At 62.3% G+C, this 41,332-nt stretch carries 39 protein-coding genes, 1 rRNA gene and 1 pseudogene; 25 read left to right on the top strand and 16 right to left on the bottom strand.

Features of this window, described 5'->3' with window-relative positions:
• Positions 1 to 133 (bottom strand): 16S ribosomal RNA (locus BMW74_RS19030); the annotation flags it as partial.
• 1,144 nt (positions 134 to 1,277) lie between these two features.
• Between BMW74_RS19030 and BMW74_RS19020 the strand changes: the two genes are divergently transcribed.
• A complete protein-coding gene (locus tag BMW74_RS19020; RefSeq protein ID WP_093425067.1) occupies positions 1,278 to 3,401 on the top strand; it encodes a TonB-dependent receptor in 2,124 nt (707 codons plus the stop codon).
• Between the two features lie 250 nt (positions 3,402 to 3,651).
• Positions 3,652 to 4,404 carry a carbonic anhydrase gene (locus BMW74_RS19015; RefSeq protein WP_093425047.1) on the top strand — a complete coding sequence of 251 codons (753 nt, stop codon included), beginning with the start codon at positions 3,652 to 3,654 and terminating at the stop codon, positions 4,402 to 4,404.
• 132 nt (positions 4,405 to 4,536) lie between these two features.
• Here the strand turns inward: BMW74_RS19015 and BMW74_RS19010 are convergent, their stop codons facing one another.
• From BMW74_RS19010 to BMW74_RS19000, 3 genes are all read right to left on the bottom strand, one after another.
• Positions 4,537 to 5,082, bottom strand: coding sequence for a hypothetical protein (locus tag BMW74_RS19010; RefSeq protein WP_093425045.1), 546 nt, complete (start codon positions 5,080 to 5,082; stop codon positions 4,537 to 4,539).
• Between the two features lie 96 nt (positions 5,083 to 5,178).
• The gene (locus tag BMW74_RS19005) at positions 5,179 to 5,724 is read right to left on the bottom strand and encodes a hypothetical protein (protein WP_093425043.1); all 546 of its coding nucleotides are present in this window, start codon (positions 5,722 to 5,724) and stop codon (positions 5,179 to 5,181) included.
• Between the two features lie 60 nt (positions 5,725 to 5,784).
• Positions 5,785 to 6,150: a hypothetical protein gene (locus tag BMW74_RS19000; protein WP_093425041.1), complete on the bottom strand. Its 366-nt coding sequence runs from the start codon at positions 6,148 to 6,150 to the stop codon at positions 5,785 to 5,787.
• 198 nt (positions 6,151 to 6,348) lie between these two features.
• Here BMW74_RS19000 and BMW74_RS18995 point away from each other — a divergent pair, with 198 nt between their 5' ends.
• Positions 6,349 to 6,678, top strand: coding sequence for a hypothetical protein (locus tag BMW74_RS18995; protein ID WP_093425039.1), 330 nt, complete (start codon positions 6,349 to 6,351; stop codon positions 6,676 to 6,678).
• 45 nt (positions 6,679 to 6,723) lie between these two features.
• Here BMW74_RS18995 and BMW74_RS18990 read toward each other — a convergent pair whose 3' ends face one another.
• A complete protein-coding gene (locus BMW74_RS18990; protein WP_139208430.1) occupies positions 6,724 to 8,349 on the bottom strand; it encodes a hypothetical protein in 1,626 nt (541 codons plus the stop codon).
• Between the two features lie 153 nt (positions 8,350 to 8,502).
• Between BMW74_RS18990 and BMW74_RS18985 the strand changes: the two are divergent.
• Positions 8,503 to 8,799, top strand: a pseudogene (locus BMW74_RS18985) (serine hydrolase); the annotation flags it as partial.
• 129 nt (positions 8,800 to 8,928) lie between these two features.
• A complete protein-coding gene (locus BMW74_RS18980) occupies positions 8,929 to 9,378 on the top strand; it encodes a hypothetical protein (RefSeq protein ID WP_093425033.1) in 450 nt (149 codons plus the stop codon).
• 24 nt (positions 9,379 to 9,402) lie between these two features.
• On the opposite strand, the gene BMW74_RS18975 is transcribed toward BMW74_RS18980, so the two are convergent.
• Together BMW74_RS18975 and BMW74_RS18970 are read right to left on the bottom strand one after the other, a co-directional pair.
• On the bottom strand, positions 9,403 to 10,719 hold the full coding sequence (locus BMW74_RS18975) for an ATP-binding protein (RefSeq protein ID WP_093425065.1): 1,317 nt from the start codon (positions 10,717 to 10,719) through the stop codon (positions 9,403 to 9,405).
• A gap of 17 nt (positions 10,720 to 10,736) precedes the next feature.
• Positions 10,737 to 11,447, bottom strand: a complete 711-nt coding sequence (locus tag BMW74_RS18970; RefSeq protein ID WP_093425031.1) for a response regulator — start codon at positions 11,445 to 11,447, stop codon at positions 10,737 to 10,739.
• Positions 11,448 to 11,616: 169 nt separating this feature from the next.
• Here BMW74_RS18970 and BMW74_RS18965 point away from each other — a divergent pair, with 169 nt between their 5' ends.
• From BMW74_RS18965 to BMW74_RS18935, 7 genes are all read left to right on the top strand, one after another.
• Entirely contained in the window at positions 11,617 to 11,901 is a 285-nt protein-coding gene (locus BMW74_RS18965; protein ID WP_093425029.1) for a hypothetical protein, read from the top strand.
• Between the two features lie 126 nt (positions 11,902 to 12,027).
• Positions 12,028 to 12,402, top strand: coding sequence for a hypothetical protein (locus tag BMW74_RS18960; RefSeq protein WP_093425027.1), 375 nt, complete (start codon positions 12,028 to 12,030; stop codon positions 12,400 to 12,402).
• A gap of 93 nt (positions 12,403 to 12,495) precedes the next feature.
• Positions 12,496 to 13,530, top strand: coding sequence for a DUF1254 domain-containing protein (locus BMW74_RS18955; RefSeq protein WP_093425025.1), 1,035 nt, complete (start codon positions 12,496 to 12,498; stop codon positions 13,528 to 13,530).
• A gap of 269 nt (positions 13,531 to 13,799) precedes the next feature.
• A complete protein-coding gene (locus tag BMW74_RS18950) occupies positions 13,800 to 15,725 on the top strand; it encodes an alkaline phosphatase D family protein (RefSeq protein WP_093425023.1) in 1,926 nt (641 codons plus the stop codon).
• 39 nt (positions 15,726 to 15,764) lie between these two features.
• Positions 15,765 to 15,911 carry a VOC family protein gene (locus BMW74_RS18945; protein ID WP_175479260.1) on the top strand — a complete coding sequence of 49 codons (147 nt, stop codon included), beginning with the start codon at positions 15,765 to 15,767 and terminating at the stop codon, positions 15,909 to 15,911.
• 147 nt (positions 15,912 to 16,058) lie between these two features.
• Positions 16,059 to 16,313 (top strand): type II toxin-antitoxin system prevent-host-death family antitoxin, encoded by a 255-nt coding sequence (locus tag BMW74_RS18940; RefSeq protein WP_093425021.1) that lies wholly within the window; start codon positions 16,059 to 16,061, stop codon positions 16,311 to 16,313.
• Positions 16,310 to 16,564, top strand: a complete 255-nt coding sequence (locus BMW74_RS18935; RefSeq protein WP_093425019.1) for a Txe/YoeB family addiction module toxin — start codon at positions 16,310 to 16,312, stop codon at positions 16,562 to 16,564. The genes BMW74_RS18940 and BMW74_RS18935 overlap by 4 nt, the downstream gene beginning before the upstream one ends.
• Before the next feature lie 193 nt (positions 16,565 to 16,757).
• Here the strand turns inward: BMW74_RS18935 and BMW74_RS18925 are convergent, their stop codons facing one another.
• Positions 16,758 to 17,930: an aspartate aminotransferase family protein gene (locus BMW74_RS18925; protein ID WP_093425014.1), complete on the bottom strand. Its 1,173-nt coding sequence runs from the start codon at positions 17,928 to 17,930 to the stop codon at positions 16,758 to 16,760.
• A gap of 102 nt (positions 17,931 to 18,032) precedes the next feature.
• Here BMW74_RS18925 and BMW74_RS18920 point away from each other — a divergent pair, with 102 nt between their 5' ends.
• The 3 genes from BMW74_RS18920 to BMW74_RS18910 all read left to right on the top strand — a co-directional run bounded on the left by BMW74_RS18920 (position 18,033) and on the right by BMW74_RS18910 (position 20,376).
• The gene (locus BMW74_RS18920; RefSeq protein ID WP_093425009.1) at positions 18,033 to 18,944 is read left to right on the top strand and encodes a LysR family transcriptional regulator; all 912 of its coding nucleotides are present in this window, start codon (positions 18,033 to 18,035) and stop codon (positions 18,942 to 18,944) included.
• 84 nt (positions 18,945 to 19,028) lie between these two features.
• On the top strand, positions 19,029 to 19,646 hold the full coding sequence (locus BMW74_RS18915; RefSeq protein WP_093425007.1) for a hypothetical protein: 618 nt from the start codon (positions 19,029 to 19,031) through the stop codon (positions 19,644 to 19,646).
• Positions 19,639 to 20,376: a hypothetical protein gene (locus BMW74_RS18910; protein WP_093425005.1), complete on the top strand. Its 738-nt coding sequence runs from the start codon at positions 19,639 to 19,641 to the stop codon at positions 20,374 to 20,376. The genes BMW74_RS18915 and BMW74_RS18910 overlap by 8 nt, the downstream gene beginning before the upstream one ends.
• A 338-nt stretch (positions 20,377 to 20,714) precedes the next feature.
• Here the strand turns inward: BMW74_RS18910 and msrA are convergent, their stop codons facing one another.
• Entirely contained in the window at positions 20,715 to 21,422 is a 708-nt protein-coding gene (gene msrA, locus BMW74_RS18905; RefSeq protein ID WP_093425003.1) for a peptide-methionine (S)-S-oxide reductase MsrA, read from the bottom strand.
• Between the two features lie 77 nt (positions 21,423 to 21,499).
• Entirely contained in the window at positions 21,500 to 22,021 is a 522-nt protein-coding gene (msrB, locus tag BMW74_RS18900; protein WP_093425001.1) for a peptide-methionine (R)-S-oxide reductase MsrB, read from the bottom strand.
• 141 nt (positions 22,022 to 22,162) lie between these two features.
• On the opposite strand from msrB, the gene BMW74_RS18895 reads away from it, so the two are divergent.
• Both BMW74_RS18895 and BMW74_RS18890 read left to right on the top strand, forming a co-directional pair.
• Complete coding sequence (locus BMW74_RS18895) at positions 22,163 to 22,879, top strand: response regulator transcription factor (protein ID WP_093424999.1); 717 nt, start codon at positions 22,163 to 22,165, stop codon at positions 22,877 to 22,879.
• A complete protein-coding gene (locus tag BMW74_RS18890; protein ID WP_093424996.1) occupies positions 22,876 to 24,396 on the top strand; it encodes a HAMP domain-containing sensor histidine kinase in 1,521 nt (506 codons plus the stop codon). The genes BMW74_RS18895 and BMW74_RS18890 overlap by 4 nt, the downstream gene beginning before the upstream one ends.
• A 178-nt stretch (positions 24,397 to 24,574) precedes the next feature.
• Here the strand turns inward: BMW74_RS18890 and BMW74_RS18885 are convergent, their stop codons facing one another.
• Genes BMW74_RS18885 through BMW74_RS18875 form a run of 3 tightly spaced genes read right to left on the bottom strand, consistent with a single transcriptional unit; the run spans position 24,575 to position 28,022 of the window.
• Positions 24,575 to 25,330, bottom strand: coding sequence for a class II aldolase/adducin family protein (locus BMW74_RS18885; protein ID WP_093424994.1), 756 nt, complete (start codon positions 25,328 to 25,330; stop codon positions 24,575 to 24,577).
• Positions 25,327 to 26,277, bottom strand: coding sequence for a CobW family GTP-binding protein (locus BMW74_RS18880; RefSeq protein WP_093424991.1), 951 nt, complete (start codon positions 26,275 to 26,277; stop codon positions 25,327 to 25,329). The genes BMW74_RS18885 and BMW74_RS18880 overlap by 4 nt, the downstream gene beginning before the upstream one ends.
• Positions 26,277 to 28,022, bottom strand: coding sequence for an amidohydrolase (locus BMW74_RS18875; protein ID WP_093424988.1), 1,746 nt, complete (start codon positions 28,020 to 28,022; stop codon positions 26,277 to 26,279). Before BMW74_RS18875 ends, BMW74_RS18880 begins: the two co-directional genes overlap by 1 nt.
• Positions 28,023 to 28,335: 313 nt before the next feature.
• On the opposite strand from BMW74_RS18875, the gene BMW74_RS18870 reads away from it, so the two are divergent.
• From BMW74_RS18870 to BMW74_RS18850, 5 genes are all read left to right on the top strand, one after another.
• Positions 28,336 to 29,241, top strand: a complete 906-nt coding sequence (locus BMW74_RS18870; protein ID WP_093424985.1) for a LysR substrate-binding domain-containing protein — start codon at positions 28,336 to 28,338, stop codon at positions 29,239 to 29,241.
• A gap of 266 nt (positions 29,242 to 29,507) precedes the next feature.
• Positions 29,508 to 30,599, top strand: a complete 1,092-nt coding sequence (locus tag BMW74_RS18865) for an ABC transporter ATP-binding protein (RefSeq protein WP_093424983.1) — start codon at positions 29,508 to 29,510, stop codon at positions 30,597 to 30,599.
• Positions 30,600 to 30,690: 91 nt separating this feature from the next.
• Positions 30,691 to 31,803 carry an ABC transporter substrate-binding protein gene (locus BMW74_RS18860; protein WP_093424980.1) on the top strand — a complete coding sequence of 371 codons (1,113 nt, stop codon included), beginning with the start codon at positions 30,691 to 30,693 and terminating at the stop codon, positions 31,801 to 31,803.
• A gap of 10 nt (positions 31,804 to 31,813) precedes the next feature.
• A complete protein-coding gene (locus BMW74_RS18855; RefSeq protein ID WP_175479259.1) occupies positions 31,814 to 32,686 on the top strand; it encodes an ABC transporter permease in 873 nt (290 codons plus the stop codon).
• A 7-nt stretch (positions 32,687 to 32,693) separates the two neighbouring features.
• A complete protein-coding gene (locus tag BMW74_RS18850; protein WP_093424978.1) occupies positions 32,694 to 33,521 on the top strand; it encodes an ABC transporter permease in 828 nt (275 codons plus the stop codon).
• A gap of 627 nt (positions 33,522 to 34,148) precedes the next feature.
• Here the strand turns inward: BMW74_RS18850 and BMW74_RS18840 are convergent.
• Both BMW74_RS18840 and BMW74_RS18835 read right to left on the bottom strand, forming a co-directional pair.
• Complete coding sequence (locus BMW74_RS18840; protein ID WP_093424976.1) at positions 34,149 to 35,498, bottom strand: hypothetical protein; 1,350 nt, start codon at positions 35,496 to 35,498, stop codon at positions 34,149 to 34,151.
• A gap of 143 nt (positions 35,499 to 35,641) precedes the next feature.
• Positions 35,642 to 36,553, bottom strand: coding sequence for a LysR substrate-binding domain-containing protein (locus tag BMW74_RS18835; protein WP_093424973.1), 912 nt, complete (start codon positions 36,551 to 36,553; stop codon positions 35,642 to 35,644).
• A 207-nt stretch (positions 36,554 to 36,760) separates the two neighbouring features.
• Between BMW74_RS18835 and BMW74_RS18830 the strand changes: the two genes are divergently transcribed.
• From BMW74_RS18830 to BMW74_RS18820, 3 genes are all read left to right on the top strand, one after another.
• Positions 36,761 to 38,710, top strand: coding sequence for an FAD/NAD(P)-binding protein (locus BMW74_RS18830; RefSeq protein WP_093424971.1), 1,950 nt, complete (start codon positions 36,761 to 36,763; stop codon positions 38,708 to 38,710).
• Between the two features lie 38 nt (positions 38,711 to 38,748).
• Positions 38,749 to 39,813, top strand: a complete 1,065-nt coding sequence (locus BMW74_RS18825) for an NAD(P)H-dependent flavin oxidoreductase (protein WP_175479258.1) — start codon at positions 38,749 to 38,751, stop codon at positions 39,811 to 39,813.
• A 229-nt stretch (positions 39,814 to 40,042) separates the two neighbouring features.
• On the top strand, positions 40,043 to 40,744 hold the full coding sequence (locus BMW74_RS18820) for a hypothetical protein (RefSeq protein ID WP_093424968.1): 702 nt from the start codon (positions 40,043 to 40,045) through the stop codon (positions 40,742 to 40,744).
• 74 nt (positions 40,745 to 40,818) lie between these two features.
• Here the strand turns inward: BMW74_RS18820 and BMW74_RS18815 are convergent, their stop codons facing one another.
• The gene (locus BMW74_RS18815; RefSeq protein ID WP_093424966.1) at positions 40,819 to 41,028 is read right to left on the bottom strand and encodes a hypothetical protein; all 210 of its coding nucleotides are present in this window, start codon (positions 41,026 to 41,028) and stop codon (positions 40,819 to 40,821) included.
• Positions 41,029 to 41,332: the final 304 nt, after the last annotated feature.

Genomic DNA, 41,332 nt, shown 5'->3' with positions numbered 1-41,332 from the left:
CCAGGCAGATTCCTAGGTATTACTCACCCGTCCGCCGCTCTCAAGAGAAGCAAGCTTCTCTCTACCGCTCGACTTGCATGTGTTAGGCCTGCCGCCAGCGTTCAATCTGAGCCATGATCAAACTCTTCAGTTCAAACATCTTTGGGTTTTTAAGAAACCCTAAACTTGGCTCAGCAATCGTTGGTTACATCTTTGATTTCTCGCGGAGTAACTTGTGATGCTGATAATCTTGTTGACTATCAGTCTGACTGCACAAGCACCCACACGAATTGCTTGATTCAGTTGTTAAAGAGCGGTTGGTTAAGATCTTTCGTCTCAACCGAGGCGCGCATTCTACAGCACACCCCTCAAGCAACACCCTTAAAAGTTTCTGATTTCGTTAATAAAATCAACTACTTAAGCCAAAATCAACATCAAGCTGCTCGTTGGCGGGAGGCAAATAATACAGTATTAAACTACGTGGTCAACCCCCATCTGGAAATTCTTTTTCCTTACCAAAGCGCCTGGGTTGCCACTATGAAAACTTCCAAGGTCTGTACAAAACATCAGGGCGGCAGAGTACCCTGACCACGTCGTCTCACAGGAAACAATCCCCTCCAGGGACCCCATCCGTGCCGTTGAGACGGCCCACAGATGATGGATATCACGACATCACACATGCCAGAACAACTACGAACGTCCACTGGTGCCAAACAGGCAACGAGTGTGCTCACCCTTTGCCAGCTCCAGCGCAATCCCATCCGCTGCACCAGGTCGCGTTGGCAACGACAGAATCGCTTCTACCCCATAGCCAGCCAACCGGGGCTCAGGCTCCGCACGACATGTCAGTGCATTGCTATCGACAAGCCCACTGAGCATCCGCTAAACCTTCAGCTCTCTGACGCCACAGGTTTCAGCAAGCACGCCCAGACTGGCCCTTCCATCCAGCATTAACGCACCCAGTGCCGCATCTCATCAGCATTCAGGCTCACCGACTCAATAGGCACCGAACCATCAATACGCCAGCGACCAGCTCATCGGCGTCCATTGCATGGCATGCCTGCTGCCATCAAGGACAGTATCGAAATCGCCAACACCCACGCATCGACAGGTTCGCTCCCCCGAACGTCAGACTTTGATCTGTAGCGTTCAGAGGCTAGGTGGCGCGTTTCTGTTGGCCATCAATGGGATGGAGACGAACGTGCTGGATAACACCAACAATTTAAATAGGAATGATATGTATTTACTTGCAAAGGATAATCGTTATTATTCGCGCGATAATTACTCCAAAGGTGTCCATCGTGGCTCGATCGCGCATTTACCCAGTCTCTCTGTCGTTGCTAAGTGTTCTGGTTGTACCTGATTTACAAGCAGAAACGCAGGCTGCTCTAACCCTGCCGGCAACTGCGGTGAACAGTGAGTTCAACGAGCAGAGCTACCTGTCGACCGAAAGCAGGAGTGCGCTGAAGATCGATGCGCCTCTGCGTGATATCCCGCAAACCGTCAACGTAATCCCCCAGAGCGTCATCAAGGATCAGGGCGCGCAATCGATGGAAGACGTGCTGAAGAATGTCCCCGGCATCGGCCTGTCCAATGGTGATGGCCAGCGCGATCAGGTCACCATCCGTGGTTTCAACGCCGTGGGCGACATGTACATCGACGGCATCCGCGACGATGCGTTGTACTTCCGCGACCTGTCCAACGTCGAGCAGGTGGAAGTGATCAAGGGGCCCGCGGCGGTGCTCTATGGCCGGGGCTCTTCGGGGGGGTTGATCAACAGCATCAGCAAGAAACCCAACTTCGACCCCAAGCAGGAGGTCGGTGTCAGTGTCGACAGCCAGGGCGAAAAGCGCACTCAGTTCGACGCCGGTTGGGCCGATCAGCAATATGGCGATAAAGCCTTTCGGGTGACAGGCGCACTGGAGAACAGCGATACCTTCCGGGATGACGGCTACATCGACCGCAAGGCCATCGCACCTTCGGCTTACTTCAAGCTCTCGGATGATCTGGAGCTGAACCTTGGCGCCAGCTACCTGTACGACAAGCGCATGATCGACTTCGGCATCCCGGCACGGGGCGACCGTCCGGTCGATGTGGATCGCGACAAGCGCTTCGGTGCCGCAGATCCGGATGACGACTACTCGCGCAGCGAAGTGTTCTCGTTCACCGCCGGTGTCGATTACCGCCTCAACGACGATTTCAGCCTAAGCAACACCAGTCGCTACTACCACTACGACCTGGACCGCAATAACACACTCGCGGACTCCAGCCCGACGCGCTTCGTCACCGCGGCCAATGGCGAACTGCTGGTCAAGCTCAACCGCGGCAACGTGCAGCGCAAGGAAGACGGCTGGTTCAACCAGACCGAACTCAAACAGCGCGCCGTGCTCGCAGGGATGAACCATAACCTGCTCTATGGCGTCGAGCTGGGACGCCAAGTGAAGGACCAGAACGTCTACAACCAATCCGATGTGGCCAGGGTACCGGTGTACCGCGATGGCTTGGTCGACGTGCCGTTCCAGGCCAACCGGCAAACCGCCAAGGGCACCAACACCCAGGACACCGCCGGTTTCTACATCCAGGACCTGATCGAGCTGGCACCACAGTGGAAGGCGCTGGTGGGTGTGCGTTATGACGTGTTCGACCAGGCATACGCCGATGACCTGAAGCACACCACGCTGTCCCGCACCGATACCACCTGGAGCCCGCGCATCGGCCTGGTTTACCAGCCCGATCAAGTGCAGTCCTACTACGTTTCGGTGAGCCGTTCCTACCAACCTTCCGCCGAGATGTTCGCCCTGAGCACGACGAACCAGGATCTTGAGCCGGAAGAGACCACTAACGTCGAGATCGGCGGCAAGTGGGACCTGCTCGACAATCGCCTGGCGTTGACGGCGGCGCTGTTCCGCCTGGAACGTACCAACATGAAAACCAGCGATCCGGCGAACCCGACCAAACTGGTGCTCGCGGGCGAGCAGCGCACCGATGGCCTTGAGCTGACCGCCACCGGGCAGTTGAGTGACAAATGGCAGGTCTATGCCGGGTACGCCTATCTGGATGCCGAGATCACCAAGTCCAACAGCTTCACCAACGGTATCGCCAACGAAGGCCAGGTGCCCACCTTGACGCCGCGCCACAGCGCCAACCTGTGGTTGGTGCGTTCGCTGACGCAAACCTGGCGTGTGGGCATGGGGGCCAACTATGTCGATGATCGCTACACCGCGCTGGATAACACGGTGGTCATGCCGGCCTACACAACCGTCGACGCCGCGCTGCTGTACAACCAGCCGAAATGGGACATGGCCCTGCGTCTACGTAACGTGTTCGACGAGGACTACTACGCATCGGCGCATGGCTCGGTGGACCTGATCACGCCGGGGGCGCCACGGACGCTGGAGCTGAGCACCCACTATCGCTTCTGAGTACAGAGCTGAAGAATAGGCGCCCGGCATTGTCGGGCGCTTGTATGTCCGACATGGCATCCCATTCAGTGAATACAACACGTCGTCTGTTTACAGCTGATCTGGAGCCCGCGCTACTGACCGGCACCAGGCGTCTACACAAAGCGTAACCTTACAGATCGACTAGACTTCATTCCCCCCAGTGCCACGGATTCCTCCTTGCATTACCTTAATGACCACCACTCCACCGAATTGAACTGAGTACACCATCATGTGTGAATCATGCGATTCAGGCTCTGTTTCAAAAGTGAACCATCGTCGTCATTTTCTTCGTCTGGCCGGCTTAGGCGCCGGCGCGCTGCTCCTGGCAGGCGTACTGCCCGGCAAGTTTGCTCTGGCAGCAGACACGACCTCCGCGCCACCTAAACCGAAAAACGTCATCAACCCTGATGAGGCACTCAAAAGGCTGATGGCCGGCAATCAACGATACGTCAGCGGCCACTCCAAGACGCACGACTTCAAGGCCGAACGTGAAGCATTGGTCTCCGGCCAGAACCCGTTCGTCGCCGTGCTGAGTTGCTCCGACTCGCGCATCGCCCCCGAGTACGCGTTCGATACCGCACGGGGCGATCTTTTCGCCATACGCGTGGCGGGCAACTTCGTCACCGACGAGGGCTTGGCGAGTATTGAATATGGTGTCGCGGTGCTGGGTGCACCGCTCATCCTGGTGCTGGGGCATGAACGGTGTGGTGCCATCGAGGCCGGGATAAAAGCCGTCAAGGATCACACGGTATTCCCCGGGCACATCCCGAAACTGACTGACGCACTCAAGTCGTCCATCGAGGCCGTGATCAAGCAGCCTGGGGAGTTGGTGGAAAACGCGACCGTGCAGAACGTCAAAGACTCGGTCGCCATCCTCAAGAAAGCCACCCCCCTGCTGACCGATGCACTCGACAAGGGCACGTTGAAAATCGTCGGTGGCATCTATCGCCTGGCGACGGGAAAAGTCGAGTTGATTGCCTGAACCGTCGGCCAGAGCGTGATACCGGCAATAGAAGCACCTAGCCGGGCACACCCTGACGGGCAAACAACATCACCACATTAAAACACCCCTAAAAAAGACTACCTCAGTAGTCTTTTGGGGTTGTGTATTAAACTAGAAAATCATTCCGCTTTCTGATGCCGACTTCAACTGGCTCTTATAGGGACTCTTATTAAACTGCTCGACCTTCTTGTACGTCATCAGCTTTTCTGGCTTGCGATACTGATCTGAACTTGAAAAGGCTTGAAAGGTACCATCACCCACCATTCTTATGTGCAGTTGAAGTTCCCTTGAGTCATAACCATAAAACTCAACAAAGCCCGGAATTTCGCTTTGACGTGCAACCATCAACGCTTCTTTAGCCGGCTGATCATAGAGATAGAACGTAGCGGTCACCATGATCGCCCCGCCCGACTCAGTGTCATTCTTACCGAAGTTAGGGTTGATATAGGGTGTAAAAACAACACCGCCATTCATATCTTTTGTTTGACCCAGCCACCGATAGCCTTCCAGGGCTTTAGTGATTGACTTGATCGGGCCCGCGTATTGAACACTTGTTCTATTCCCATCCAGCTCAACTCGACTGAACTGTTCTGCACTCGCGGTAAACGACAGCATCGCCACTGCTGCCGCAAGGCACAATCCGATAATTTTCTGCATACCCTCTCCTCGTTCCGCTGAGCAACCACTCAACCCATATCAAATGACAAGCCTCAAAAAAGGCTACCGCGACAGCCTTATCGCTGACCGCGCTCTTTAGAAAAAAGTCCCATCTTCCAGCGCCGACTTCAACTGGCTTTTGTAGGGACTTTTATTAAACTCATCAACCTTCTTGTACGTCATCAGCTTTTCTGGCTTGCGATACTGGTCTGCACTTGAAAAGGCTTGAAAGGTACCATCACCCACCATTCTTATGTGCAGTTGAAGTTCTCTTGAGTCATAACCATAAAACTCAATAAAGCCCGGGATTTCGCTTTGACGTGCAACCATCAACGCTTCTTTAGCCGGCTGATCATAGAGATAGAACGTAGCGGTCACCATGATCGCCCCGCCCGACTCAGTGTCATTCTTACCGAATTGAGGGTTGATATAGGGTGTAAAAACAACACCGCCATTCATATCTTTTGTTTGACCCAGCCACCGATAGCCTTCCAGGGCTTTAGTGATGGACTTGATCGGCCCCGCGTATTGAACACTCGTCCTGTCCTTATCAAGTTCAATATGCGTAAAGGTTTCTGCCGTTGCTGCAAAAGACCAAGCCGCCATTAAGGATGCCAATACAACGCTTTTAATCCCATCCATACCCTTCATCCTTTTTAATTAACCTGTGATCACCCAGCGTTGAGCAAAGATGTTTTCCACCTAATCCGTTCGCGTAATCATTCTCACCTCGCCCTGGGCATCTACCGTGCCCCTGAGTGTCTTGGAGATGCCCCCCGTACCGTCCAATTGGTTGGAAATAACGATCTCAAGGATTTCTCCAGGCGCATAGTTCCTGGTCTTGACCAGGAGGCCTACGGATGAGCCCGACGTTGCCGTTGTGAGTTCCTCCGTAAAATCACGGGTCATCCATTGCGCGGAAAGGATTTCCTTATCGTCTTTGATTGGCCCTGCCGTTTGCACACCTTCAACCTGGGCGGTTGTAGTGGCGTCATTGATAGCGCTGCCAGCACACGCGCTGATCAAGAGAACAGTAGCCAACAGCATGAGATGCGATGGACGGTGCATGACCCCTAATCCCTTATGAATGGATCGCCAAAATTCCCTATTAAAAGCGCTGTGAACGTTACCTGAGGACAGCCGATAACACCAAGACAATGCACGCCGCCCCCGCCATGAAGCTTGAACAATCCGCCTTCACTCAGGCTAAATTCGCCCGCTGACTTTAGTCCGCGCCACCCGCAACGCATTACAAGGACCCACCCCATGCAGTCGTCACTGGAAACCGTCGCCCTGTTCGCCCTCAAGCTGGCGTACGAGACGCCAGATCAAAGTCCGATCTTGCGTGACGACCCGATCATGGGTGACTACGAGAAGGAAATTTTCGGCGTTCTCGTGCGCAGGGGCGATGTCGACGCGATCCAACTCAAGCTCAAGACATGCCTGGGCCTGGCGCTGGAGGCGTTGGGTGGGGTTGAAACACCGCTGGGACGCGAGCTGCAGAAGCTGTCTGCCGACGTGGCCCGCGCGCAGACGCTGGCGCAACTGGATACCCCGCTCGTCCTGCTCAAGGACTACCTCAAGGATATCCAGTGACGGCACGCCGTCTATCGCCGCGGATTCAACTCACCGCGACACGACTTACAATAAGCACCCCGTCCGCGCTGCGGTCTCCAGCAGCGTTGTGGTGATCAGGGTGATCCGCACGTTTTCATCCAGTTGCCCATTGGTGCCGTAGTTGTAGGCCTGGACCACCAACGTGTCGCACACCCCGCCATTGCGCGTCATCTGGTCCATGGTCAACGCGGCGCGCTGGCTATCGTCGGCCCCCTGCCCCAGCGATTCGCGCAGGGTTTTGCGCTTGTACGCCGGGCTGTTGGCCACGCGCAGCGCCTGCAATGGCTCGGCAATGGTCGCGCGCAGGGCCTGGGTCTGGGCCGTCGGCCCCTGGAGCTTTTCGACTTCATTGAGCAAGTGCTCGGCGTCCATCAGGCCTGACAAGCTCTGCAGGTTCTGCGCCTTGACCTGCACCAGGTCAATCTTGGCCTGCACGTTGCCCAGGCGCGACGCCTGCTTGAGTGCATCCAGGTAAGCCTTTTGCTCATCCGCCGGCATGCTCGCGAACTGTGGATAACGGCTGGCCATGCCTTGTGCCCGCGCCAGCTCCTGCGTCGCCAGTTGTCCATCGGTCAGCGGTGGTTGCGCACGTAGCGCCGCCTGACGTTGCTGCAGGCGCACATAGCGGCAGCGCGCAATGGTCTCGGGTTCGCTGGCGTCGGCTCGCGGCCCGCGGCCATCGTCGGCGGCCAGGCGCGCCTCCTTGGCCGCGTTGCACTGGCGGTAATCGGCAATGCCCAGCGCCTCCTGCTCCTGCTTCAGCACCTGGGCACGGTCGGCGGAAATGCCCTGCATATAGCCATTGAAGGTCTTCATGTAGGCGCTGGTCTCGGTCTGCATGACCGTGAGCAGGCACTGGTTCTTCATCAACAGCGTGGCATCGTTCGCAATGCCGATGCAGGCACCGAACGGATCCTGGGTGATCGCCGGGGAAACGCCGCGTAGTTGTCCGACCATGGCCTGGCCCCGTTGCCGTGCCTGGTCGACTTGCTCGGTTTGTGCCACCTCAGCGGCCTTGACGGCGTTGCGCTTGTCGTCGGCCCATTGGTTCTGACGCAAAGGACCGCCCAGCAGGTAGGGCATTTCACCGTTCACCCGCTTGAGCAGCGCGCTGAACGCCTGGTTCAGCTCGCGATACTTCCAGCCATCGCACAATTTGGCCAGCAACTCCTGGGGTGGCTTGGCCTCTTCAACCATGCGCCGGCGGGTGGCTTGCGCCTCCTGCTCACTGATGCCGGGCGTGACCCATTGCGGTCCCTGGCTGCGCAGCAGTTGGGCAAAGATGAGCGCATAGAGGTGACTGACGCCTACCCCGCACGACTGGTCGTCAGCCTTGAAGTTTTTGTCCGCCAACACCTTCACCGCGTAGGTGCCGATGGCTTTCGGGGCGGCGGCCGGGTCATCCGTCAACTTCACGAACGGCACCTTGATCCCCTGGCCGTGCAGCACCGCCGCAATCACCGCGCTGTTGCGGTACATGTCATGGGCCGCGCCGTCCTCCACGCCCGGTGTCACATTGCCCAGGGCGCGCCATGCCGCCGGCTGGCCAAGGGTGGAGATCAACTCTTCAATGCCGAACGGTGACGCCCCATGGGCAGGCGAAGCAAATGACAACGCAGCGAAAACAACGGCGGAGAGTGATCGGATCACGACGGGATCGTCCTTGAGCACGGCAGGCGGGATAGAGATAAGGCAGAGTGCCACCATCCTGAGGACTATTCAAATATCACTGCCCTGCTTTGCGACACACCTCATACAATCACCCGCAATCGAAAACCGCCTCATTGGACGAGCCCCTTCGCAATGATGTCTGCCCTGCTATTCAACGGTCAGCCGTGCGGCGCCGAGACGCCGACGGTTGACGTCCCCGGGTGGAGTTTCACCAAGACCGTCCTGGCGGCGACCGCCCTGACGCTGGTGCGCGATGGCCGGGTTGGCCTGGACGATCCGGTGCCCGAAGGCCCGTTCACCCTGCGCCAGTTGCTGCGCCACGAAGCCGGGCTGGCCGACTACCACGCGCTCGCGCCTTACCACGAAGCGGTCGCCAACGGTGAAGCCGCATGGCCGGTCGACGAGCTGTTGCGACGCCTCGATGCGACCTGAGCGGCCTTTATCGAACGCGAGCATGAAGCAGCGGTCGAACAGGCTGTCGTGAGAAATTTGTCGACAGCCCTGGGGATCAATCCCCAGGAAGCCGGTCACACCGATCGCGGACACTCAGAGGGCAACATGAATAAGGTAATCCTCCCGGCATTGGCCATTTTTCTCCTGGCGCAATCACCGGCGTATGCCATCAACGAACGCTACCGCCAACAACTCGAACGCTCGGGTTGCACCCAAGTGAGCGAGGCACAAGGCTGCGACATCACCAAGACCCAGGCGCAAAACGCCGAAGCCGGGCTCGTCACCGCGCCAGCGCCCGCGACCCACCAGGCACCCTACGCCGGACAGTGGGTCGCCAAGAGCGATACCGGCGCCACCGTGGCAACCCTACGCGTCGACAAGCAGGACAAGGTATGGGTCAACGGCACGCGGGTCAGCGTCAAACGCACCGCCTCGACGATGCAATTTCGACAGGGGCCCATCACCTTCACCCTGCACAAAGACCCGGCACTCAAACATCAGGATTACTGGCGCGATACCGATGCCGGGACCCAAGGCCCGATCATCCGTGAGTGATACGCCGCCAGGCTCGCCCAGGGCCTAGCCCTGCAACACCGGCAACACTACCCGCGCTTCCAGCCCGCCGACGGTGCGGTTGCGTACCGTCAACTCGCCGCCGTGCTCCAGCACAATCGCCCGTGCCGCCGACAGCCCTAGCCCGACGCCGCCGGTGCTTTTGTTGCGTGAGCCTTCCAGCCGATAGAACGGCACGAACACCTGCTCATAGCGGTCCTGCGGTATCCCCGGCCCGCGATCCAGGACACGAATGGTCACGTGGTCATCCTCACTGCGCAGCTCGATGGCCGGTTCGCTGGCGTACTTGAGGGCGTTTTCCAGCAGGTTGGTGATCACCCGCTTGAGGCCCAGCGGACGCCCCACATAGACCAGTCGCGGCGGGCCGCTAAAGGGGATCTCGATGGCCTGGTCACGGTAATCGTCCACCAGGGTTTGCAGCAGCTGCGCCAGGTCGAACGAGGTGGCTTGCTCAAGGCGCGCGTTGTCGCGGAAGAACTCTAGGCTGGAACTGATCATCGCGTGCATCTCATCGACATCGCGGAACAGCTTGCCCTGCAACTGCGGATCGTCGATGAACTCCGCGCGCAGGCGCAGGCGGGTCAGCGGCGCACGCAAGTCGTGGGAGATGGCCGCAAGCATCTGCGTGCGGTCCTTGATGAAGTGCTGCAACTGGGCCTGCATGCCGTTGAAGGCGAGGATCGCCTGGCGGATCTCATGGGGCCCGACGGGGGTGATCGGCGGTGCACGGAAGTCGGCGCCAAAGCGCCGGGCGCCCTGGGCAAAGGTTTGCAGCGGCTCCGCCAGGCGCCGGGTGGCGATCAACGCAACCAGGCCGGTGGACAACAGCACCAGCACGATGACGATCAAATTGCGCGCCCAATGCTCCAGCCCCCAACTGCGCGAAGGCATGCTGAACATCAGCCAGGAACCGTCCGCCAGTTGCATCACCAGCGCGTAATGACCGTCCTGCTGCGGCCAGTCGCCAGGCTTGTAGGCCTCAAGCCGCGAGCTGTCGAACAAGCGATGGGCCTCGGGGTTGTTGGCGCGCTCAAGGACGTTCGGAATCGACGGCAGACCCAGCGCCGCACGGTCGCGCTGCCAGGTGACGTTCAGGCCGCTGTCGCTGGCGGCACTGGCCAGTCGTGGCCGCTGCGCCGTGTCCGAGGCCGCAATCACCCGGCTCAGCGATGACAGCTTTTCCAGCAATCCGGTCTCGGTCAACGGCGGGTCGGCCCACACCCCCGCCACCTGGGTGAACAGCGCGTAGAAGCCCAACGAAGTGAGCATCGCCAGGATGATGGTCAAGGCCACCCAGCGCCTGACCGTGTCCCGTTGACGCATGGCCCACTTGAGCCGGATCACTGGCGGGTCACGCTGGGGGTGAACAGGTAGCCGCCGTTGCGCACGGTGCGGATCATCTCCGGGCGCTTGCTGTCGGTTTCCAACTTGCGACGCAGGCGGCTGACCTGCACGTCGATACTGCGATCGAAGGCTTCATGGGTGCGACCACGGGCCAGGTCTAGCAACAGCTCGCGGGGCAGGATGCGCTGCGGGTGCTCGACGAACACCAGCAGCAGGTCGAACTCACCGGCCGACAGCGGAATCATCACCTGCTCCGGCGAACGCAACTCGCGCCGGGTCAGGTCCAATTGCCAGTCGGCAAACTTGAGCAAGGGGTGCGGCACCTGCCCGGTCTGCGGGCGTACTTCACCGACCCGGCGCAGCACCGCGCGCACCCGCGCCAGCAACTCGCGCGCATCGAAGGGTTTGCTCAGGTAATCGTCGGCGCCCATCTCCAGGCCGACCACCCGGTCGCTCAACTCGCCCATGGCGGTGAGCATGATCACCGGCATCGTGTGCTGCTGGCGCAGGCGCTGGCACAGCGTCAGGCCATTCTCGCCGGGCATCATCAGGTCGAGGATGATCAGGTCCGGCAACTGGTGCTCGATGGCCGCCCACAACGTGACGCCGTTGGTGGCGGTTTCCACTCCGTAGCCTTGCTGCTCGAAGAATTTTCTCAGCAGGTCGAGGACCTCAAGGTCGTCGTCCACGATCAACAGATTGCTCACCGGCGCTCATCGCTCAAGGTCTGATAGTCGGGATATCTAAAACCTTTCCCGCGCCGGCGTCATATATTTCAACCCCGTCACAAAGCGTCAATGCCGTAGGAAAGCAGACATCTGCGAGCAAAACTCAGCTGTCAGCATCAGGCCTCCTTGAGAATAAAGACGGTTCAACATGCCTCTGCACAGCTCACCGCTGATCCTGGAACAACGCATGGTCAAGCGCACCCGGACCGCCCTGCACTGTCGCGAGACCAGCCTGCAACTGTCTGACGACGAAGGTGAATTGATCCTCAGCCGGTACATCGAGCTGTACAGTCCCGACGGCATGCAATGGGTAGAACGCAGCCATCGGGTGAGCATCAATGCCTTGATGCGCTGGATGATTGCCCACGGCCAGCCACAACCGGTGCTGCACGGGCAGGAGGGTGATGTGCAGGGGGTGGAAGCGACCGCGTGAAACCCACGGTTCCAGGCGCTATGTTTCCAGGCCGCTACATTGCATCACGTCGGTCAACAAGCAGACATCATGGGGAAAAACACCGGGGCCAGTATCCAGGTTTCTCTCGTGTGAAGAGCGTCGCCCATGCCCTTGTTTCCCCGTCCTCCTGCCCTGTTGCGCCACGCGGCCCTGCTGCTGACCTTGACCTACCTGTACGGCTGCGCCAGTCGCGGTTCGCATGCAGCCAGCGCCACCTGCGAGCACGTTACCGCCCCGCCGCAGGACCCGAGCGTGTCCCGTCGCCAGGACACGTTTGCCTTCAATCGCGTCGTCGACGAAGACCCCGCCACTCCCCTCGCGCTGGGCCATGGCTACACGTCGGGATACTTTCAACTGGGCACGCTCCACTTCACGCCCCAACTCAACGCCTCCACGGACTTCACCCGACAAGTGTTACAAGGCAACGGCACACGCTCGCCCACCAACCATCTGCGGCCCACACCCTCGCCGAGCGTTTGAGCGAGCCGGTTCAGCCGGTTCTGAGGCTCTTGCTTTAGCGTCATTTCTTCCTACTATTCGTTGACCCTCCCCGCATCGAACAAGGACTCAACGATGAGCAAAACCCTGATTGCCACTGCGGTACTGAGCGCCCTGCTCGCCAGCACCCAGGCCCACGCCGGCGACGCGCCTGCAACCGCAACGGTACCGGTGACCGTCGACAACTTCGTACGGGCCGAATCCGACACGTACATCGGCGCACTGGCCAAGCAAGGCGGTCTGGGCAAGTTGATGCACCGTCGCGAAGCCGCCGATGTCGATCACCAGACCGTGATCCGCCTCAACCGCGACACCTTGTACTCCTCCGGGGTGTTCGACCTCGACGCCGGTCCCGTGACCATCACCCTGCCCGAGCCGGGCAAGCGCTACATGGCGCTGCAAGTGATCAACGAAGACCATTACGTGCCGAACGTGTTCTACGGCGCCGGCAGCCACACCCTGACCCGCGACACTGTTGGCAGCCGCTACGTGGCCATCGCCATTCGCACCCTGGCGGACCCCAACAACCCGGATGACCTGAAACAAGTCCACGCCCTGCAGGACGCGATCAAGGTCAGCCAGAAAGCCCCCGGCACCCTGGAGCTGCCGCACTGGGACGCCGCCAGCCAGAAAAAAGTCCGCGATGCGTTGCTGGTGCTGTTCTCGACCATCCCCGACTTCAAGAATTCCTTTGGCACCCAGGACAGCGTCGACCCTGTCCGCCACCTGCTCGGCACAGCGTCCGGCTGGGGCGGTAACCCGGACAAAGACGCCACCTACCTCAACGTCACCCCGACACAGAACGATGGCAAGACCGTGTACCGCCTCACCGTCAAGGACGTGCCCGTGGACGGTTTCTGGTCGGTCAGCCTGTACAACGCTGACGGCTACTTCCAGAAGAATCCGGCCAACGCCTACACCCTCAACAACCTGACCGCCAAGAAAGCCGACGACGGCTCGATTGCCATCCAGTTCGGCGGCTGCGAAGCCACCACCACCAACTGCCTGCCGACCGCGGCCGGCTGGAACTACACCGTACGCCTGTACCGCCCGCAAGCACCGATCTTGAATGGATCGTGGACATTCCCCGAGCCCGTTGCAGTGAAGTAAACACACCACAGGGCCAATCGCTTTTGTGGGAGCGAGACTGCTCGCTCCCACCGTGGGCCTCGGTTCACCTGAAGAATCAGGTCGGCTGTCAGGCCGCTTTCGCGGGCGAGCCGCCTTCGCTCCCACAGTAGACCTGGATACATCCACAAGAGACAGGTCGACTGGTAAGCCGCCTTCGCCGGCAAGCCGGTTTCGCCCCCACAACGATTACTGCGCCGCCAACCCACTGCGCTATCATCGGCGCCCCAACACCCAGAGCCTCACCCCGGATGTCCACCCCCGCCCAACCACTTGCCCCTCAAACCCCGTTACCCAACGTACTGGTCGGCCCGCTGCTGCGACGCCTGGAACCCACGCGACTGGTGCTGTGGCTGGTGGGCACGCGGGAGCTGGCACTGACCTTGCGCCTGCCGCTACAGGGCGACATCGCACTGGACGCCTCGCGCTGCCAAGTGATCCCGGTCGGCACCCAGGCCTTCATCCACCTGATCGACGTGCACCTGGACCACCCCCTGCCCCAGGACGAAGTGATCGACTACGACCTGCTGATCCACCACCCCGACGGCACCTCGACGGGCATCGCCGAGTGGGCGCCGCACCTGCTGTACGGCGCAGCCACCTGCCCGAACTTCGTACTGCGCGGACGCATCGACCAGATCCTCCACGGCTCCTGCCGCAAGCCCCATCACCCGGCCGACGACGGCTTGCTGTGCGTAGACCGCCTGCTCGCCGAGATGCCCGAGCCCCGGCAGCGCCCCGCGTTGCTGATGATGAACGGCGACCAGATCTACGCCGACGATGTCGCCGGTCCGATGCTGCGCTCGATCCACGCGTTGATCGAACGCCTGGGCCTGTTCGGCGAGCACCTGGACGGCGCGGTGGTGGATGACAGCGCCGCCCTCTACACCCACCCCGCCAGCTACTATCACCGCGCCGACCTGCTGCCCCAACTGTCCGCCAACGACACCCTGCGCGAGCGATTCTTCGGCGGTGCGCGCAAGCCGATCTTCACCAGCAGCAACGCCGACAATCACCTGGTGACCTTCGCTGAAGTGATCGCCATGTACCTGTTGGTCTGGTCGCCGGTGCCCTGGACCCTGATCGCCCCGCAGCCACCGCCACTGAACACCGAACGGACCGCGCGCTACGCCCTGGAGCAGACGCGGATCGACGCCTTCACGCAAGGCCTGGGTGACGTGGCGCGGGGGCTCGCGCACCTGCCGTGCCTGATGATCTTCGACGACCACGACATCACCGACGACTGGAACCTCAGCGCCCAGTGGGAACAAACCGCCTACGGCCATCCGTTCTCCAAGCGCATCATCGGCAACGCGCTGCTCGCCTACCTGCTGTGCCAGGGCTGGGGCAACGACCCCGATGCCTTCGCCGAGCTGCTGGATAAAACCCGCGCCATGCACACCCACGACGGCTACCTGGACAGCTCCGCCCAGGACGCCTTGATCAGCGACCTGCTGGCGTTCCAGCGCTGGCACTACGTGCTGCCCACCACCCCGGCGCTGGTGGTGCTCGACACCCGCACCCGGCGCTGGCGCAGCGAGTTCAACCTGGCACAGCCCTCGGGCCTGCTGGACTGGGAAGGCTTGAGCGAGCTGCAACACGAACTCCTTGATCACCCCAGCGCAATCATCGTCTCGCCGGCACCGGTGTTCGGCGTCAAGCTGATCGAGACCATCCAGAAGGTCTTCAGTTGGTGCGGCTACCCGCTGCTGGTGGACGCGGAAAACTGGATGGCCCATCGCGGCGCGGCCCAGGTGATCCTCAACATCTTTCGCCACTCGCGCACGCCGGGCAACTACGTGATCCTCTCGGGTGACGTGCACTACTCGTTCGTCTACGAAGTGCTGATCCGCCACCGCACAGGCGGGCCGCGGATCTGGCAGATCACCAGCAGCGGCATCAAGAACGAGTTCCCGCGCACCCTGCTCGAATGGTTCGACCGCCTCAACCGCTGGCTGTATTCGCCACGCTCGCCGCTGAACTGGTTCACCAAGCGCCGCTTGATGCAGGTGGTGCCCCATGTGCCGGAACACGCCGAAGCCGGCGAGCGCCTGTGGAACTCGGCGGGCATCGGCCAGGTGTTCTTCAACGACCAGGGCCAGCCCGCCGCGATCTACCAGCACAACGCCAACGGCGCGCCGAAGACCCGTATGGTGGCGCCGGGCGAACCCGACTGAAGCGCCTCCCCCGTTCATGAACGAGCCACAAGGATCCGTATGCTCATACGCAACAAGATGGTTCCCGAACTGATGGTCAGCGACATCCATAAGAGCCTGGCCTTCTGGACCACGCTGATTGGCTTTCGCATCGCCTACGAGCCCCCCTTGAAGCGAGCAGGATCAGATCGGGCCTACAGGTTTTAGGGCGGCGTCCTGAAGACGGTGCTGTGGCAACAGGCGCTTAATCAAGGCTGCTTTGCCCCCTTGAGCTGATCACAACCACTCGTAGGTATCGCCTTGCCAACATGTACTCATTTCTGTACGGTTTTCGCACTCAGCGAGGACTCGACAATGCAGACCATCAACTACACCACCGCCCGGGCACATCTCTCCGAAACCATGGACCGTGTCAATGAAGACAGGGCACCGTTGCTGGTCACCCGGCAGAAGGGTGAACCTGTGGTGATGATGTCGCTGGCCGAATACAACGCCCTTGAAGAGACCGCTTACCTGCTGCGTACCCCCGCCAATGCCGAGCGCTTGATCAAATCGATCAACAGCCTGCGTTCAGGCAAGGCCAAGCCAAGGCAGCTCATTGAACAATGAACCTACTGTTCACGCCTGAAGCCTGGGCTGACTACCTTTGGTTTCAACAGAACGATAAGGCTGGGTTAAAGCGTATCCATCTACTGATCAAGGCAACCCAGCGAGAGCCCTTCTCCGGGCCTGGCAAACCAGAGCCACTCAAACATCACCTGAGTGGCTTCTGGTCTCGTCGGATCACCGCCGAGCATCGACTGGTCTATACCGTCGAGGGAGACGAGTTGCAGATCGTGATGTGTCGGTATCACTACTGAATGACCGTGGACGTCGGGCAAACGGAACGGCTCATCCAGGACCCGGAGGGGTACCGGCTGCAGTTGGTCGAGGTGCAGGGGGGAAAGGGAACGAGCGGTGGGAGCGAGCCCGCTCGCGAAGGGGCCGGGACCTCCATGACTGACACGCCGACTTCGCGAGCGGGCTCGCGCCCACAAGGGGACCGCACGGTCTTTACTGGCTGAGCAACCGCGCCAGCCCACGCACAATCATCTCCACCTCATCCTCAGCAATCGTCAACGGCGGCAGCAGGCGGATGGTCTTGCCGCGGGTGACGTTGATCAGCAGCCCATGGTCGCGCGCGGCGATCAGCGCCAGGTCGCGGATTGGCTGGGCCAGGTCAATACCGATCATCAGGCCCTGGCCACGAATCGCCAGCACACCAGGGTTGCCGTCCAGCTCCGCGTGCAGCCGGGCCAACAGGCGTTCGCCCTGGCGCCGGGCGTTGTCGAGCAAGCCTTGTTCCTCGATGATCGCCAGCACCGTGCAACCGACCCGGCACGCCAGCGGATTGCCGCCGAACGTACTGCCGTGGCTGCCGGGGGTGAACAGTTCGGCGGCCTTGCCACGGGCCACGCAAGCGCCGATGGGCACGCCATTACCCAAACCTTTGGCCAGGGTCATGACGTCGGGCACGAGGCCGTCGTGCTGGAAGGCGAACCATTGGCCGGTGCGGCCGATACCGGTCTGGATCTCATCGAGCATCAGCAGCCAATTGCGCTGGCTGCACAGGGTGCGCAGGACCTTGAGGTAACCGGGTGGCGCCAGTTGCACGCCGCTCTCGCCCTGGATCGGCTCCAGCAAGACGGCGACGATGCGCGAGCCGAAATCGTGGCAGGCCTGGTCCAGGGCCTTGAGGTCACCAAACGGCACCTTGAGGAAGTCCCCCGGCAGTTGCTGGTAACCCAGGCGCACCGCCGGCCCATCGCTGGCGGACAACGTGCCCAGGGTACGGCCATGAAAGGCGTTCTCCATGACCACCACCAGCGGCTGTTCGATGCCTTTGTGCCAGCCATGCAGGCGCGCCAGCTTCAAGGCGGTTTCGTTGGCCTCGGCCCCGGAGTTGCTGAAAAACACCCGATCCATCCCCGACAGGTGCGCCAGCCGGGTCGCCAGCCGTTGCTGCCAGTCGATGCTGTAGAGGTTGGAGGTGTGCAGCAACAACCCGGCCTGCTCTGTGATCGCGCTGACCACCCGAGGGTGCGAATGACCGACGTTGGTCACCGCCACGCCCGCCACCGCGTCCAGGTACTCGCGACCGTCCCGATCCCACAGGCGGGTGCCCAGACCCTTGGCAAAACTCAGGGCCAGGGGTTGGTAGGTGCGCATCAGGTGGGCGGCGGTCATGGCATCAAGCTCCAGCAGGGGTGGGGTGTTTTGCAGTATGGTTAGCCACTCCTGATGGATAAATGCGGTAATACTTCAATCATCTTAAAGCTGGACTTGATAATGGACTTATTCCTGGCGATGTCGGTGTACGTGAAAGTGGTGGAGACCGGCAGCCTGACCGCCGCCGCCCGCGAGTGCGCGCTATCGACCACCATGGTTGGCAACCACTTGCGCGCCCTGGAGCAGCGCCTGGGCGCCAGCCTGCTGAACCGCACCACGCGCCGCCAGCGCCTGACCGAGTTCGGCCGCGCCTACTATGAACGCTGCCTGGAAGTGCTGGGGTTGGTGCGCGACTCCGAGCGGCTGGCCGAACAGGAGCAGGGCGAACCCAAGGGCACCTTGCGCATCACCGCCCCGCCGAGCTTTGGCTCCGAGTGCCTGGCCCCGGCCCTGCACCTGTTCAGCCAGCAGTACCCGCAGATTCGCCTGGACGTGGCGCTCGGCAGCCCGGTGGTGGACCTGATCGAAAACGGGGTGCATGTCGCCATTCGCCTGGGGACTCCGGAACCGTCGGGGCTGATCGCCCGGCCGTTGATCGACTACACCCTGACCATCTGCGCCTCCCCCGCGTACCTGGCGAGACACGGGGTGCCGACCCACCCCCAGGACCTCAGCCAGCATCACTGCCTGACCTATGCTTACCCGGCGGGCGATGAGTGGAGTGCGGTGGGCAAGCACTGGCCGCTGACCGGCCCCGAAGGCCAGGTGCACGTGCCGGTGACCGGGCCGATGGTGATCAACAGCGCGCCGGGCCTGCTCCAGGCCGCCCGCGCTGGCATGGGCATCGTGATGCTGGCCGATGCCCTGGTGCAGCAGGACCTCAGGGATGGCAAGTTGGTCGCCCTGTTGCAGGGCTATCGACTGCCGAGCCGGCCGATGAACCTGATCTATGCCCCGGACCGCTACCGGTTGCCGAAACTGCGCTGCTTCGTCGAGTTTGCGCTACAGAGGTGGGGCAAGCCGAGTCGCTGAGATGTAGCCTCTAAAGGCTACTTTTGCAAAAGTAGCCTTTAGAGGCTACTTTTGTGCTTACTCACCGTTTCCCCCGGAGCGCCCATGGCGATCAAAGCAGTTCTGACCGGCGACCTGATTCACTCCCAAACGGTGGACAACACACTCGCCTACATTGCTGGCCTGGAAACCGTACTCAGGACGTTAGAGCGCCGCTATGGCGCCGACGTCGAAACCTATCGTGGCGACGGTTTTCAATTGGTACTCAAGCAACCAGAGCACGTGTTTCATTGTGCCCTGGCGCTCAGAGCCGCCTTGATTGCTGCCAGCCCGAGCGGTGAACGCTGGGACGCGCGCCTGGCCATCGGTATTGGTTCTGCCCAGTCGACCCAGGGCTATGGCGAAGCCTTCGTGTTGTCCGGCCAGGGCCTGGACGGCATGAAAAAGTCCACCCTCGCGGTGTTCAGCAATGACGAGCGCTTTCTGGAGCGCACCGAGCTGGTCACCGAGTTTGTCGGTGCAATCATCGAGCAATGGACACAAGTAGAAGCGCAAACCTATGGCGTGCACCTGATAACCGAGTCGCATCAGGCAGAGACAGCCCAACGCCTGGGCAAATCCAGAGTCACCGTGAACAGGGCGTTACAACGTGCCCAGGCCCGTTTGCTGGATCGCTACCTGGAACGCACCCGCCTTTGGATTGGGGAGTTGGCACATGGCTGAGCCGTTGGTTCTACTGCTGGTGATGGTGCTGATCCATGTGCTGGTCGATTTTGTACTGCCCTGGAAACGCTGGTACGCCGAGGTCACCGCGTCGCGTTACCGTGTCTTGGTGATGGCGATCTACTTCATCGCCGCCAGCCTGGCGCTTTTTGTCGCGCTGGCCCTGCTGCGGCATGACATCGCCAGTGCGGCCACGGCGGCACTGGCACTCGCGGCAGGCCGAGCAGCGCTGTATCTGCTGATGCCCCGCCAAAGCAGTCACCCCGTACGCTACTTCTTGCTCGAACAGGTCGTGGTCTTGAGTGCCATCACCCTGGTGTGGCTCGTCACGGACAACTACTTCCAAACGCTATACGGCTCCCTGACGACGCTGCCCTCCCCGGCCAATCTGTTGATCCTGCTGGCCTACCTGCTAGTCCTGCATCCCACTTCCACCTTGATCGGCCTGGCCCTCAAGCCGTGGATCAAGGAGATCGACAGCCAGGGCTCACTGGCCAACGCCGGGAAACTGATCGGCAATCTGGAGCGCGCCCTGATCCTCACCTTTGTCCTGCTCAAGCAGTGGGAAGCCATAGGGTTCTTGCTCACCGCCAAAAGCATCCTGCGCTTCAATGAGATCCAGGGCGCCAAGGTTCGCTCACTGAGTGAGTATGTGCTGCTCGGCACGCTGTTGAGTTTCACCCTCAGCATCGCAGTGGGGCTGCTGGTCACACGGTTACTGGGCTGGTAAGTCAGAGGCGCTCCCACCCTGGTCCACGGCGAACACACATCCGGGGGCAGCTCAATTCCTTGTAGGAGCGAGGCTTGCCCTAATGCCAGTCAGTTAAGGCTCGCTCCCACGTGGGTTTCGCTTAACTGACTGGCATTAAGGCTTGCCCGCGAAGGCGGTAAGTCTGGCGACATCAATGTTGAATGGGCTGGCCGGTTCGCGGGCAAGCCTCGCTCCTACGGGCTCAACCCAGATTTCTGCTCGCGATGGCGGTGACGAGCGGCATGGCTAAGACAGTTGCTCCCACCTGGGTGGTGTTAGCCTCCAGAGGCTACTTTCAGCGATGTAGCCTCCAGAGGCTACATCCCGCTGTTCACCAACACCGGCTTGTCCCGGTACCGCTCTGGATACAACGCCTTGAGTTGCGCGACCTTCGGCAAGTCGTTGACCACGATGTAGGGATAGTTCGGGTGCTGGGTGAGAAAGTCCTGGTGATAGTCCTCCGCCGGGTAGAAGCCATTGTAGGTTTCCAGGGTGGTGACGATCGGCTTGGCGAAGGCATGGGCCGTATCCAGTTGGGCGATGTAGGCTTGGGCGATCCGCTGTTGTTCGGGGCTTTGCACGAACAGCGCCGAGCGATACTGGGTGCCGCTGTCCGGGCCCTGGCGGTTCAGTTCGGTGGGGTTGTGGGCCACCGAGAAGTAGATTTGCAGCAGGCTGCCGTAGCTCACCTGCACCGGGTCGAAGGTCACCTGCACCGATTCGGCATGCCCGGTCTCTCCCCCGCCCACCTGTTCATAGCGCGCCGTATTGGCCGCGCCGCCGGCATAGCCGGACACCGCGCTCGTCACCCCTTTGACATGCTGGAATACCCCCTGCACGCCCCAGAAACAGCCCCCGGCGAACACCGCGGTTTCGCTGCCCGTCCTGGGGGTTTCGTCCAGGGCCGGCGGGGCGATGGCGACGGCATCCGCCGCCGCGCCGAGCGACCACGCCAGGCTTTGGCCGACGACGCCCGCCAGTGCCAGGCCCAGCAGGGTTTGCCGCCAGGTGAATCGAGTCTTCATGGTCAGTACTCCTCAACTCGTTGATGTCGCCTGACACGGCGTCTTCGCGAGCGGGCTCGCGCCCACAGGTTCGGTGTCTAGCTGCCGGTTGCCGGCACAAACGCCAGCGCCAGCCCGTTCATGCAATAGCGCAGGCCGGTCGGTTGTGGTCCGTCGTTGAACACATGGCCCAAATGCCCGCCGCAACGGCGGCAATGCACCTCTTCGCGCAGCACGCCGTAGGCGCGATCTTCGCGGGTGGCCACGGCGTGATCCAGCGGCGCCCAGAAACTCGGCCAACCGGTGTGGCTGTCGAACTTGGTGTTGGATGAAAACAGCGCCAGCTCACAGCCGGCACAGGCAAAGGTGCCGTTGCGGTGTTCTTGGTTCAGCGCGCTGCTGTAGGCACGTTCGGTACCCTCTTGGCGAAGGATCTCGTATTGCTCGGCACTGAGCAGGGTGCGCCATTGCGCCTCGCTGTGGTTGACCGCGAACGTCTCGTCGGCATGGGCCAGGGCGATCACGCCGCCCGGTATCCCGAGTTTGGGCAGCACCCCGGCGACCAGCGCCGCAACGCCAAGTCCACCGCCTGCCAGAAGCATCTGTCGACGTGAAAACATGCTGGTGTCCCTCATTGGCCCGGAACACAGCCTAGGCTTGCAGTGATCGCCAAATCCTCACCGACAGTTAAACAATTCGTGATAACTCGCCCCGGGGAAAACCCGCACAATGGCCGCTACCCGCAACAGGATCGAAGCCCAATGGATCAGCCCAAACGAGTCTTGGTGGTCGAGGACGACCGCCACATTGCCGACCTGATCTGCCTGCACCTGCGCGACGAGCAGTTCGAGGTGGTGCACAGCGCCGATGGCAATGAAGGCCTGCGCCTGCTGGAGCAAGGCAGTTGGGATGCGCTGGTCCTGGACCTGATGCTGCCGGGCGTCGATGGCCTGGAAATCTGCCGCCGGGCCCGGGCCATGGCGCGCTACACGCCGATCATCATCACCAGCGCGCGCTCCAGCGAAATGCACCGCATCCTCGGCCTGGAACTGGGCGCCGACGACTACCTGGCCAAGCCGTTCTCCATGCTGGAGCTGGTGGCGCGGGTCAAGGCCCTGCTGCGCCGGGTCGACGCCATGGCGCGCAACCTGAAGATGGACGCCGGCAGCCTGGCCAGCGACGGGCTGTCCATCGACCCGATCACCCGCGACGTGTCCCTGCACGGCAAACACCTGGACCTGACCCCGCGCGAATTCGACCTGCTGTACTTCTTCGTCCGCCAGCCGGGCAAGGTGTTCTCGCGCATGGACTTGCTCAACGCCGTCTGGGGCTACAGCCACGAAGGCTACGAGCACACGGTCAACACCCACATCAACCGCCTGCGGGCCAAGATCGAGACCGACCCGGCACAACCGGCACGCATCCTCACGGTCTGGGGCCGCGGCTACAAATTCGCCACCGCGCAGGAACAACCATGAGACTGACCCTCACCCAGCGCCTGGCCCTGGTGTTCGCCCTGCTGCTGTTGGTGTGCAGCGGCACCTCGGTGTGGATGCAGGTGCGCGCCAACACCCTGCACGAGCTGGAAGTGGTACAAGGCTTGTCCCGCGATTTGGCCGGGCACATCGCCCGCGACAGCGCGTTCATGGACGCCAACGGCCTCAAGCCCGATGCCCTGCGCGAGTTGTTCGGCCAACTGATGCGGGTCAACCCCAGCGTCGAGGTGTACCTGCTCGACAACCAGGGGCGGATCGTTGGCGACGACGCCCCCCAAGGCCACTTGCGTCGGGAACAGGTTGACCTGGCCCCGGTGCATCGCCTGCTCGCCGGCGCGCCGTTGCCGGTCCTCGGGGACGACCCGCGTAGCGCCGACGCACGCAAGGTGTTCAGCGCCGCCCCCCTGACGGTCAACGGCCAGCCGGCCGGCTACTTGTATGTGGTGCTGCTCAGCGAAGCCCATGACCGCCTCGCCGAACAAGGCGCTACCAGCGCGGCGTTGAACACCGCGCTGTGGGCGATTGGCCTGGTCGCCTTGCTGTGCCTGATTGCCGGTCTCACCGCGTTCACCCTGATCACCCGGCCGCTGCGACGGTTGACCGATACCGTGGCCCACTTCGACATCGACGCGCCGTCCGCCCCCACGCCACCCAGCACCGCCGAGCCCGCCACCAGCCACGATGAAATCGCCGTGCTCGATGGCACGTTCCGGCAGATGCAGGACCGCCTGGGTGAGCAGTGGAAATCCCTGACCCGCCTGGACCAGGAACGCCGCGAACTGGTGGCCAACATCTCCCACGACCTGCGCACGCCCCTGGCTTCGTTGCACGGTTACCTGGAAACCCTGTCGCTCAAGGACGCGACCCTGACCCCGGCCGAGCGCCGGCGCTACTTGGCGATTGCCCTGGACCAGAGCCGCAAGGTCGGCGGCCTCGCCCAGTCGTTGCTGGAGTTGGTGCGCCTGGAGCATGGTTTTGTGCAGCCGGTGCTGGAGCGGTTCTCCTTGACCGACCTGGTGCAGGACATCTTCCAGAAGTTCGAACTGAGCGCCGAATCACGCCAGGTGCACCTCAAGGCCCACTTCGCGCCCAGCGTGTCCTCGGTGTGCGCCGACCTGGGGTTGATCGAGCGGGTGCTGACCAACCTGTTCGACAACGCCCTGCGCCATACCCCTGCCGACGGGGCCATCGACATCAAGCTGGTGCCCCAGGGCAAATTCGTCGAGATCATCGTCAGCGACAGCGGGCCGGGGATTGCCCCGCCACTGCGCGACGGGCTGTTCCTGCGGCCGTTCAATATCGGCGGGGCGCGGCGGGATGGGGGTTTGGGCTTGCGGATCGTGCAGCGGATCCTGCAACTGCACGGCCGCGAAGTCCGCCTGCTGGATGTGCCGGGGCAAGGAGCGACGTTCAGCTTCTCCCTGGCGGTGGATGAAGAGACCGCGAGCGCGCTGGCGGTGCGCTCGATGAATCTGAATACGCCAAGCCCCTCACCCTAGCCCTCTCCCCAGGGGGCGAGGGGACTGACCGCGTTGTGCTGCGTCCAACGGCGACCTGAAAGAGCAGGTCGGCTATGGATTCGCCGAGGTACTTGCAGATCGCAGTACCTCTCCACTATCCCCCAAGCAGTCCCCTCTCCCCCTGGGGAGAGGGTTAGGGTGAGGGGTGGATCTCAAGTCAGTCCCTGTACCCCGGCGCCACACGATCGAGCATCCGCAACAGCGCCGCCCACGCCAGCTGGAGGGCGTCCGGGTCACTCAACTCGCCTTCGGCCAGTGGCCGGTTGGGTTGGTTGAACTGGCGTTCGGTGTGTTCACACACGGCTGCCGGTGGCAGCACCAGATCCCCTGCAGCCTGGGCCGCCAGTTGGATCTCGCAGGCCTTTTCCAGGTAGTACATACGCAGGAACGCCTGGGACACAGTCTCGCCAACGGTCAGCAGACCGTGGTTGCGCAACATCAGCACCGACTTGTCGCCCATGTCCGCCACCAGCCGCTTCTGCTCGGCCAGGTCCAGGGCAATGCCTTCGTAGTCGTGGTAGGCGATGCGCCCGTAAAACTCCATGGACATCTGGTTGACCGGCAGCAAGCCGCACTTCAATGCCGCCACCGCACACCCGGCCTTGGTGTGGGTGTGCAGCACGCAGTGCGCATCTTCACGGGCGCCGTGGATGGCGCTGTGGATCACGAACCCCGCCGGGTTCACCGGGTACGGGCTGTCCTCCACGGCGCGTCCGTCGAGGCCGATCTTCACCAGGCTCGACGCGGTGATTTCATCGAACATCAGCCCATAGGGGTTGATCAGGAAATGATGCTCCGGTCCCGGCAGGCGCACCGAGATGTGGGTAAAGATCAGATCGCTCATGCGAAAGTGCGCGATCAATCGGTAACAGGCTGCCAACTCTTCACGCAGCCGTTGTTCTGTCTGATTCATGCCCGCTTGTCCTCCACCACCTGACAGTGCACCAGCCCCCGGGCCAGCGCTTCCCAACCATTAAAGCCACGCGCGGCGATAAACACCAGCCGGGTGCCGGTGGCCTGGGCTTCGTCGGTGGCCGCCGAAAACTGGCTGCGGGTGCCCACGTGTTGCAACCAGTGCGCCTGGGCGCCCTGGTCCAACACCACCAGACCCTTGACCCGGAACACCTCGCGCGGCAGCGCCTGCAGCCAGCCACGCAGGCGCTCGACGTTGAGGGGCGTGGTGCCTTGCCACAGGTAGCTGCTGAACATCTCGCTGTGATCGTCGTTCGACACCCGGGTCAGCGGCTTGACCGCGCGCGGTTCGAGGTCCAGGTCGCCATCGAGCCACAGGGCATCGGGCAAGTAGCCCTGCACGCTTTCGTGAATCCGCGTGCGCTGCCCCAGGGCATCGCGCAAGGCCTGCAACTGCGGCTCGTCCACCAGGTCGGTCTTGTTCAACAGCAACAGGTCGGCCGCCGCCACTTGCGCCCGGGCCAGGCGTGCGTACTCGCCTTCCAGTTGCAGGTGGCCGGTGGCGTCGACCACGGTGATCACCATGTCCAAGTGCATCTGGTTGCGCAGTTGCGGGTAGGCCAGGGTCTGCACGATGCGCTGCGGGTCGGAGACACCGCTGCACTCGATGACGATGCGCTCCAGCCGTGGCTGCAATTGCGCCATGCTCGCCAACTGCGCCAGCAGGTCTTCCTGCACCGTGCAGCAGATGCAGCCGTTCTGCAGGCTGACCACCGCGTCGGTGACTTCCGCGACAATCGCCGCATCGATGTTCAGCTCGCCGAAATCATTGACGATCACCGCCAGCCGGCTGCCCTCGGCACGCCGCACCATGCGGTTGAGCAAGGTGGTCTTGCCGGCCCCGAGAAACCCCGAGACCACCGTCACCGCGATCCGTTGTGCGTCCATTACGCCTTGCCCTCCAGCACCGGCGGTTCGCCCTGCCACACGGCCTTGAGGCCGGCTTCGGCCAGGGTGCCGTGGCGGTCGTAGACCAGTTGCCCTTCGACGAAGGTCAGCAGCACCTGGGTCTGGTGGATGTAGTTGCGCGCAGGCGCCGCGAACAGGTCGCGGTCGATCACGATCAGGTCGGCGCACTTGCCCACTTCCAGACTGCCGGTGCTGTGCTCCAGGCCCATGGCCACGGCGCCGTTGATCGTGACCACATCCAGTGCCTGCTCCAGGCTGATCGGATCGCCAAAGCAGGATGGATCGTCGTTCCACGGGTTCTGCCGGGTGACCATAGTCTCCAGCGCCAGCCACGGGTCGATGGACGCCACCGGCCAGTCAGTGCCCATCACCGCGGTGCCGCCGGCTTCGAGCACGCCCTTGAAGTCATAGATGCGCTTGAGGCGTTCCTGGCCGTAGCCCGAGCGGGCGCCGCTGGCGAACGGCGTCGGGTACCAGGCGGCCGGGGAGAACTCGGCGATCACATTCAGTTCCTTGAAGCGCGGCAGGTTGCCGGGGTGCAGCAAGGTGCTGTGGGCGCACTGGTGGCGCACGCCGCTGAAACCATTGCGCCGGCGGGCCTCGGCCACGGCATCGAGGAACACGTCGGACGCGCCGTCGCCGGTGCAGTGGGCGATCACGCGGATGCCCTTGCGGTCCATGTCCACCACCATGTCGGTGATGTGTTCCGGCGTCAGGTTGAGCTTGCCGCGCCAGCTCGACTCTTGCGGCCACGGCGTCAGCAGGTACGAAGACTTGGGCTCCACGGTGCCGTCGAAGTGGAACTTGACCGCGTTGGCACTCAGGCGCGCGCTGCGGTAGTAGTGACGCTCGCCGGCCAGCAGCTCCCAGCGACGGCGCACCGGGAAGATGTCGTCCTGCCAACTGATGGCGGCTTCGATGCGCACCGTCAGCTCGCCGCTGTCGTCCAGTTCCTTGAGGGCCTGCAAGCGTTGTTCGCAGACGTGCACGTACTTGCTCGCGGTCACGCCACGCGAACTCTGGAAGTGCACACCATCGCGGTAGGCACGGCGCAGCACGCTGACCGGGGTCGGCGGCATGGCGGCGTGGATCATCGCGTAGGCGCCGTCAATCATCAGGCCGGTGGGTTCGCCGGTCAGTTCGTCACGCTCGAAATAGCCGTTGCGCGGGTCCGCGGTGGTGCGGTCGATGCCGGCCAGTTCCAGGGCCTTGGAGTTGACCATCATGGTGCCCCACATCCGGTCCAGCAGCGCCACCGGACGGTCCGGCATCACGCTGTCGAGCCACGCCCGGCCTGGCACCAGGCCGGCTTCGCGGAAGGTGTAGCGCACCCAGTATTGACCGTAGATCCAACCATCGCCCGGATGGCTGTCGGCATAGGCGAGGATGCTCTGGCGCAGTTGCTCGGGGGTCGGGTCTTCGATGCCGACGTCCAGGTCGTCGCTGTAGCGCGGTGCCAGGGCGAGGTCGGGGTGGGTGTGCATGTCGTGCAGGCCGGGCATGCAGAACGCGCCGTCCAGGTCATGCACCCGGGTGCTCGGGCCCTTGAAGGTTTCGAGCTCGGCCAGGCTGGCGACACCGATCAATTTGCCGTCGCGAATCGCCACGGCTTCGGCCCATGGCTGGGCAGGGTTTTGGGTGTAGATGCGCCCATTGCCCAGGATCAGGTCGGCGTACACCCCTTGCGCAGAGTGGGTAGAAAGAAAGTTGTCGGACTCAGCCATGGCAAGCCACCTATCAAAAGTTCAGAGCGATGAGAAAGGTCCACAGGTCGTTGTTGTTGAGTAGGGACCCTGACGAATGGCGCTAGTATTGTTGAACCAAGCAATACAACAATCGATTTTTTTTGGCTTGATCGTTCGATTTACGTCACCATACGTCGGCACCGTGATACCTCCCTGTGGGAGCGGGCTTGCTCGCGAACGCGGTGGGTCAGTCAGCATCTTGATCAACTGACAGACAGCCTTCGCGAGCAAGCCCGCTCCCACAAAGGGAGTCTGTGTTAACCGTTCTTCTACTCAAAGACAGGACTCTTGCATGCGTTTTCCTTCGATGACCGCCCTGCGCGCTCTGGATGCGGTGGCCCGGCTGGGCAGCGTGTCGGTGGCCGCCCGCGAACTGAACCTGACCCGCAGCGCCATCAGCCACCAGATCAGCAAGCTGGAAGAGTGCGTGGGGTTTGCCCTGACCGAGCGCATTGGTCGCGGCATTGGCCTGACCTACCAGGGCGAGCGTTATGCCCGCGAGGTGCACGGCATCCTGCTGAACCTGCTCGACGCCGGGCAGATGATCGACGACCAGGAAGTCTCGGGGCGCCTGTGTGTCAGTTGCGCCCCGGGCTTTGCCACGTACTGGCTGTGCCACCACATCGGCGCCTTTTTGCGCCAGTACCCGCAGGTGCAATTGCAGCTGATCTCGCCCAAGTCACCGGACGACACCCACAACCCCAACGTCGACCTGTTCATCGCCTACGGCATTGGCGACTGGCCGGAGATGAACGTCGAGGAGATCGTCGCGCTGAGGTTTTTCCCGGTGTGCAGCCCGCGCCTGATCAACGCCTTGAGCGGCTTGAAGAGCCCTCAGGAACTGAGCGGCTACCCGCTGCTGCACATGACCGACTACTCCGACTGGCGCGTCTGGCTGACCGCCGCCGGCGCCTCGGGGGTCAACGCGATGAGCGGCATCCTGTTCTCCGACGCCCACTGTGCGCAGTCGGCGTGCATTGCCGGGCAAGGCATTGCCATCGGCGACAACCTGATCAGCGGCGATGCCTTGTCCAAGGGCCTGCTGGTGCGCCCATTCGACATCACCATCGACCTGCACCGTGGCTACTACTTGGCCACCGACCCGCAAAAAGCCGAACGCCGGGTGGTCCAGGCCTTCAGCAATTGGGTCAAGACCCAACTACAGTCATCGCACCAGACCTGGCAGGACACGCTTTAAGGGCAGTCGCCAATCCCCTGTGGGAGCGGGCCTGCTCGCGATGACTGACTATCAGCCGACACCTCTGCCGCCTGATACAGCGCCTTCGCGAGCAGGCTCGCTCCCACAGGTTCTTTCAGGGTTTATTTGTTCAATAAAACTAACCAATACCTGCAAAATAATTCCATTGATGTAGCGATATTTTTAACAATAATAAGACCAAAGCCCCTGTCGGATTTGCATCCGTCCTCATACGTCTTGGGCAATAAAAAAAGAGGAACGCCATCGTGTCCAGCAGTCCCGCGGTTCAGCTCAGCGCGCAAGGTATCAGCCAGTACTACGGTAAGTTTGCCGCGCTGGATAACATCGACCTGGACGTTCGCCAAGGCGAGTTCCTGACCCTGCTGGGTCCTTCCGGCTCCGGCAAGACCACCTTGCTGATGATCCTCGCCGGCTTCCTCAACCCCACCGCCGGCAAGCTGATCGAACACGGCGAAGACATCATCAAGCGCTCGGCCGAGAAGCGGAACTTCGGCATGGTGTTCCAGGGCTACGCGCTGTTCCCGCACATGAGTGTCGCCGACAACGTGGCCTACCCGCTGCGCATCCGCAAGGTTGGCGCCGAGGAGCGCCAGCGCAAGGTCAAGCACATCCTGGAAGTGGTCGGCCTGGGGGCGCACATGCACAAGAAGCCCGCCGAACTCTCCGGTGGCCAGCAACAGCGCGTGGCGATTGCCCGGGCGCTGGTGTTCGAGCCCGACATGCTGCTGCTCGACGAACCGCTCTCGGCGCTGGACAAAAACCTGCGCGAGCAACTGCAGGCCGAGCTGCAACGCATTCACCGCCAGGTCGGCACCAGCTTCGTGTTCGTCACCCACGACCAGAACGAAGCCCTGGCCCTGTCCTCGCGCATCGCCATCTTCAACCACGGCAAGCTGACCCAGGTCGACACCCCGGAAAACATCTACAACCGCCCCGAGAGCCGCTTCGTCGCCGAGTTCCTGGGCAAGATGAACCTGTTCCCCATGGCCGACCTGACCCGCAACGGCCCGACTGCCAGTGGCCGCTGTGGCGACAACGTGTTGCACGCCGTGGCCCCTGCGCCACTGAGCAAGCTGCCGAGCGTACTGGCGGTACGCCCCGAACACATGGAGCTGCACAGCGAGCGCCCGGCCCGGGATGGCTACAACGTGATGCCCGCACAACTCACCGAGAAGGTCTACCAGGGCTCCAGCACCCACCTGTCACTCAAGGTCGGTGGCGATAACCTGCCCGTCAACCTGTCCGTACCCGGCAACCACCCTGGCGCCCTGATGCCCGGCGGTGCCTCGGTGTGGCTGAGCTGGCCGGTGCAACAGAGCTTCCTGCTACAGGCCTGACACAGCAAAACACTTGCGTACTAAAGCTCTCTTCTAATGAAAACAAAAAGGCCGGTGCCCACGCAGGCATCCGCCGACTGAGGACTTGCCCATGAGCCAGGATCATCAACGCGACTGCATCGAAGTACTTATCGAAAAGGCCCGCGACGGCCAGATCAACCGCCGTACGTTCATCCAGGCCATGGGCCTGCTGGCGGCGGTGCCGCTGGCGCTGCGCAGTGGCATCAGTTGGTCGGCCGACAAGCCGATGGTGGTGGTCAACTGGGGTGGCGATGCGCTGAACGCGTTCAAGTCGGCCTGGACCGACACCTTCACCAAGAACACCGGCATCCAGGTGCGCATCGACGGCGCCGGCCCCACCGAAGGCGCCATCCGCTCGCAGTTGGCCAGCGGCAAGCCGAGCTGGGACGTGGTCGACCTGGAGAGCTACAGCGCCATCGTGCTGGGCAAGGAAAACATCCTGCAACCCTTGGACTACAACGTCATCAAGCGTGATCAAGTCGCGCCGGCGCTGTCCTCCGACCACGGCATTGCCAGCTATCAGTTCAGCTACGTGATGGCCTGGGACAGCGAGAAGTTCGGCGAAAACGGTCCCAAGACCTGGGCCGATTTCTGGGACGTGAAGAAATTCCCGGGCAAGCGCACGTTGTACAAGTGGATGAACGGCATGCTCGAAGCGGCGTTGCTGGCCGACGGCGTAGCACCGGACCAGCTCTACCCGCTGGACGTGCCACGGGCGATGAAAAAGATCGACGAGATCAAACCCCACGTGCTGTCGTTCTGGAGCTCGGGCGCCGAGAGCCAGCAACTGATGGTCGACGGCGAAGTGTCGGTGGGCGCCATCTGGCACACCCGCGCCAAACTGCTCAGCGAAGACACCGACAACCGCGTGCGCTGGAGCTTCGACAACGGCTTCATCAACTCCAGCAGTTGGGCGGTGTTGACCGGTAACCCGGCCGGCACCCAGCCGGCCATGCAGTTCATCCAGGAGGCGCTGCAACCGGCCGGCCAGCTCAAGCTGTTCGAACTGCTGGGCAACGGTCCATCCAACAGCGCCACCGAAAAACTGATGAGCCCCGCGCAACTGCAAGCCAACTGCGCCTCCGAAGCCAACCTCAAGAAGCAGATCGCCCTCAATGCCCAGTGGTACGCCGACCACTACTCCAAGGCTTTGGAAGAGTACCTGACGCACCTGTCCAAGTGAGCCCTGGATCATGACGATGACCTTGACCCTGTCCAAACCCAAGCCCGCGTCCCGGCTCAGTTCGCCGGGCCTGCAGCGCAGTATGTTGCTGCTCCCGCTGCCGGTGTTGCTGCTGATCTTCTACGTGCTGCCGTTTATCGGCGTGGTGGGTTGGAGCTTCACCCTGCCCACGCCGGGCATCGAGCAGTACCAACGCATCGCCACCGACCCGGCGATCCACGACATGCTCTGGCGCACCCTGCGCCTGTGCATGACCGTCAGCGTCCTGGCCTTGTTGATCGGCTACCTGCTGGCCTACTGCTGGGTGTTCAGCCCGCCGTTCTGGCAGCGGGTGGTGGAGATCTGCATCTTCATCCCGTTCTGGATCTCCGTGCTGGTGCGGGCCTTCGGCTGGTTGATCGCCCTGCGCAGCAACGGCGTGCTCAACAACGGACTGATGGGCATGGGCCTGATCGATCAGCCGCTGCAACTGAGCCGCAATGAGATCGGCGTGGTCATCGGCATGCTCCACGTGATGATCCCGTACGCGGTGTTCCCGCTGCTGTCGAGCATGCGCCAGCTGGATTCGCGCATCCTCATGGCCTCCCGCGGCCTGGGCGCCGGCGCCTTGCGCACCTTCTGGCAAGTGCTGCTGCCACAGACCCTGCCGGGCATGCTGGGCGCGTTCATCATGGTGTTCGTGTTCTGCCTGGGCTTCTTCATCACCCCGGTGCTATTGGGTGGCGGGCAAACGGTGATGATCGCCGAGTACGTGTTCCTGCAAATGTTCCAGACCAGCAACTGGGGCCTGGGCGCGGCACTGAGCGTGGTCTTGCTGGCCCTGGTCAGCCTGTTGATCTGGGTGCTGCTGAAAATGACCCGCGTGAACCGACTGGTAGGCTGAGATAACTATGAATACCCATCGCACAAGCCTGAGCACGCGCCTGCTGGCCGTGGTCGCCATGGCCTTTATGCTGTTCCCGCTGCTGACCGTCATCCCGGTGTCGTTCACCAGCAAACGCTTCCTGTCGATGCCCGAGGGCAACTGGTCGCTGCGTCACTACGAGGCCCTGGTGAGCAACCCGGACTGGTTCCATGCCATCAGCCAGAGCCTGGTCATCGCCTTCGCCACCAGCATCATCGCCACCCTGCTGGCGGCCAGCTTCAGCCTGGGCATCTGGTACATGCGCTCAAAACTGGCCACCGCCCTGATCGGCCTGGTGCTGCTGCCCATGGCCATCCCGCCGGTGATCTCGGCGCTGGTGCTGTACTTCATGGAAACCAAGCTCGGACGCCTCGCCCCCGGCATGGGCTACGACACCTTGACCGGCGTGATCATCGCCCACGTGATCATGGTCGTGCCCTACGGCGTGGTGACCATGCTGGTCGCCCTCAGCCAAATCGACCGGCGCATCGAACTGGCCTCACGCAACCTCGGCGCCAGCCTGATGCAAACCACCTTCATGGTGATCCTGCCCAACCTCAAACTGGGCCTGGCCTCCACCGCCTTGCTGGGCTTTGCCCTGTCATGGGAAGAAGTCGCCGTGACCCTGTTCATCACCAGCGTCAACGTCGACACCCTGCCCAAACGCATCTGGAGCGGCCTGCGCGACAACGTCGACCCAAGCGTCGCCGCCATCTCGGTGCTGCTGATCTCACTGACACTGCTGGTCCTGATCGGCCGATTGGTGGTGCAACACCTGCTGGACAAACGGGCGCAACGATTGATGCACCCTTAACCCCCAGAAACCAAAAGGCGACGCCCGAGAGGACGTCGCCTTTTTTTGTGGGTGATGGCCACGCCGCTTTCGCGACAGTGGGGCTGGGTACACCTGAAAAAACAGGTCGGCTGTCAGGCCGCCTTCGCGAGCAAGCCCGCTCCCACAGTTTGGATTGGATTACATCCACAAGAACCAGGTCGCCTTCGCGACGGTGCGACAAGCTCGCTCCCACCAGACTCCCGCCGTTCTGCCCTTCACCACTCAACAGGCCGAGCGGTAGCTCGCCTGCAGCTCTTGATCTGGCTTTTGATCTTGATCCACCCGCCCCTTCGGCAGGCTGAGCGCAGGTGTGCCTCTGGGGACTGGCGCGCCGCGCCGTTCGACGCAGTCGAACTCATCGCATGGAGGTGCAGCGAAGCAAACCGGAGGCGATGCCCCCAGAGGGATACCGTAGCGAAGGTACCCCGAGCCTTAGCGAGGGGCCGAACGCCGGGGCGAGACCTTTTGGTTCCTTTTGGGGCGTTTGCCAAAAGGGACTCGCCGTAAGGGCGAAACCATAAGCAGCCGTTACCGGTGTCCGGAATTACTTGACCAGTTCAGGCTCGCTCCCACAGGAGCCCCACAGGAGCCACACACCAGGAAAAATCAGGCCATCGCCCACAGATACCCAACCCCACCCACCGCAAACGCCAACGCAAACCCCCCATGGCTTTGAATACTCACCCGCCAGGGCGACTCATGCACCGACGCCGCCGCCGTCACCGCACTGATCGACACCGGCGAAATCAACTGCGAAATCACAAACATCGCCATCCACGCCTGATACTCCAACGCCACCGGCAACGGCGTGAGCGGATGCAACACCGGGAACGCCGCCGCAAACAAAATCATCGGATGAACCCCGACCACCGTCAGCAGCGGCAACAGCCCAAGAATCACCAGCAACTGCAACGGCGCCGCACTCAACAGCGCCACCCCCGCCCCGTCCAACCCACCCAACACCTGCACCGTTTGCGGGGCCGCCAGCGCCACCTGCAACGTGCCGCAAGCGATGAACAACAAAATCTCGGCACTGGAACGCTCAAACCCCTCGCCAATTACCGTCGCCAGTTGCCCGATGCCGTAATTGACCAGCAACGACACACCCCCGGTGATCGACACCGCCAGCGCCACCGTCGTCACCGTCGCCAACCCCAACAGCAACTTGCCGCCCACAATCACCCCAATGAAAATCACCAGCGGCAGCAGCAACCCGTGGCCCGCACCGTCCTGCTCCAATGGCATCGGTGCCAGCGCCGGCTCCTTTTCGCTGCGCGTCAGCAACAGGCACATCAGCGCCAGCGGCAACCCGGCCAGCAGCGCCTGGGACCAACCGAGCCCCGGGAACATCGCACTCACCGCCGCCGCGCCCGCCGTGGTCGGGGCAATGAACATGGTCGCGCACACCGCGCGCATGGCCAGGCGCAGGTGGTACAGATGATTGAGGCGCGTGCTGCGGGTCAGCGAGCCGACGATGGGCACGGTGGCCAGGCTCAAGAAAAACGCCAGGGCGCTGTAGAGCATAAAGATCGGCCACGCACTGCGGCGTACCCAGGGATGACTGAGCGCCCGCTCGATCTGCGCCTTGATGTTTTGCCGGTCCAGGTAGGCACGCAATTGGCCAATGCCCAGCAACAGCAGGATCACCCCTTCAAAGGAACCGGCGCCCTTCACCGGGTTGAAGGGCAGCGCCGTCAGCAGCGCCAGCACCGCGACCATCGCCACCAGCCCCAACCCCAGGCGGGCGGAGGTCTTGCCCAGCCAGACGCGCCAGGTCAGCACCAGCCCGGCCACGATCAGGCCGAAGGTGATCGCGTCCGACCAGCCGCCCTGGGGCATCAGCAACGCCTTGGCGATCAGCCAGGCCGCCAGCAACGTGGCGATCAACGCCACCCAGGCCGGGCGAGCCAACCCCTTGGGCGCGGTGACAGAAAGAGAAAGGGTGTCCTTGGGCATGGCTGATTCCTGAGTTAAGCGGCCGCCCGGAAACATACACACAACCGGATACCCAGCACAGCCCCTTGTGGGAACCAATACGGTTCACTCAAGGGCATGCCGCTATCGAAGAAACACCTGTGGTGAGCGAGCCTGCCCCGACCTCAAGCAATCGCCAGCAACGCCGGCCCTTCATCGTCCACCTCATCCGCCTCCAGCGCATCGCGCAAGGTCCGGGAGAAGGAGGTCATGGCCGGGGTCCAGGTGGTGGGCTGGGCGGCAGCGAAGTAGGTGTCGACGATGGCGTAGCGCTCCGGCAGGTCGAGGCTGTAGATGTTGAAGCGCGAACGCTGGGCCTCGACGGTGGACTTGGGCAACACCGCATAGCCCATGCCCGCCGCCACGCAACCAAGCATCGCGTCCAGGGTACCGAAATCGATGATGCGCACCGCCGACACCCCGCAGGCGGCCAACAGCAACTCGATGCTGTGGCGATAGCTGCACCCCTGGCGGAAGGCCAGGAACGTGGCAGTGAGCAGCGTTTCCTTGGGCGGCATGCGTTCCAGGGGCTTGGACGAAATCAGCACCAGTTCCTCGGTGAACGCCTTGTACATGTGGAATCGTTTCTGATCGACCTTGCCGGCGACGAACACGCAATCGAACTGCCCTTCCACCAGGCCCCGCACCAAGTCCGCCGTGGGACCGGTGGTGAGCTTGATGTCGACCTGTGGGTGCTCGCCGTGGAAGCTGGCCAGAACCCCCGGCAGGCGAAACGCGGTGGTGGTTTCCATGGCGCCGATGCGCAGTTGGCCACTGAGGGACTGGCTGCCACGAAAAAACGCCAGCGCCTCGTCATGCCCCCGCAGGATCTTGTCCGCGTACAGGCTCAAGGCATGACCCGCCGAGGTCAGGCGTGCACGAGCACCACGATCGATCAGTTGGGCGCCCAACTCCAGCTCCAGCTTTTTGATGTGCGCGGTGACATTCGATTGCACGGTGTGCAGGCGTTCGGCCGCCGCCACGAAGCTACCGGTTTCGGCGACTGCCAAGAAGATACGAAGTGATTTGAGCTGCATGGCGCGTGCGTCCCTGGCTGGATACATCTCGAAAAGTGATCGCGAGTATCTCGGATAATCGTTGGCAAAGCTATTTTCGCCCTGCGTATCCTCGCCGGATACACACGCACACGAGGGAGGCGCTGCACAGAACGGCGTCCGAATCAGCACGAGGCCAAGTCCCCTGCCGGGTCCGCGTCTCGTTCACTTTTTTAGGGAGTTGGGCTGATGCAACCCGCCACGCCAGCGATTGCGATTATCGGCATGGGGCCGCGAGGCCTGAATGTGCTCGAACGCATCACCGCCTACGCTTGCGACCGCAAGACGACACAACGCATGACCGTCCACATCGTCGACCCAGGAGTTCCGGGCGAAGGCATTCACCACGCCGCCCAGCCCGATTACCTGCAACTGAACACCGTCGCCTCACAGATCACCCTGTTCATGGACGACACCGTGGTCGATGCCGGCCCCCTGCTGGACGGGCCGAGCCTGTACGAGTGGGCCATCGGCAACTGGAAACACCCCTTGCCGCTGGGTCCCAACACTTATCTGCCACGCCGCGCCTTCGGCGAGTACTTGAACTGGGTCTACACGTTCCTCATCGCGCGCCTGGAACAACACTGCCAGGTGCACCTGCACACCAGCACCGCCGTCGATATCGAGCAGTACCCGGACCAGTCGTTTGCCATCAGGACCGCCCAGGGCGAGCACATCGATGCCGACTACCTGTTCCTGACCACCGGCCACTCGGACAATCATCCCGATACCCTGGACATCGACCGCCAGGCGTTTGTCGCCACCCACAGCTTCAACAACACCAACCTGCGCTATGTGACCACCGGCCCGTTGCCGATCCATCGCCAACTGGCCGAGATCGGCCCCGACGCCTGTGTGGCCATCGAAGGCATGGGCCTGACCGCCATCGACGCCATCACCGCCCTGACCACCGGTCGCGGCGGACGCTTCGAGCGTGACGAGATCAGCGGCGCGCTCAACTATCTGCCGTCGGGGCGCGAGCCGACCCTGGCGCTGTATTCCCGTAGCGGCCTGCCCTTCTGCGCCAGGGCGGTGAACCAGAAAGGGGTGTCGGGGCAATACCAGGCACGCTTCCTCACCGCTGAGCGAATCGAGCAGTGGAAGCAGACGCGCAAGCGCGGTGAGCTGGACTTCCACGCCGACATCTTGCCGCTGATCCTGCGCGACATGGCCCACGCCTACTACCTGTCCCACGCCACGCGGCTGCATGGCAGTTCCTTTGCCGAGCTGCTCGACAGCTCGCTGCTGCCCCTCGACGAGCCGGCAGCGGAAAACGTCCTGCGCCAATGCTGCCCGCAGATCCCGCCGTTCAGTTGGGACGCGCTGGCCCAGCCGATCAGCCGCAATGCCCTGGCCAGCAAAGACCACTTCCACCAGTGGCTGACCCAGTACCTGGAACACGACCTGGCCGAGGCGCGGGCGGGCAATTGCGAAAGCCCGATCAAGGCCGCCTGCGACGTGCTGCGCGACATCCGCGACAACCTGCGCCGCGTCGTCGATTTCGGTGCCCTCTCGGCGGCGTCGCACCAGCGCTTCATGGACGAGTTCATCCCGGTGATGAATCGCCTGGCCGTGGGCCCGCCCCTGCAACGCACCGAAGAAATGCTCGCCCTGATGCGCGCGGGCTACCTGATGGCCAGCCTGGGCCCCGGCGCCCGGGCACACCTGGACAACCGTTCGTACTCGTTCGTCATCAAGAGCACGCGCCTGCCCGAACGCGAGTTCCGCGCCGACGTGTTGATCCGCGCCCGGGTGCCCAAGTCCGCGCCCAGCCAGGACAAATCACCGCTGCTGTATCGCCTGCTGGAGCGAGGCCTGGTGCGTCCGTTCACCAACCAGGGCGTGGAAATCAGCGGCATTGATGTCGACCAGGGCCTGCGCGTGGTTCCGCTCCACGGCCAGCCACTGCACAATGCCTGGGCCTTGGGCACCGTGTGCGAAGGTGCCAAGTTCTACACCTACATCGTCCCGCGCCCGTTCGTGAACTCCACCGCACTGGTGGATGCCGGCCGCAGCGTGGGCGAGTTGTTCCGCCTGCTCAATACGCCACAGCCGACCATCAACGCCAGCGCCAGACCCGCCGCGCCACGGCCGACCGGCGAATGGGCAACCACCCTGGCCTGGGAGCCGGCACGTTGACCGCCGAACCCATGAACCGCAAAACGGGAATCACTGATATGGATCTGCGCGCCACCCACCACCTGACCCTGGCCCAGCAACTGGGCGTCCAGCACCCGATCATCCAGGCGCCCATGGTCGGCGTGTCCACCCCGGCCCTGGCGGCAGCGGTGTCGAACGCCGGCGCCCTGGGTTCCATCGGCCTGGGTGCCTGCAATGCCGAGCAGGCCCGGGCGATGATTGCCCAGACCCGCGCGCTGACCGGCAAGCCGTTCAACGTCAACCTGTTCTGCCATCGCAAGCCCGAGCCGGACCCGGCCGTGCAAGCCGCCTGGCTCCAGCACATGCAGCCGCTGTTCGCCGAGTTCGAGGCGCCCGTCCCAAACACACTGAGGGAAATCTACGTCAGCTTCCTCGATGACCCGGCCATGCTCGACATGCTGTTGCAGGAACGCCCGGCCGTGGTCAGCTTTCACTTTGGCCTGCCCAAACCGGCCTGGATCGACGCCCTGAAAGCGGCCGGTATCGTGCTGCTGGCCACCGCGACCGACGCGCGCGAAGCCCGACTGATCGAAGCGGCGGGCCTGGACGCGATCGTCGCCCAAGGCGTCGAGGCCGGCGGCCATCGCGGGGTCTTCGAGCCGCAGCAGGACGAAATGACCGGCACCCTGGCCCTGGTCAGGACACTGAGCCAGCAACGGTCGATCCCGATCATTGCCGCCGGCGGGATCATGGACGGTCAGTCCATCCGCGCCATGCTCACCCTCGGCGCCCAGGGTGCACAACTGGGTACCGCGTTTATCCTGTGCCCGGAATCGTCCGCCAACGCGCAGTACCGCGCCAACCTGCAAGGCCCGGATGCGGGCCATACCCGCATCAGCAGCGCGATTTCCGGACGCCCGGCGCGGGGCCTGGTCAACCGCCTGATCACCGACCTGGACGCGGGCGCCCCGCTCAACCCGGCGTATCCGCTGACCTACGATGCCACCAAGGCCTTGCAGGCGGCGGCCAGCGCCAAAGGCAACCACGACTTCGCCGTGCAGTGGGCTGGCCAGGGCGCCCCGCTGGCCCGGGCCATGAGTGCCCGCGAGTTGGTGCAAACCCTGGTCAACGAAATGAACTGAATGCGCGAAAGTGCCGACGCGATCGCCGGCACTCCTTTGCCCTGCCTTCGATTCGAAGGCAGGGTTTTTTTATGCAATCAATCGCTGAATACGAGGTCTTATCGCTCGGTGCACCCGGCAGGTCGTCCATTGGTGGGTGACAATGGCGCAGCCGTCCAATAGATTAGGCGCCCCGAAAACGCCGATGCGGTTCTCGTCTCAACCCGTTCAAGAAAGTAGTGAAATTTCAATGTCAGATTCCAACACCGCTGAATCCGTAGTCACCTTGTCGTCCAAAGCGGAATACGAACACTCCATCAATCTTTCACAACACGTGCCGCAGGCCAAGACCATCAGCGAGATGGTGCTGGACGCCTTCCACACCTCGAAAGAAAGCGACCAGATCCGCGAACTGCGCGTCGCCATCCGCCAGGCCCACGACAGCTTCGACGACGACCTGGCCTACGACTTGATGGGCCAGCTCAAGCAACTCAAGGACGCCGAAGCCGCCGACATCGCGGCCCTCGAAGACCTGAGCAGCAAGTTCCCGATCAGCCGCATCCTGTCCAGCTTCAAGGACGACCCGGCGTTCCAGGAACTGGTCTACGGCCTGGCTCTCAAGGTGCTGAACCAGACCCATCAGGCCATCAGCAACCCAAGCGGCGGCAAGAGCAAGGCGGCCAAGAAGAAAGACCTTGAAGTGTTCAGCATCAGCAAGGACGGCGCCTCGGTGAACCTGGTGCTGCGCAACCCACGGGTCAAGGCCAGCGCCGACCGCGAGGCGTTCGAGTTCCTGGGCTTTAGCTTCGTGGGAGAAGGCGACGAAGCCGAACTTGAAAGCGAAGTCTTTGTCGACAACCACGGCACTGAACACCCCGCCACCCGCAAGGCCATCGTCACCGCCCTGCAACAGCAGACCGCGTTCGATGGGTACAGCATCGCCGCGCAGTAACCACAACAGCGCCCAAGAAAAAGCCCCGCACTTCTCACGAAGGCGGGGCTTTTTCGTTCAGCTCGAAACCACACTCAACCGAAGCTATACGAGGTAATCAAACCCTCGTCATTGACGTTCAGGTTGATGCGCTCAGGTCGCAGATCGGTGGTGCCGTAATAGCCTTTACCCGCCGGACGCACAGGGCGACCGGTATTTTCTGCCAGCAGTGCCGCCAGCGCGTCCGAATAAGGTTGGCCGATGACCGCAGCCACCTGGTTGGCGATTTCTGTAGAGTTAGACATGGAGCCTCCTTGCATCAGTAAAAATTCCGAGCGCCTTGTTCCTCAAGACGTACACGGACTATCTGCCAGTGCATGCCCCTGAATGCGGTACATATGTATCGCTCGCTCAACCCACCTCAACCAACCGTTTCAAGACTTAACGCCATGTCCGGAATCAGTTGCCCCCTACAAGGTGCCCCACCACTCAACAGGCCGAGCGGTAGCTCGCCTGCAGCTCTTGATCTGGCTCTGGCTTTTGATCTGGCTCTTGATCCACCCGCCCCATCGGCAGGCTGAGCGAAGGTGTCCCTCTGGGGACTGGCGC

Origin of the sequence: Pseudomonas sp. ok272 (genome assembly GCF_900109995.1) — a bacterium.
Taxonomy (GTDB): domain Bacteria; phylum Pseudomonadota; class Gammaproteobacteria; order Pseudomonadales; family Pseudomonadaceae; genus Aquipseudomonas.
The sequence above is the reverse complement of the archived record's forward strand: the minus strand, read 5'-3'. Positions and strand labels throughout refer to the sequence as shown.

Bases quoted from the DNA above. Each gene is read 5' to 3' on its own strand.
- BMW74_RS19015 (WP_093425047.1), top strand. From the start codon at position 3,652: ATGTGTGAATCATGCGATTCAGGCTCTGTTTCAAAAGTGAACCATCGT.
- BMW74_RS19010 (WP_093425045.1), bottom strand. From the start codon at position 5,082: ATGCAGAAAATTATCGGATTGTGCCTTGCGGCAGCAGTGGCGATGCTG.
- BMW74_RS19005 (WP_093425043.1), bottom strand. From the start codon at position 5,724: ATGGATGGGATTAAAAGCGTTGTATTGGCATCCTTAATGGCGGCTTGG.
- BMW74_RS19000 (WP_093425041.1), bottom strand. From the start codon at position 6,150: ATGCACCGTCCATCGCATCTCATGCTGTTGGCTACTGTTCTCTTGATC.
- BMW74_RS18995 (WP_093425039.1), top strand. From the start codon at position 6,349: ATGCAGTCGTCACTGGAAACCGTCGCCCTGTTCGCCCTCAAGCTGGCG.
- BMW74_RS18980 (WP_093425033.1), top strand. From the start codon at position 8,929: ATGAATAAGGTAATCCTCCCGGCATTGGCCATTTTTCTCCTGGCGCAA.
- BMW74_RS18975 (WP_093425065.1), bottom strand. From the start codon at position 10,719: ATGCGTCAACGGGACACGGTCAGGCGCTGGGTGGCCTTGACCATCATC.
- BMW74_RS18965 (WP_093425029.1), top strand. From the start codon at position 11,617: ATGCCTCTGCACAGCTCACCGCTGATCCTGGAACAACGCATGGTCAAG.
- BMW74_RS18960 (WP_093425027.1), top strand. From the start codon at position 12,028: ATGCCCTTGTTTCCCCGTCCTCCTGCCCTGTTGCGCCACGCGGCCCTG.
- BMW74_RS18955 (WP_093425025.1), top strand. From the start codon at position 12,496: ATGAGCAAAACCCTGATTGCCACTGCGGTACTGAGCGCCCTGCTCGCC.
- BMW74_RS18950 (WP_093425023.1), top strand. From the start codon at position 13,800: ATGTCCACCCCCGCCCAACCACTTGCCCCTCAAACCCCGTTACCCAAC.
- BMW74_RS18945 (WP_175479260.1), top strand. From the start codon at position 15,765: ATGCTCATACGCAACAAGATGGTTCCCGAACTGATGGTCAGCGACATC.
- BMW74_RS18940 (WP_093425021.1), top strand. From the start codon at position 16,059: ATGCAGACCATCAACTACACCACCGCCCGGGCACATCTCTCCGAAACC.
- BMW74_RS18935 (WP_093425019.1), top strand. From the start codon at position 16,310: ATGAACCTACTGTTCACGCCTGAAGCCTGGGCTGACTACCTTTGGTTT.
- BMW74_RS18925 (WP_093425014.1), bottom strand. From the start codon at position 17,930: ATGACCGCCGCCCACCTGATGCGCACCTACCAACCCCTGGCCCTGAGT.
- BMW74_RS18920 (WP_093425009.1), top strand. From the start codon at position 18,033: ATGGACTTATTCCTGGCGATGTCGGTGTACGTGAAAGTGGTGGAGACC.
- BMW74_RS18915 (WP_093425007.1), top strand. From the start codon at position 19,029: ATGGCGATCAAAGCAGTTCTGACCGGCGACCTGATTCACTCCCAAACG.
- BMW74_RS18910 (WP_093425005.1), top strand. From the start codon at position 19,639: ATGGCTGAGCCGTTGGTTCTACTGCTGGTGATGGTGCTGATCCATGTG.
- msrA (WP_093425003.1), bottom strand. From the start codon at position 21,422: ATGAAGACTCGATTCACCTGGCGGCAAACCCTGCTGGGCCTGGCACTG.
- msrB (WP_093425001.1), bottom strand. From the start codon at position 22,021: ATGTTTTCACGTCGACAGATGCTTCTGGCAGGCGGTGGACTTGGCGTT.
- BMW74_RS18895 (WP_093424999.1), top strand. From the start codon at position 22,163: ATGGATCAGCCCAAACGAGTCTTGGTGGTCGAGGACGACCGCCACATT.
- BMW74_RS18890 (WP_093424996.1), top strand. From the start codon at position 22,876: ATGAGACTGACCCTCACCCAGCGCCTGGCCCTGGTGTTCGCCCTGCTG.
- BMW74_RS18885 (WP_093424994.1), bottom strand. From the start codon at position 25,330: ATGAATCAGACAGAACAACGGCTGCGTGAAGAGTTGGCAGCCTGTTAC.
- BMW74_RS18880 (WP_093424991.1), bottom strand. From the start codon at position 26,277: ATGGACGCACAACGGATCGCGGTGACGGTGGTCTCGGGGTTTCTCGGG.
- BMW74_RS18875 (WP_093424988.1), bottom strand. From the start codon at position 28,022: ATGGCTGAGTCCGACAACTTTCTTTCTACCCACTCTGCGCAAGGGGTG.
- BMW74_RS18870 (WP_093424985.1), top strand. From the start codon at position 28,336: ATGCGTTTTCCTTCGATGACCGCCCTGCGCGCTCTGGATGCGGTGGCC.
- BMW74_RS18860 (WP_093424980.1), top strand. From the start codon at position 30,691: ATGAGCCAGGATCATCAACGCGACTGCATCGAAGTACTTATCGAAAAG.
- BMW74_RS18855 (WP_175479259.1), top strand. From the start codon at position 31,814: ATGACGATGACCTTGACCCTGTCCAAACCCAAGCCCGCGTCCCGGCTC.
- BMW74_RS18850 (WP_093424978.1), top strand. From the start codon at position 32,694: ATGAATACCCATCGCACAAGCCTGAGCACGCGCCTGCTGGCCGTGGTC.
- BMW74_RS18840 (WP_093424976.1), bottom strand. From the start codon at position 35,498: ATGCCCAAGGACACCCTTTCTCTTTCTGTCACCGCGCCCAAGGGGTTG.
- BMW74_RS18835 (WP_093424973.1), bottom strand. From the start codon at position 36,553: ATGCAGCTCAAATCACTTCGTATCTTCTTGGCAGTCGCCGAAACCGGT.
- BMW74_RS18830 (WP_093424971.1), top strand. From the start codon at position 36,761: ATGCAACCCGCCACGCCAGCGATTGCGATTATCGGCATGGGGCCGCGA.
- BMW74_RS18825 (WP_175479258.1), top strand. From the start codon at position 38,749: ATGGATCTGCGCGCCACCCACCACCTGACCCTGGCCCAGCAACTGGGC.
- BMW74_RS18820 (WP_093424968.1), top strand. From the start codon at position 40,043: ATGTCAGATTCCAACACCGCTGAATCCGTAGTCACCTTGTCGTCCAAA.
- BMW74_RS18815 (WP_093424966.1), bottom strand. From the start codon at position 41,028: ATGTCTAACTCTACAGAAATCGCCAACCAGGTGGCTGCGGTCATCGGC.